52 protein-coding genes (2 of these 52 running past the window's edge) are annotated in these 57,671 nt (G+C 45.7%); 22 read left to right on the top strand and 30 right to left on the bottom strand.

The window, feature by feature from the left end:
* The 9 genes from AAA952_RS02965 to AAA952_RS02925 form a co-directional block, all read right to left on the bottom strand.
* Positions 1 to 525 carry the 5' portion of a WD40/YVTN/BNR-like repeat-containing protein gene (locus AAA952_RS02965; protein WP_338254236.1) on the bottom strand. The gene continues 492 nt to the left of window position 1, outside the view, so only the first 525 of its 1,017 coding nucleotides appear in the window; its start codon is at positions 523 to 525; its stop codon lies beyond the left edge, outside the window.
* Positions 526 to 578: 53 nt separating this feature from the next.
* Positions 579 to 1,943 (bottom strand): DUF1329 domain-containing protein, encoded by a 1,365-nt coding sequence (locus AAA952_RS02960; RefSeq protein WP_338254234.1) that lies wholly within the window; start codon positions 1,941 to 1,943, stop codon positions 579 to 581.
* A 13-nt stretch (positions 1,944 to 1,956) separates the two neighbouring features.
* The gene (locus tag AAA952_RS02955) at positions 1,957 to 3,999 is read right to left on the bottom strand and encodes a DUF1302 domain-containing protein (protein WP_105252651.1); all 2,043 of its coding nucleotides are present in this window, start codon (positions 3,997 to 3,999) and stop codon (positions 1,957 to 1,959) included.
* Positions 4,000 to 4,337: 338 nt separating this feature from the next.
* Positions 4,338 to 4,553 (bottom strand): DUF2835 domain-containing protein, encoded by a 216-nt coding sequence (locus AAA952_RS02950; protein ID WP_028759764.1) that lies wholly within the window; start codon positions 4,551 to 4,553, stop codon positions 4,338 to 4,340.
* 43 nt (positions 4,554 to 4,596) lie between these two features.
* The gene (gene pepN / locus AAA952_RS02945) at positions 4,597 to 7,146 is read right to left on the bottom strand and encodes an aminopeptidase N (protein ID WP_338254230.1); all 2,550 of its coding nucleotides are present in this window, start codon (positions 7,144 to 7,146) and stop codon (positions 4,597 to 4,599) included.
* Between the two features lie 85 nt (positions 7,147 to 7,231).
* Positions 7,232 to 9,277, bottom strand: a complete 2,046-nt coding sequence (gene prc, locus AAA952_RS02940) for a carboxy terminal-processing peptidase (RefSeq protein ID WP_263148419.1) — start codon at positions 9,275 to 9,277, stop codon at positions 7,232 to 7,234.
* Between the two features lie 28 nt (positions 9,278 to 9,305).
* Positions 9,306 to 9,935, bottom strand: a complete 630-nt coding sequence (proQ, locus tag AAA952_RS02935; protein WP_028759761.1) for an RNA chaperone ProQ — start codon at positions 9,933 to 9,935, stop codon at positions 9,306 to 9,308.
* A 280-nt stretch (positions 9,936 to 10,215) separates the two neighbouring features.
* Positions 10,216 to 10,674 (bottom strand): GAF domain-containing protein, encoded by a 459-nt coding sequence (locus tag AAA952_RS02930; protein ID WP_028759760.1) that lies wholly within the window; start codon positions 10,672 to 10,674, stop codon positions 10,216 to 10,218.
* 17 nt (positions 10,675 to 10,691) lie between these two features.
* The gene (locus tag AAA952_RS02925) at positions 10,692 to 10,991 is read right to left on the bottom strand and encodes a YebG family protein (protein ID WP_105252655.1); all 300 of its coding nucleotides are present in this window, start codon (positions 10,989 to 10,991) and stop codon (positions 10,692 to 10,694) included.
* Between the two features lie 206 nt (positions 10,992 to 11,197).
* Between AAA952_RS02925 and AAA952_RS02920 the strand changes: the two genes are divergently transcribed.
* From AAA952_RS02920 to AAA952_RS02910, 3 genes are read left to right on the top strand one after another with little or no spacing between them, the layout of a single operon-like run.
* On the top strand, positions 11,198 to 11,830 hold the full coding sequence (locus AAA952_RS02920; RefSeq protein WP_028759758.1) for a paraquat-inducible protein A: 633 nt from the start codon (positions 11,198 to 11,200) through the stop codon (positions 11,828 to 11,830).
* Position 11,831: 1 nt separating this feature from the next.
* Positions 11,832 to 12,449, top strand: coding sequence for a paraquat-inducible protein A (locus AAA952_RS02915; protein ID WP_263171996.1), 618 nt, complete (start codon positions 11,832 to 11,834; stop codon positions 12,447 to 12,449).
* A complete protein-coding gene (locus AAA952_RS02910) occupies positions 12,436 to 15,075 on the top strand; it encodes a PqiB family protein (protein WP_338254224.1) in 2,640 nt (879 codons plus the stop codon). Before AAA952_RS02915 ends, AAA952_RS02910 begins: the two co-directional genes overlap by 14 nt.
* A gap of 131 nt (positions 15,076 to 15,206) precedes the next feature.
* Here the strand turns inward: AAA952_RS02910 and AAA952_RS02905 are convergent, their stop codons facing one another.
* The gene (locus AAA952_RS02905; protein ID WP_131523339.1) at positions 15,207 to 16,433 is read right to left on the bottom strand and encodes a nucleoside recognition domain-containing protein; all 1,227 of its coding nucleotides are present in this window, start codon (positions 16,431 to 16,433) and stop codon (positions 15,207 to 15,209) included.
* 224 nt (positions 16,434 to 16,657) lie between these two features.
* On the opposite strand from AAA952_RS02905, the gene rsmF reads away from it, so the two are divergent.
* Entirely contained in the window at positions 16,658 to 18,103 is a 1,446-nt protein-coding gene (rsmF, locus tag AAA952_RS02900) for a 16S rRNA (cytosine(1407)-C(5))-methyltransferase RsmF (RefSeq protein ID WP_338254221.1), read from the top strand.
* 283 nt (positions 18,104 to 18,386) lie between these two features.
* Here the strand turns inward: rsmF and AAA952_RS02895 are convergent, their stop codons facing one another.
* The 9 genes from AAA952_RS02895 to apbC all read right to left on the bottom strand — a co-directional run bounded on the left by AAA952_RS02895 (position 18,387) and on the right by apbC (position 25,468).
* Complete coding sequence (locus tag AAA952_RS02895) at positions 18,387 to 19,175, bottom strand: TatD family hydrolase (protein WP_212600207.1); 789 nt, start codon at positions 19,173 to 19,175, stop codon at positions 18,387 to 18,389.
* 133 nt (positions 19,176 to 19,308) lie between these two features.
* Positions 19,309 to 19,635 (bottom strand): PilZ domain-containing protein, encoded by a 327-nt coding sequence (locus AAA952_RS02890; protein WP_028759752.1) that lies wholly within the window; start codon positions 19,633 to 19,635, stop codon positions 19,309 to 19,311.
* 6 nt (positions 19,636 to 19,641) lie between these two features.
* Positions 19,642 to 20,598, bottom strand: a complete 957-nt coding sequence (gene holB, locus AAA952_RS02885) for a DNA polymerase III subunit delta' (protein ID WP_338254217.1) — start codon at positions 20,596 to 20,598, stop codon at positions 19,642 to 19,644.
* Entirely contained in the window at positions 20,592 to 21,218 is a 627-nt protein-coding gene (gene tmk, locus AAA952_RS02880; protein ID WP_028759750.1) for a dTMP kinase, read from the bottom strand. The genes holB and tmk overlap by 7 nt, the downstream gene beginning before the upstream one ends.
* A gap of 22 nt (positions 21,219 to 21,240) precedes the next feature.
* On the bottom strand, positions 21,241 to 22,278 hold the full coding sequence (gene mltG / locus AAA952_RS02875) for an endolytic transglycosylase MltG (protein ID WP_105252663.1): 1,038 nt from the start codon (positions 22,276 to 22,278) through the stop codon (positions 21,241 to 21,243).
* On the bottom strand, positions 22,275 to 23,084 hold the full coding sequence (gene pabC, locus AAA952_RS02870) for an aminodeoxychorismate lyase (RefSeq protein WP_338254212.1): 810 nt from the start codon (positions 23,082 to 23,084) through the stop codon (positions 22,275 to 22,277). The genes mltG and pabC overlap by 4 nt, the downstream gene beginning before the upstream one ends.
* A gap of 5 nt (positions 23,085 to 23,089) precedes the next feature.
* Positions 23,090 to 23,671, bottom strand: coding sequence for a dCTP deaminase (dcd, locus tag AAA952_RS02865; RefSeq protein WP_028759747.1), 582 nt, complete (start codon positions 23,669 to 23,671; stop codon positions 23,090 to 23,092).
* A 31-nt stretch (positions 23,672 to 23,702) separates the two neighbouring features.
* Entirely contained in the window at positions 23,703 to 24,341 is a 639-nt protein-coding gene (gene udk, locus AAA952_RS02860) for a uridine kinase (RefSeq protein ID WP_028759746.1), read from the bottom strand.
* A gap of 11 nt (positions 24,342 to 24,352) precedes the next feature.
* A complete protein-coding gene (apbC, locus tag AAA952_RS02855) occupies positions 24,353 to 25,468 on the bottom strand; it encodes an iron-sulfur cluster carrier protein ApbC (protein WP_006086266.1) in 1,116 nt (371 codons plus the stop codon).
* A gap of 160 nt (positions 25,469 to 25,628) precedes the next feature.
* Here apbC and metG point away from each other — a divergent pair, with 160 nt between their 5' ends.
* The gene (metG, locus tag AAA952_RS02850; protein ID WP_338254207.1) at positions 25,629 to 27,698 is read left to right on the top strand and encodes a methionine--tRNA ligase; all 2,070 of its coding nucleotides are present in this window, start codon (positions 25,629 to 25,631) and stop codon (positions 27,696 to 27,698) included.
* 271 nt (positions 27,699 to 27,969) lie between these two features.
* Positions 27,970 to 28,926 (top strand): AEC family transporter, encoded by a 957-nt coding sequence (locus AAA952_RS02845; protein WP_338254204.1) that lies wholly within the window; start codon positions 27,970 to 27,972, stop codon positions 28,924 to 28,926.
* A 158-nt stretch (positions 28,927 to 29,084) separates the two neighbouring features.
* Here AAA952_RS02845 and AAA952_RS02840 read toward each other — a convergent pair whose 3' ends face one another.
* Both AAA952_RS02840 and AAA952_RS02835 read right to left on the bottom strand, forming a co-directional pair.
* Positions 29,085 to 29,837, bottom strand: a complete 753-nt coding sequence (locus AAA952_RS02840) for a Nif3-like dinuclear metal center hexameric protein (protein WP_338254202.1) — start codon at positions 29,835 to 29,837, stop codon at positions 29,085 to 29,087.
* Positions 29,838 to 29,907: 70 nt separating this feature from the next.
* Positions 29,908 to 30,378, bottom strand: coding sequence for an outer membrane lipoprotein (locus AAA952_RS02835; protein ID WP_028759742.1), 471 nt, complete (start codon positions 30,376 to 30,378; stop codon positions 29,908 to 29,910).
* A 54-nt stretch (positions 30,379 to 30,432) separates the two neighbouring features.
* On the opposite strand from AAA952_RS02835, the gene aat reads away from it, so the two are divergent.
* The 3 genes from aat (at position 30,433) to infA (ending at position 32,144) form a co-directional block, all read left to right on the top strand.
* The gene (gene aat / locus AAA952_RS02830; RefSeq protein ID WP_131523329.1) at positions 30,433 to 31,146 is read left to right on the top strand and encodes a leucyl/phenylalanyl-tRNA--protein transferase; all 714 of its coding nucleotides are present in this window, start codon (positions 30,433 to 30,435) and stop codon (positions 31,144 to 31,146) included.
* Positions 31,133 to 31,843, top strand: coding sequence for an arginyltransferase (locus AAA952_RS02825; RefSeq protein WP_028759740.1), 711 nt, complete (start codon positions 31,133 to 31,135; stop codon positions 31,841 to 31,843). Before aat ends, AAA952_RS02825 begins: the two co-directional genes overlap by 14 nt.
* A gap of 82 nt (positions 31,844 to 31,925) precedes the next feature.
* Positions 31,926 to 32,144 (top strand): translation initiation factor IF-1, encoded by a 219-nt coding sequence (infA, locus tag AAA952_RS02820; RefSeq protein ID WP_006081934.1) that lies wholly within the window; start codon positions 31,926 to 31,928, stop codon positions 32,142 to 32,144.
* Positions 32,145 to 32,260: 116 nt separating this feature from the next.
* On the opposite strand, the gene clpA is transcribed toward infA, so the two are convergent.
* Positions 32,261 to 34,528, bottom strand: a complete 2,268-nt coding sequence (gene clpA, locus AAA952_RS02815) for an ATP-dependent Clp protease ATP-binding subunit ClpA (protein WP_338254193.1) — start codon at positions 34,526 to 34,528, stop codon at positions 32,261 to 32,263.
* Between the two features lie 43 nt (positions 34,529 to 34,571).
* Entirely contained in the window at positions 34,572 to 34,880 is a 309-nt protein-coding gene (clpS, locus tag AAA952_RS02810; protein WP_006081936.1) for an ATP-dependent Clp protease adapter ClpS, read from the bottom strand.
* Between the two features lie 194 nt (positions 34,881 to 35,074).
* On the opposite strand from clpS, the gene cspD reads away from it, so the two are divergent.
* Positions 35,075 to 35,281, top strand: a complete 207-nt coding sequence (cspD, locus tag AAA952_RS02805) for a cold shock domain-containing protein CspD (RefSeq protein ID WP_006081937.1) — start codon at positions 35,075 to 35,077, stop codon at positions 35,279 to 35,281.
* Between the two features lie 320 nt (positions 35,282 to 35,601).
* Here the strand turns inward: cspD and AAA952_RS02800 are convergent, their stop codons facing one another.
* Positions 35,602 to 37,827 carry an NADP-dependent isocitrate dehydrogenase gene (locus AAA952_RS02800; protein WP_338254187.1) on the bottom strand — a complete coding sequence of 742 codons (2,226 nt, stop codon included), beginning with the start codon at positions 37,825 to 37,827 and terminating at the stop codon, positions 35,602 to 35,604.
* 343 nt (positions 37,828 to 38,170) lie between these two features.
* On the opposite strand from AAA952_RS02800, the gene rluE reads away from it, so the two are divergent.
* The 6 genes from rluE to AAA952_RS02770 all read left to right on the top strand — a co-directional run bounded on the left by rluE (position 38,171) and on the right by AAA952_RS02770 (position 44,252).
* Positions 38,171 to 38,956, top strand: coding sequence for a 23S rRNA pseudouridine(2457) synthase RluE (rluE, locus tag AAA952_RS02795; RefSeq protein ID WP_338254185.1), 786 nt, complete (start codon positions 38,171 to 38,173; stop codon positions 38,954 to 38,956).
* Positions 38,957 to 39,001: 45 nt separating this feature from the next.
* Entirely contained in the window at positions 39,002 to 39,496 is a 495-nt protein-coding gene (locus AAA952_RS02790) for an NUDIX hydrolase (protein ID WP_212600198.1), read from the top strand.
* A 324-nt stretch (positions 39,497 to 39,820) separates the two neighbouring features.
* Positions 39,821 to 40,939, top strand: coding sequence for a tRNA 2-thiouridine(34) synthase MnmA (mnmA, locus tag AAA952_RS02785; protein ID WP_338254183.1), 1,119 nt, complete (start codon positions 39,821 to 39,823; stop codon positions 40,937 to 40,939).
* Between the two features lie 3 nt (positions 40,940 to 40,942).
* Positions 40,943 to 41,560: a high frequency lysogenization protein HflD gene (gene hflD, locus AAA952_RS02780; protein WP_263138561.1), complete on the top strand. Its 618-nt coding sequence runs from the start codon at positions 40,943 to 40,945 to the stop codon at positions 41,558 to 41,560.
* A 29-nt stretch (positions 41,561 to 41,589) separates the two neighbouring features.
* A complete protein-coding gene (purB, locus tag AAA952_RS02775) occupies positions 41,590 to 42,960 on the top strand; it encodes an adenylosuccinate lyase (RefSeq protein WP_263138558.1) in 1,371 nt (456 codons plus the stop codon).
* Positions 42,961 to 43,112: 152 nt separating this feature from the next.
* The gene (locus tag AAA952_RS02770; protein ID WP_219251604.1) at positions 43,113 to 44,252 is read left to right on the top strand and encodes a ribosomal protein uL16 3-hydroxylase; all 1,140 of its coding nucleotides are present in this window, start codon (positions 43,113 to 43,115) and stop codon (positions 44,250 to 44,252) included.
* A gap of 179 nt (positions 44,253 to 44,431) precedes the next feature.
* Here the strand turns inward: AAA952_RS02770 and AAA952_RS02765 are convergent, their stop codons facing one another.
* Positions 44,432 to 44,881, bottom strand: coding sequence for a DUF4826 family protein (locus tag AAA952_RS02765; protein ID WP_011789106.1), 450 nt, complete (start codon positions 44,879 to 44,881; stop codon positions 44,432 to 44,434).
* Positions 44,882 to 45,161: 280 nt separating this feature from the next.
* Here AAA952_RS02765 and AAA952_RS02760 point away from each other — a divergent pair, with 280 nt between their 5' ends.
* Together AAA952_RS02760 and AAA952_RS02755 are read left to right on the top strand one after the other, a co-directional pair.
* On the top strand, positions 45,162 to 46,196 hold the full coding sequence (locus AAA952_RS02760) for a Glu/Leu/Phe/Val dehydrogenase dimerization domain-containing protein (protein WP_028759730.1): 1,035 nt from the start codon (positions 45,162 to 45,164) through the stop codon (positions 46,194 to 46,196).
* A gap of 212 nt (positions 46,197 to 46,408) precedes the next feature.
* Entirely contained in the window at positions 46,409 to 46,753 is a 345-nt protein-coding gene (locus tag AAA952_RS02755) for a hypothetical protein (protein ID WP_011789104.1), read from the top strand.
* 136 nt (positions 46,754 to 46,889) lie between these two features.
* On the opposite strand, the gene AAA952_RS02750 is transcribed toward AAA952_RS02755, so the two are convergent.
* From AAA952_RS02750 to ppsA, 4 genes are all read right to left on the bottom strand, one after another.
* A complete protein-coding gene (locus AAA952_RS02750) occupies positions 46,890 to 47,306 on the bottom strand; it encodes a MarR family winged helix-turn-helix transcriptional regulator (protein ID WP_028759729.1) in 417 nt (138 codons plus the stop codon).
* A gap of 144 nt (positions 47,307 to 47,450) precedes the next feature.
* Positions 47,451 to 47,924 carry a DUF1285 domain-containing protein gene (locus AAA952_RS02745; RefSeq protein ID WP_113940533.1) on the bottom strand — a complete coding sequence of 158 codons (474 nt, stop codon included), beginning with the start codon at positions 47,922 to 47,924 and terminating at the stop codon, positions 47,451 to 47,453.
* Between the two features lie 123 nt (positions 47,925 to 48,047).
* Positions 48,048 to 51,089 carry a D-2-hydroxyglutarate dehydrogenase YdiJ gene (ydiJ, locus tag AAA952_RS02740; protein ID WP_338254169.1) on the bottom strand — a complete coding sequence of 1,014 codons (3,042 nt, stop codon included), beginning with the start codon at positions 51,087 to 51,089 and terminating at the stop codon, positions 48,048 to 48,050.
* Positions 51,090 to 51,187: 98 nt separating this feature from the next.
* The gene (gene ppsA / locus AAA952_RS02735) at positions 51,188 to 53,557 is read right to left on the bottom strand and encodes a phosphoenolpyruvate synthase (protein ID WP_028759726.1); all 2,370 of its coding nucleotides are present in this window, start codon (positions 53,555 to 53,557) and stop codon (positions 51,188 to 51,190) included.
* A 124-nt stretch (positions 53,558 to 53,681) separates the two neighbouring features.
* Here ppsA and ppsR point away from each other — a divergent pair, with 124 nt between their 5' ends.
* From ppsR to AAA952_RS02715, 4 genes are all read left to right on the top strand, one after another.
* A complete protein-coding gene (gene ppsR, locus AAA952_RS02730) occupies positions 53,682 to 54,494 on the top strand; it encodes a posphoenolpyruvate synthetase regulatory kinase/phosphorylase PpsR (RefSeq protein WP_028759725.1) in 813 nt (270 codons plus the stop codon).
* A gap of 182 nt (positions 54,495 to 54,676) precedes the next feature.
* A complete protein-coding gene (locus AAA952_RS02725) occupies positions 54,677 to 55,741 on the top strand; it encodes a 3-deoxy-7-phosphoheptulonate synthase (RefSeq protein WP_028759724.1) in 1,065 nt (354 codons plus the stop codon).
* A gap of 180 nt (positions 55,742 to 55,921) precedes the next feature.
* A complete protein-coding gene (locus AAA952_RS02720) occupies positions 55,922 to 56,386 on the top strand; it encodes an acyl-CoA thioesterase (RefSeq protein WP_168825401.1) in 465 nt (154 codons plus the stop codon).
* Between the two features lie 220 nt (positions 56,387 to 56,606).
* Entirely contained in the window at positions 56,607 to 57,269 is a 663-nt protein-coding gene (locus tag AAA952_RS02715; protein ID WP_028759722.1) for a response regulator transcription factor, read from the top strand.
* 63 nt (positions 57,270 to 57,332) lie between these two features.
* On the opposite strand, the gene cysB is transcribed toward AAA952_RS02715, so the two are convergent.
* A protein-coding gene (gene cysB, locus AAA952_RS02710) for an HTH-type transcriptional regulator CysB (RefSeq protein ID WP_028759721.1) crosses the window boundary here: on the bottom strand, positions 57,333 to 57,671 show its 3' portion. It continues 645 nt past the right edge of the window; only the last 339 of its 984 coding nucleotides appear in the window; the start codon falls outside the window, past its right edge; its stop codon occupies positions 57,333 to 57,335.

The following is a 57,671-nucleotide window of genomic DNA, read 5'->3' as shown; positions in this document are numbered from 1 at the left end:
TTTTAACTCAGCCAAATAAGCCACATCTTCTTCAGCTAAAAGCTCCTCATGGAACTCCTCGCGCCATTGGGCACCGCCATCATTAGTGCGATAAAACAAACCGTAAGCGCCAATGGCAATACCATTGTTTTCGTCTAAAAACACCACATCGAGGAAAGGCTTTTCAATCTCGGGCGAATGCATTTGTAACTGCCAAGTTTGACCGCCATCCTGAGTATGTAAAATGGTTGCATCATGACCTACAGCCCAACCGCGTTTTTCATTGAGGAAAAAGACTTTGGTCAGCTGTGAACTCACGGGCGTTACCACTTGATGCCAACTGCCGTCATACACCAGAGCATGACCACGTTCACCCACAGCCACTAAACCTGCGCCTACGTTGGCAATATCTAAAATCAAAGATGAAACAGCAAGAGGTTGAACTTGAGAAAAAATCGGATCAGAGGGCGTTGCAGATAACGTAGAAGGAAAAAAAGCGCCACCGAAACTTAATACAGCGACACACTGAAGGATGCGAAACGACATACAAACTTCCTTAACTAATGAGGGGCGCTAAGCGCCCCTTTGTACGTGGCCTATTAACGGATACCTTCACGACGCAATGCATCGGGGGTAAAGTTAGCTTCAGTCAGTTTGGCATCGAAGTTATACATGCCACTTTGGTTGTCTAAGCCCATGGCGAGATAACGACGGGATTGCAAATCATGGAAGACTTCTAAAGTATCCCACTGTGCAGGTACTTCGTAATAATTCAAGCCATGTGCAACGGCCACACGATACAACTGATCACGGTTGTCGTAGAGATCGGCGATTGACACTTGCCATGAATCTTCATCAAGGTACATATCGCGCACTTTATAAATGTGGCGCATACCGTCTTTCAGCGTCGCCCTCACTTGCCATACGCGGTGTTTTTCCCAACGAACGTACTCAGGATTCACATGACCAGGTTTCAATATTTGGTCATATTTCAGCTTATCTGAATGCAGTTTGTAATCGTTGTACGGGATATAAATTTCTTTTTTGCCAACCAGTTCCCAGTTGTAACGCACTGGAGAGCCGTTAAACATATCGAAATCATCTGTCGTACGCAGACCATCTGACACTGTACCCGGTGTATCAAAAGCCACGTTCGGCGCTTTACGTACTCGACGTTGACCTGTGTTATAGGTCCAAGCTTGGCGGGGAAGCGCCTCTTGATCCATGGTTTCTTTAACCAATAAGGCTGTACCTGCTAAACGCGCAGGCTGAGTCACCACTTGCTTAAAGTAGAACAGCGTATTGCTGGCTTTAAGCTGATCTAAGGTAATTTCTGGACGAGAATATTCGAAACGAATTTCCTCAGCCGTTTCCACTAAGCTATAGCTACCATCGGCTGTCGGTGCAGCTTGGCTACGGGAAGTTTCGATATCGATACCACGAAAACGCAAAATGTGGTTCCAAATTGCTTCTAAACCATTTGCAGGGATCGGGAATGGAATACCAATAGCCGCGCCAGAAATACCATTGCCCAGTGCAATCAGTTCAGCACGAGTCGCGTTAACTTTAGTCGCATCGTAAACGAACTGTGGTACAGAGGCGCTACGGCGAGTCTTATACACATTCATCTTGTAGGTATCAGGGTAAAGTTCGAACAACTTCATCTGACCCGGCGTTAAAAAATCTTTATATTGCGCTTTGTTAGCATTGGTAATAGTAAATTCAATCTTATCCTCAGGGAAAGGATCTGGGTGATGCATCCCTTTGGTATAACCCGCCACAGGCTGAGTGATACCACCATCCCACGCAGGAATAGAACCATCAGCATTACCTGCTTTTTCAGCACCTAAAGGGGTAAGTTCATTGCCAAGTTTTGCCGCATCAGCTTCTGATATCTTAGCCATAGCGACTGGCGCTGCGAACGCCAGCATGACTGCACTCGCCAATATCGTCAGTTTCTTCATTGTTTGAGTCCTTTTAGATCGAATACTTGATATTGAATGAAACATAATCACGATCTGCCATCGCATTCGTCGTACCGACACCGCCAAAGAAATTGTTATAGGAGATATCTGCACCCCAACGGTTTTGATAGTCGAAGTTAACGCCTAGCGCGACAGACTTACGTCCTTCCGTGAACAGGAACATAGGATCAGGTGTAATACCATCAACGTCATGGGAGAAAATCACCCGTGGAGACATATTGACCCCAGCAAATACGTTGTTGAAATCCGCCTTTCCAACTAAACGGTATCCCCAAGCAAAGTCGGTTGGGAACGGGTTCGTTTCAGGACCATTGTGCAAGGCTTGAATGATGCCGGGCATATCTGGGTTGCCGCCAGAACGTGACGTACCTGGGCCATTGAGACGTAGCTCATCAAAACCTGGCATATCATGGATCCACACGCCACCCACTTCGGCCAACATAGTCAAGTTATCTAAACCTAACGTTGGACCAAATAAATGGGTGAAAGTCATCTGCGCCTGAGTGGTATCAAGACGGATAAAGCCATCCACGGTTTCACCCGGCTTAACATCTTTAATCTGTGAAATACCATCGAGATCTGGACGAAGACCAGCGTTAGCTAACTGCTGTGGCATACCGGCAAACAACAATTCTACGTCATCGATTTGCAGTGGTTCATCCTGACGATGGGCAATTTCAGCCGCGACAGAGGTATCACCAACCAAGGTATTGAAACTGAAACCGTAAAGCTTGATATCCTCTGGATAAACGATTTGCGCCTTGGAGAAACTCTTCAAATTGAGCAGCAATTCACGATCAATATTACCCGAGTTTTGACCTATGGTCGCCAGATCAGACAAAAGTGCACCCGTGCTAAAATCGGCGGCAGTACCACTGATAAGAGGACGACGGCTATGGTAATTCATGAAATAAAAACCAAATTCGGTTTCACCCAGTGAAGGCGCGTAATAACCCAGCTTAATACCATATTGGCCATCATTGCTTGGCTCTGCCTCATCCTGCACTAGCGTCACTTTTGTTGGGTAGGCTAAGGCCATAGAAACCAATTGCTGTGTCGGAATAGATTGGCCGCTGGCAATCATGCCCGCTAAACGCTCGTATTCTTGCATTACGAAGTCTAAATTGATGTCAGGGTTAGCATTAAACCCAAGCTGAGCGTTTTGAGCGTAACCACCGAAACCCGCAAAATCGTTAGTCGCAAAAATAGAACCCGGCGTTGGTACCCAAATAGGTTGCCAATCATATTGATAGAATGCTTCTACCGTTAATGAATCCGTCAAACCAAGGGAAGCCCACACCATACCTTGCGGTCTGAACGCTTCTTTGAGTTCAGCACCAGGCGCGTTAAGTATGTTCAAGTCAACGGCGTTGATTTCACTGATCCCATGGGCAATCAGTGTACTTTCACCCCATGACACCACTTGATTACCTACACGAATAGATAATGGATTAGCGCCATCGTTGAGGTCAAAGTTGCCATACACAAACGCATCGAGTAAGCGAATATCTTTACATTGAACTTCTGAAGCACGGTTATCTTCGCAAGGGTCAAACTCTTTGCCCGTTATCGGATCATTAAAATCATAATTACCGTCATTGAGTTTACGATCATAGAAATACATACCACGAGCGAATAAACCGTAGTTTTTGTATTTCAATGACAATTCATGCAAACCTTTAACGATTTCGGACGTAGTATCGCCTTGAGAATAAAGTAAATTACTTAAGTCATTGTTACTGGAATACGATCCGGGCTGGGCCCAAATCTCAGCAGAAGTGTATTTAGTATTGCCAAATGCGCTGTAATTAGACCAATCGAATTGGGGTTGATTAACCTTACCAATTTGACCTTCCCAATCGCGCTCCCCTACACGCCAGCTCGCACCAGCAGTCCAAGTTGAGTCAAATGTGCCCTCAACCTCTCCCCAATTAAAAGATACTGCATTAACGCTTGGGATCATTAACAAACTCAATGCCGACGCCACCCCCAAAGCAAGCGCCGATTTGTTAAAACTATTTTTAACAATTTTCATTTTAGCTCTCCGTACCCTGCTGGATTCTTTGTTTTAGGAATTACAACCAACATCTTGTTAGCTCACAGGTAACATCATTGTTACAGCAATTAATCCCCTTGAGCAAGGCGCAGTTAGAGAAAATTTTCTAAAGAATTAAGCATGTAGGTACATTTGTACCGATAACTAAAAAGGAGAGATTTAAATTAGCGAAAAGCAGAATAGGAATGAAACATAAAAACACATTAAAAAATCATATAATTCATTAACATATTTAAAAATAAAATATCACAAAGCGAGCTTAGTAATCAGCCGACCGTTTAAAGTAATTGCTCTAAGTAAAGATAAACAAATTAAGACTAAACTCGATTTAATGAAACAAATTGTCCCTTGTCATCTAAAACCAATTTGAAATAGCCTTGAATGCCATTTTCGGTTAAAAAACGCCTAAAATGACGGCCATTAATCCACAAAATCCGCCCTTGAGTTTCACGAACCTCGACTTTATCGGCAAGCCCTTGATAATAAGGTAAGAAATCTCGATAGCTGATCGATAGTTTGAAATACAGTTCCATAATATCAGGGCAGCACAGACTGCTGCCCTCCTCCTACAAACTGCTATTTTGCCAATGCTTTAGAGACTTTTTCGTACATATCCTTAGATAAGTCAGGCAAAGCCAAAAGTTGCCCTAAACAGGCTTTTATCAAGGTTTGGCGGCCTAAGTCGAATTTATGATACTGGATCAATGGCGTCACCATACGGGCCGCAACCTGCGGATTGAGCTTATTAAGGGTCATTAAGCATTCGGTTAAGAAAGCATAACCCTTACCGTCTCTATGGTGGAATTGATAAATATTACCGGCAGCAAAACTGCCCACTAAAGCACGCACTCGGTTTGGATTGCTCATACTAAAGCACTTGTGTTGCTGCAACTGACGCAAACACTCAATCACATCATCTGCATCACGGGTCGCTTGCAACATAAACCATTTATCCATCACCAATGGTGTATCCTGCCAACGTAGCTCAAATGTCGTCATCAGTTCATCACGACAAGGTAAATTCCCAACATTGGCTGCCGTCAACGCACCAAGAGAATCCGTCATATTACTGGCGTTATCGAACTGAGAAATCACTAACCCCTCAGCCTCATCCGACACCCGAGCTAACCAAGTTAAACACTGATTTTTAAGGGCTCTTGCCTGCGTACTCTCTACTGCGACTAAAGAACGATATAGCGCAATCAATTCATCTTCACTATGTGAAGCGAGCTCTATTAGTACAAATTCACGTGCTAAAGCTAACGCATCTAGATCAACATTCTCTGTTTGCTCAATCAAAGCCGAAGCCGTAGGTATCGCTAATATTTCGGCAATCAATGCCGGATCAAGCTCAGTGTCTAACAACACACCTTTAAAACTATCGCGCACACGGGGATCGAGAGCCATAGCTTGTTGCTGTTGTAAACTCGCCACATTTTGCCAAATAGCTTGGCTCACTAAGGTCACAGAAGCTTCCCAACGCGCCACTTCGCTGCTAGCAAAACGCATCAAGTGAACGAGTTGATCCACATTGAATCGATATTGTAATTTGACGGGAGCGGAAAAGTTTTGCAGTAACGAAGCGACGGGTTTATGAGTGAGTCCATCAAAGCTAAACACTTGTTCAGTTTGAGTAAAATCGAGGATCTCATTCACTAAAGAATGGCCCTTCGCATCTAAGAGCTCTAAGCTAAACGGAATATGCAGCGGTGATGCACAGTTCACTAGACTTTGTTTAAGGGTCAATTGATAAACGCCCGTTTGCGCATCAAAACTGTCCATCGCAGTCACAATCGGCGTACCGGCTTGGCTATACCATAAACGGAATTGGGTTAAATCCACTCCGCTGGCATCTTCCATTGCCGCCACAAAATCATCACAGGTGACAGCTTGGCCGTCGTGGCGTTTAAAATACAGTTTCATTCCCGCCTGAAACTTTTCTTCGCCGAGCAAAGTGTGCATCATGCGGATGACTTCAGCGCCCTTGTTATACACAGTCACAGTGTAGAAATTATTCATCTCAATGACAGATTCTGGACGAATAGGATGGGACATAGGGCCAGAATCTTCTGCAAATTGCTGATTCTTGATCACTTTAATTGCATGAATTCGATTCACAGCACGAGAGCCTAAATCTGAGCTAAATTCTTGATCGCGAAAAACCGTTAAGCCTTCTTTTAAACTTAATTGGAACCAATCGCGGCACGTTACGCGGTTTCCTGTCCAATTATGAAAATACTCATGGCCTACAACCGATTCAATGCCGTGATAATCCTCGTCGGTGGCCGTTAAGGTATCTGCAAGCACATATTTAGTGTTAAAGATATTTAAGCCTTTGTTTTCCATCGCCCCCATATTGAAAAAGTCGACGGCCACTATCATGTAAATATCTAAATCATACTCAAGATCAAAACGGCTCTCATCCCATGCCATGGATTTCTTAAGTGATGCCATCGCATGGTGTGCTTTATGTAAATTACCTTTATCAACGAACACTTGCAGGATCACTTTACGGCGACTGCGAGTAATGAACTCATCTTGCAATAGATCAAAATCGCCAGCGACTAAGGCAAATAAATACGCTGGTTTTGGAAATGGATCTTGCCAGCAAACATAATGGCGTCCGCCATCTAACTCACCTTGATCAATCAAATTACCGTTACTCAGTAAAAACGGGAATGCGGCGCTATCGGCTTCGATACGAACAGTGTATTTAGCTAATACATCAGGGCGATCAAGGAAATAAGTGATACGTCGAAAGCCCTCTGCCTCGCATTGCGTGCAGTAGGCACCATCGGACATATAGAGCCCTTCAAGACTCGAATTAGCTTCAGGATCGAGCTTAGTGATAATGTTCAGCTCAAACTCATCAAGCTCAGTTTCTAGAACTAATTGACCTGCACTAACATGGTAAGGCACAGCATCACCATTAACAGTCAGCGAAACAACGGTCAAATCTTCGCCATCCAACACTAAGGCTTGTGCATGTTTTGAAGTGCGTTTTATACGACTGATCGCCTGCACTTGGGTTTCATTGCCAGCCAAATTAAACGCTAAATCGATAGTCTCTATCGTAAAAAGTGGCGCTTGATAATCTTTTAAGTATTTTGCTTGAGCTTGTGTCATTTCGATCCCTTTAACGCTGATCTAAATAAGAAAAAAACGCGCCATAAGCGCGTTTTGATATCGGATAAATCGACTCGACTAGTGCCTACTTAGCACTAGTTTTAGCCATTTTTTGCACATCAGCCATATCTAAGGTGATATAAGCGGTTTCGTCTAAAAATGCATCTGGCAATTCAGCGTCGTCTTTAATGTCTTCCATTGATTTAACCGGTGCTAAACCATTGGCGACTCGACGCTCGTTTGTTCTGTCGAGGACTTTTTTCTCATCGGCTTCGCGGGAAGCAATACGCTCACTTTCAACCAGAGATACAGTTTTCTCTTTGTGATGCTTTTTAAAGTCGGCAATATCTTGATTGATATAGGCAAACTCTACGCTGTTTTTTATACGGTTAAGGTGCTTAGATTCAAGGCCAGTCACTAACTCAGGCGTAACATCATTAAGCGTGCCATATTGCGCCATAGGCACTTTATCCCAAGGTAAAGCATTTTTCTCTTCAGCTTCACCGTACTCGCCCGGCTCCAACGCACTTGGGTAAGCAATGTTGGGGGTCACACCTTTAATCTGTGTACTACCACCATTAATACGGTAGAACTTTTGAATCGTATACTGCACATGGCCAATTGGCTTCTCATACATGTCGTAGATACGGCCTAGGCTCTTATGCTGCTGTACTGTGCCTTTCCCAAAACTCGACTCACCGACGATCAGTGCACGGTCATAATCTTGCAATGCGGCAGCAAAAATTTCAGAGGCTGAAGCACTGTAACGGTCAACCATCACAGTCAATGGTCCTGCATAACTGGTTTTACCGTCGTTATCACGATGCGCAGACACTCGTCCATCGGCATCACGAATTTGCACTACAGGGCCCATATCGATAAAGAGTCCCGTCAGTAGCACGGCTTCCGTTAATGCACCCCCACCGTTACCTCTAAGGTCGATGACTATGCCTTCTACTTTGGCGTCGTTTAACTTCACGAGCTCTTTTTCAACGTCCTGCGACAAATTCATATAAAAACCAGGAATTTGGATCACGCCGACTTTGCGATTAGCATACTCACCGTCTTTAGGTTCAATCACCTTAGAGGTTGCAGCTCTGTCTTCAAGACGAATTTTGTCGCGAACTAAGGTAACGTCGAATGGCTTCGCATTCGAACCGCCTTTCTTCGGTAAAATTTGCAGAACAACTTTACTGCCCTTAGGCCCTTTGATCAGGTCGACCACGTCGTCTAAACGCCAGCCGATTACATCAACAATTTCACCGCCTTCTTGACCGACACCGACAATCTTGTCTTCCGGCGACAGTTTTTCACTGCCCGCAGCAGGGCCGCCAGTAATTAAACTTTTAATGACAGTGTAATCGTCTTCAAGTTGCAGTTGAGCACCAATGCCTTCAAGGCTCAAGTTCATTTCCATTTGGAAACGTTCAGCATTGCGTGGTGAAAGGTAACTTGTATGTGGCTCAATGCTACGCGAGAAGGCATTCATCACGCCTTGGAACACGTCTTCACTGTTAGTTTGAATCAACCGTTTAATAGCGTTGTTGTAACGCTTTTGGAGGATATCAACAATCTCAGGCCATTGCTTACCTGTGAGTTTAAGATTTAGTGCATCGTATTTAACACGTTGACGCCATAACTCATTAATTTCTGTCTGGTCTTTTGGCCATGCGGCCTCATCGCGGTCGTACTCATAGGCATCACCGGGCGCAGAAAAATCCATCTCTTTATCTAATAGAGATAAAGCATAGACAAAGCCTTCATAGCGGCGCTTTTGGACGATATCAAACATTTTATAGGCAGGCTCAAGTTCACCAGAACTAAGCATGTCATCGAATTGGGTTGCATAAGGTTTAAAACTATCGACATCCGCTTGGGTTAACACATTGCGGCGATAGTCCAACTGCTGCAGATAACGATCAAAAATTTGCGCAGAAAAGGCGTCATCGAGATTGAATCTATGATAGTGCGAACGAGTGTATAAGTCCGTTACCCTTTTGCTCGCAACCTTATGTTGCGCTTCCTGCTTGAGAGTGGGTAACTCGCTGATTTGAATCGTGGGTGGTACGGCCCAAGCCGAGAATCCGACAAAAACAGTGGCGATCGAGGTAGCCAAAGTGAGTTTTCGCATCAACAAGTTACTCCGTTTTAATAAATGATTACAGCAGGATATGTTCTGCTCTAACTTTAATCGTTAGGCCACTATCAAGCTGAACATGAATATCTTCCTTGTTAATGTCAGTAATCACACCGGCTACGGGTGTCATACCTAATTTAACATTGACGCGTTGTTTTTTCGTTAAATCAGTCAATTGTGCTTGAACATAATTGACGACTGGCGCTGCAGCTTTTGGTGCAGGCTTAGCAGGACGCTCAGTTTTAGGACGCTGAGGAACGGCCACCTTTTTAGGTGCTTTCTTCGCCGCGGGCTTAGGTGCAAGTGCTGCACGTTTCGCTTTGGCCTTATCCTGACTCTCTTTCAACATGGCTTGAGCATGATCAATGTGCTCTTGCTCTAACTCGCCGCAAGGTTCGCCATCCAGATTTACGCGTTGTGCGCCTGCTTTAACGCACTTTAAATAGCGCCAGCTGCTGGTGTAACGTCTCAAGGCAACTCTGAGCTGAGTTTTACTGACTTTAGAATCATCAGCCAACCTTTCAGCCAAATCTTGAAACAATCCGATTTTTAATGGCTTAGTTTCACCTTCAGCAATAAAGCACAAAGGAAATGTTTCATACAAATACGCCAAAATTGCATTGGTGTCGGTCAACTTTTCTGTTGATTCCATCATTACTTCCACAGTCAAAAAGGGACATCGATTCGAGGTGATATATATCAGCTTCTTACATGTCGTTTATCTTCGTTAAACTCAATATTGAGTCAACGTACAAATTAGCATCCTAGCCGCGTTTACTAAAGTTAAAAAATATACCTTAACAAATTTTGACAGCTCAAAACACTAAGCTTATTCATTGCATGCCAATCAAACCAGCTTAATGCGTGCAGGCGCATATTATAAGGCGCACGCCACCGATTGCGACTATGAATTATGCGTTATTGTACGCAAATTAATCAAATAGGCAGTTTTCAAAACTTTTAACCAGTAATTCCAGCCCCTTTTGGTCTTCTTCATCGAAACGATCGAAGATAGGACTGTCAATATCGAGCACGGCAACCACGTTACCTTGCGCACGAACTGGCACAACGATTTCAGAATTACTGGCAGAATCACAGGCAATATGACCATCAAATTGATGGACATCAGCCACTCGCTGAGTTTGATTAGTGAATGCTGCTGTACCACACACACCTTTTCCTAACGGAATGCGTGTACAAGCCACTTTACCTTGAAACGGGCCTAATACTAGTTGTTCGCCACGCATAACGTAGAATCCCACCCAGTTCAGCTCAGTCAAATTATCATTGAGCAAGGCTGAAAAATTCGCCATCGCCGCAACAAGGTCGTCTTCCCCTTCCAACAAGGCCAAGGCTTGACGGTTAAGTGACTCATAAAATTTCGATTTCATTACATTTCCTAACAATTTTATTCTGCTGCTTCGGTCTTTTTAGCCGCTTTTTTCGCTGCAGGCGGATTCGTTGGCGTACTATTAACCTGAACGGCGCCTTTAAGCAAGTTCGTCAGCTCATCTTTATTGTTAGCAAAATAGAATGCGAGCTTTTCGCCCACACTTTCATCTATACCCAAATCAGCTTTTTGAATGAAGGGGATAAGGTTATCGGCGATATCGAGCATCTTATCGTAGGCATCAGCCTCCTTCTTAGATGTGAATGTCATCTTTTCAACCCCTTCTCTGACCACGACAAACTGTGTTATTACTGCCATGACTGCCCTCGCACTGTTTTTATATACAGTAACTAGAGTGACATAGATTGAACTTGTGATGCAAGTGTTCTGATTAATCTGATATTATTAGCGTACTTTCGTTGCCAAGATTATAAAGCGCTAGACGTGGCTTAACAGCTAACTAGCACGACACTTTGCACCGATCTCGCTGTTATGACTCCTATTAGGCTAATATATATTTTTATATGCATGAAAACGCAGCAGAAAATTCAGTAACCCTATGCCGCTCCTGCGATTTAGCAGTCCGCAAACGTGCCTTGCCTAGCGGCGTTAGAGCAATCTGTCCTCGTTGCAGCACTGCACTTTATGACACGCCATACTGCTCTGTGAATGGTATGTTAGCCCTATGTATTTCGGCATTAGTGTTTTATTTCCCTGCTAATTTTTTACCCGTACTCGAGATCCACTTTTTCGGTAGTATTCGTACTACCACGGTTTTCCAAGGGGCATTTGCAGTATTTGACCAAGGCTATTGGGTTGTAGGTGTAGCCGTACTTGCCGCCGCTGTGATAGGCCCTGGCTTACTACTGTTATCGATATTGACACAGATTTTAATTGTGAAATGGGGATTAAGTAGCCTTTTTTGGCGTAACTCATTGAAGCAGTTGTTAAAATTTCATGGCGTCTTATCGCAGCTCACTATGCTGGAAATTTATGTGATCAGCTTCTTAGTTTCATCATTTCAGCTATCTGATTTTTCGGACATTTATTTTGGTATGGGCACATTTTGCTTCACTATGCTGTTTCTCGTGACCTTGTTTCTACAAAGAGAATACGACTTAGAACATATGTGGACGTTATTGGAAGGTCATAGCTGATATGAAACAACAAGGTAAAGATATCGGCCTATGTCTCTGTAAAGTGTGTAGCCAACTCAACAGCAGTGAACTCACGCACTGTCAGCGCTGTGAAACCGAGTTGCACGTCAGAGACTATTCCAGCCTGCAAAAAAGTTGGGCTTTGTTGATTACCGCTGCCATCTTGCTGGTGCCAGCCAACATTTACCCTATCACTATGCTGACCAACCAAGGCCAAGTGCGGCACGACACGATTTTTTCAGGCATTTTGCATTTAGTGCATTCAGATATGCTGCCTATTGCCATCATAGTGTTTACCGCCAGTATTTTAGTACCATGGATTAAAATCATCGGCTTATCCATTTATCTGTGTGCGATCAGCTTTGACATTCCGATTTCAAAAAAGAAATTGATGGTGGGTTTTCACATCATCGAATGGATTGGCCGCTGGTCAATGCTCGATTTATTTGTCATCTCAATCACAGTGGCATTAGTGAACATGGGACAATTACTCGACGCGAAACCCGCGCCTGCGGCTACCGCATTTGCCTTGGTTATTCTGTTAACTCAGTTAGCCGCAAAAGTTTTAGACACTCGTTTACTCTGGGATCGATTGGAACCTCAAGATGACACAAATTGAATCGCCGAAAGTTGTAAAGAAAAAACTCTTTTCGCCCATTTGGCTGCTTCCTATTGTCGCGTTGGCATTAGGTGCTTGGCTGGGCATTAAGAGCATTAAAGAATCGGGGGTTGAAATTCAAATTCACTTTCCGAGCGCCACAGGGATTGATGTGGGTAAAACCTTAGTCAAATACCAGGGTTTGACTGTCGGTAAAGTTAAAGACATTGGCATAGATGACGATCTCAAAGGCGTGAACGTCAAGGTCATGATGGACTACCGCGCTAAGCCTTTCTTGAATAAAGAAACCCTCTTCTGGCTTGTCACACCTAAAGCAAGTATTACAGGTGTTGAAGGCTTAGATGCGCTGTTTTCCGGTAACTACATTGCTATTCAACCCGGTAAAGGCAATGCATCAACCTTCTTCGAGGCAGAACGCCAACCGCCGCCGATGCAAATCGGCTCAGAAGGTGTGATGGTCGAATTGACCTCCGATAAACTCGGTTCGCTCGATGTTGGCTCGCCAATATTTTTCCGCCAAATCCCCGTGGGTAGCGTGGTCAGCTATCGTTTAGATGGCAATCAAAGGGTCATTATCAGCGCTTTCATTCAAGAGCAATATGCGCGGTTAGTGAAGAAAAATTCTCACTTTTGGAATGTTTCTGGCGTCAAAATTGATGCTTCACTAACTGGGGTTAAAGTCAGTTCAGAGAGTTTGGCGTCCATTCTGGCTGGCGGCGTGAGTTTCAGCTCTGACGATAAAGCAGACATAGCTAAAAACGGTGACGTTTTTTCGCTTTATGATTCAGAAACCACCGCCCTTGGCGGCATAGAAATAAACCTAACCATGGCTGACGCTAACGGTGTCGACAAAGGTACCCGCATCGTTTATCGCGGCATGAGCATTGGCAGTATTTTAAGTAAACAACTCACTTCCAATGGTGTTACAGCAGTGGCTAAATTTGAACCTCAATACGGTTCACTGTTAACTAACGACGGCGTGTTTTGGCTTGAAGGTGCTGATATTTCCCTCTCAGGCATTAAGAATCCAGAACGCTTACTGACAGGTAGCGTGATCAACTTCCTGCCAGGCATCAACACCAAAAGCGCGGTACCAAGCAGCTTTGCCTTACAAGCCAAAGCGCCTGATTTACTGCAATCGAAGAAGCGTTTCTTGACCTTAACCTCAGCCGAAAACATGGGCATTTCAGCGGGCGCTCAAGTTCGCTTCAAGCAAATTCCCATTGGTTCAGTGCTTGCAGTTAAGTTAACCAAAGATTTATCGGCGGTGGAATACCAACTCGAGCTACAACCTGAGTTTGCCAGTCTAATACGCAACGACAGCTATTTTGTGCCTGAGTCAGCATTAACGGTAAACGCATCGTTAGACGGTGTCTCAGTCAAAGCAAGGGATTTTACAACGCTCACTCAAGGTGCAGTTAGCTTGATCCAAGGTCACAGCGACACACCTTTAGCTGCTAACAGCGCTCTAACCCTCTTTAGCTCTGTGGATGCCGCGACAGCTTTTTATGATCGTCAGCAGCAAGTGCATTTAACATTAATCAGTCAAGATGGCGCCGATGTCAGCCAAGGCTCACCGATTTATTATAAAAAAATGCAAATTGGCACAGTTGACTCAGTGAACTGGCAAAGCAAAACCGAAGACTTTGCTATCAAGCTCGCCATAGACAAACAGTTTCAACCCTTGCTGAAAAAGCCGAATGTGTTCTGGCGTAACAGCGCCGTGGATATCAGTGCCAGTCTTGCCGGTATTGATGTTGCGGTCGCGCCGCTTCAAGGAGCATTAAAGGGCAGCATCAGTCTGGGACTGCTTGATAGCAATGACAAAGCCAGCAATGCAGCTAACTTAAAACTCTATGAGAGCAAGCAGCTGGCATTAACTCAGGCGCAGGCAATTCGCCTCACCCTACCCGCCTCAAGCAAACTGGCGGCCAAGGCAGCGATTCGCTATCAAGGTCATCAAGTGGGTGAAGTGTCGCAGGTGAAGCTCAATGCCGATCTCAATACACTCACTGCAACGGCCTATCTCTACGGCGAATACGCTGAACATTTCAGCCGCAGCGACTGTGAATATCATCTAGTGGATGCGCAAATTTCTCTAGCAGGAATTAAAGCGCCAGAAACCTTGATCACTGGCCCTTATATCGGTGTACTGCCGGGTACAAGCAGTCAAAAATCGACCCAGTTTGTTGCCAACCTCGCTGCCAGCAGCTATGCCAATGTTGCCGAAGATGCGCTGAAATTCATTCTAGAAGATACTAGCCTAGGCTCAATGAAAGTCGGCACACCTATCTTCTTCCGAGGGATTAAAGTCGGTCAAATCGACGGTTATAGCCTATCGACACAGGGTAATAGTGTATTGATGCAGGCCCATATCGAGGCACAGTACAGTCACTTAGTGAATCAAAGCAGTCAGTTCTGGGATGCCTCAGGGATTAAAGTCGATGTAGGCCTCTTTTCAGGTGCACAAATCGAAGCGGGCTCGCTGGAAACCTTACTCGCTGGCGGCATCAATGTGGCGACTAAGGACACGACTCAAGGGGATAATCGTTTAGCGACTGGCACAGTATTAAGATTACAACACAAAGCCGAAAACGAATGGCAGCAATGGGCACCAGCCCAGTAATTTTTTTCATCAAAATACTTACACCAACGCACTAATATTAAAGCTCTTATAAATAAATCAGGCGCATAATGCGCCTGATTTATTTTTAGCTTCTCGCAATGTTATTGACACATTCTAGGTCGCGAGCCCACTTATCCATAGAACCAATAACAAACGGCAATCGCGGCACTGATCCCCGCAAAGTCCGCAGTTAACCCGCAGGCTAAGGCGTGGCGTCCATGGCGAATACCCACTGAACCAAAATACACAGCAAGAACATAGAAAGTGGTTTCAGTGCTACCCTGAAAAATCGCCGCTAATCGGCCCGCAAAGGAATCTACTCCGTGGTGATCCATTGTCTCAAGCATCATAGCTCTGGCGCCTGAGCCACTAAAAGGTTTCATCAGTGCGGTCGGCATTGCATCGACAAAACGCGTATCAAAACCCAATATCCGCACACCAGTGGCAATCAAGTGCAACAGATAATCCAAGGCGCCGGATGCTCGCAGTAAACCAATCGCTAATAACATGGCGAGCAAATAAGGGATCAACTGGATAGATTGAGCAAAACCCGCCTTCGCCCCTTCAATAAACTCATCATAAACTGCCACCTTGCGAATGCCCGCAACAATCACGAAGGTAAATACCAATAACAGCAAAATACCATTGCCCATTGCCGTCGACACAGTGCCAATGGCCTCAGCACTTAAAGTCATCAGATAAAAACCACTCGCCACTAATCCTGAGAGCATCAAGGCGCCATAACCGAGCACCACTGAGTTTAATAATGAAATTCGCTGCACTAACGCCACAACCAGCAAGCCCGCCAATGTCGATGCCGAAGTAGCCAGTAAAATCGGCAAGAAAATATCCGCAGGCGCAGCGGCACCTTGCTGGGCACGATAAAGGAATACCGTCACAGGCACTAAGGTCACAGAGGAAGTATTGAGTACTAAAAATAAGATTTGCGCATTGGTCGCCACGGTTTTTAGCGGATTTAAACTCTGTAAATCATGCATCGCCTTTAAACCAAGTGGCGTGGCGGCATTATCTAACCCAAAGATATTCGCTGTTAAATTCATCGTGATACTGCCAAAGGCGGGATGCCCCTTGGGCACTTCAGGCATCAAACGGCGCAGTAATGGCTCAAACACAAAGGCAATAGCGCCGACAACGCCAGCCTTCTCTCCTACCTGCATCAATCCCATCCACAGAGAAAGCACGCCAATCAGCCCAAGGGAAATTTCAGCAGCAAGCTTAGCACTCGCAAATAATGCGGCGACCGAAGCCGATAGGACTTCTATGTGCCCATTGAACAGTTGCACCGCTATTGCAAGCAATGCTGTGATAAAAAAAGCCAACCACACGCGATTCAGCACGCTAATCCCCTTATTTTTATTTGTTTTTATTCTATTAGCTCATGGCTACTGAGTGCTAGCTTTATGGCGACTCATTCCAATATCGCTGAAATCGTCAAAGCATAAACATTAAATCACAATAGTAACCTTGGCGGCTCGGGATAAAATCTCAGACCCAATAAGGGATTATGATATACTCGCGCCAGTTGATACACAGTCTATTTTCCTATGGTTCAATGAAATCAATGGTCCAATTAAATCAAAATTTTATCGATACAATCACCCAAGAACTCCCCGCCCATTTATCCATGGACGAGTTTATTGCCGCCTGCGACAGGCCGCTTAGACGTTCAATTCGGGTCAATACCTTAAAAATGAGCAGCGACGACTTTAAGACCTTGATGCAACCTAAAGGCTGGACGTTCGATCCTATTCCTTGGTGTGAAGACGGATTTTGGATCAGTTACGACGAAGAAGAACAGCTCGGCAATGCCTTAGAGCACATTCAGGGTCTATTCTACATTCAAGAAGCCAGCTCTATGTTGCCGCCGACCGCACTTTTTACACCGAATGCACATTGGCAGTGCGTACTCGATCTCGCCTCCGCACCCGGTTCAAAAACCACGCAAATGGCCGCATTAATGCAAAACCAAGGCTTATTAGTGGCTAATGAGTATTCGGCGAGCCGCGTGAAAGTATTGCACGCCAATGTGTTGCGCATGGGCGCGAGCCACTGCGCCCTCACCCATTTCGATGGCCGTGTATTTGGCGAATACCTGTACGAAAGTTTTGATGCAGTGCTTATCGATGCGCCCTGTGGCGGTGAAGGCACAGTGCGTAAAGACGCCGATGCGCTAAAACACTGGAACCTAGACGATGTGCTGGCGATTAGCGAAACCCAAAAAGCCTTAATCGAATCGGCGTTTCTCGCCCTGAAACCCGGTGGCAGTTTGGTCTACTCAACCTGCACCTTAAACCGCCTCGAAAACCAAGGCGTGTGCGAGTATTTAAAGCAAGTCTACGGCGATGCGGTGCAATTTGAATCCTTAAGCGATTTATTTGATGGTGCAAATCTAGCTACAACGCCCGAAGGCTTCTTACATGTCTGGCCACAGATTTACGACAGTGAAGGTTTCTTTGTCGCTAAATTGACAAAAACCGCCTCAGTGCCGCGTTTACAGCCTGAGCCTAAACTGCAGAAAAACTTCCCCTTCACGCCCGCATCAGCGAAACAAGCCCAAGGGATCAAAGACTATTTTCAGCAGGATTTAGGCATCAGCTTACCGGACGAACTCATCATGGTTCGCGATGATGAATTCTGGCTATTTCCGCATGAATTCAACGCTTTTATCGGCCGTATGCGCTTTCAGCGTATTGGCATTAAACTCGCCGATAACAGTAAACACGGCTTTAAAGTCCGCCATGAAGCGATTATTGCATTAGCAGGAAAACAGCTCAGCCCAACCGCAAAAACGGTCGATGTGAGCGATGTTGAAGCGAAAGAATATTTGATGGGGCGAGATATTGCCCTAAACACCGCAGTGAAAGCTCAAGGTGAAGTGATCGTCTGTTATGGCGGAGCACCATTAGGCATGGCGAAACATTTAGGCAATAAGTTAAAAAACAATCTACCCAGAGACTTAGTGAAAGATAAAGTGTTACTGCTACCAGAACAGACAAAATCGTTATAATTTCGCTGTTTTTTAGCGATAAATAACCTAAAAAAGAAGAAAGTGAGCGCGACTATAAGACAAAAGCTCGACTACACTGAGTCTATTGTAAAGCGCACTGCATGGCGCTTTCACCTGTAGCGCACGGCTCTTCAATGAGCCATTCCCCTAGGCCCAAACAGCTTTAATCGTTTTGGGCCTTTTTTTATGCCAATATCTTTGAGCCAGTGCCTTTATGCCTGAGTCTTTTGGCCACAGTATTGACAATCACGCAATAGCATACTCAGGGTCAAAACACTTGCAGCTAACGGCCAACTAAACGCGCTGCATCTTTGAATAAATTAAAAAAGTTATTGCTGGTGTACTCCGCAAGATCTTCGTAGCGCTCACCTCTAAGCTCTGCCACAAACTCAGCCACATCGCGCACATAGGCAGGCTGATTCTCTTGTCCACGGTGTGGGATCGGCGCCAAATAAGGCGAATCAGTTTCAACTAGCAGACGATCCTGAGGCACTTTGCGAATAACGGTTCGCAGATCACCCGCATTTTTAAAAGTGACTATGCCAGAAACCGAAATATAAAAGCCGAGATCAATCGCCGCTTTCGCCATCTCCCAGTTCTCGGTAAAGCAATGCAGCACGCCTCCGACGTTATCCGCATTACCCTGCTTAAGCATATTGATCGTATCTTCACGTGCATCACGGGTATGGACAATTAAAGGTTTATTCACTTCTACAGCAAGGGCAATCTGCTGCTCAAAACATTGCTGTTGCAACAGCTTAGTGTCGTCGGCATAAAAATAATCTAACCCCGTTTCACCAATCGCGACCACTTTAGGATCGGTGGCAAAGCGGCGGATTTGCTCAACATCGAGGCCTTCTTTAACGTCTAATGGATGCACACCCGATGACAAAAATACCTGTTCGAAGGCTGCAACTTTATCTCGCATCAATTCAAATCCTTGCTGGCGCACGTTGACGCACAACATATAGTCCACGCCACGGGCTTTAGCATTAGCAAGAATCTGTTCTAAGGTTTGTTGATCAGGCGCCGCTTTGAGGCGATCGAGATGGCAGTGTGAATCAATAAGCACAAGGATTTCCAAGCAGAGTAACAAAGGACGACAAGGATACCCAGCCAAGAGATCGAGGTCAAATTCAACAGAAGTAAATAGCCAGTTTAAACAGTGAGCAAACGTTTAAACCAGAGCAATAATGCGGGCCAACTTACATAGTGCAGGTTAGATCGCCAGAAGCGAGTTCGCGGGACAGTAACTTTTCGATATGGTGTTTATGGCTATCTGGCTCAGAAATAATTTTAATGCCAATCCCCACAGGGCGGCCACCCGACGCTCCTAAGGGATTAATCCACACCACAACACCACGAAATTCATTAGTGAGAGTTGCGCCGGGTAAACGATACGCAATCGTCAGCGGTTGGCCAAGATAATGACTTTCACTGGTCGCAATAAATAATCCTGCCGGCTTAATAAAAGGCATATAGGCACGATATAACTGATGTAAGGTATCAAAATTAACGACGAGATCTACCATGGCATATTACTTATTTGTTATCTCTCTATATTCTAAGACATAACTTTGACACAGGGCCAGATAATTGACGCTCGGCATTGTGCTTAAGCTATGACACATTCCCATGATCTTAGCCGCCAAATTCCCGAGCTGCGCATGAACAAACGCATCTTGATGGCTATTTTTCAGTAAAACCTGTCGTATAAGTAGGTACAAAACCTTAAGAACATCAATTATTTGTTGTTCACTTATTATTAACAAACTAGCACACAGATGACCAGACGACAAACTTTGTGCCCAATCTTTGCGAAATTGTAGCAAGGATTGATACCGACTCTGTTGGCTACCCTCAGACTGCAAGCTCTCAGCCAACTTTAACGGCCCACCCACCACACTCAAACACCAAGTTACATCCTCTTGAATACCGCATCGCTGGGCAAGCCAGTTTTTGATGACCTCTCGACTAGGAACGACAAAAGGAATGCGTTGACAACGACTGCTAACCGTCGCCATCAAACGTGCAGGCGTATCCGACTGCAAAATCAGTAAGGTGTCTTTACCAGGCTCCTCAAGGGTTTTAAGGAGTGCGTTCGCAGCAGCGGAGTTAAGACGCTCGCTGTGGTGGATAATCGCTACACGCCTGCCACTTTGCTGTGCGGTGGCTGTCAGACGCGTACACAGCTCACGAATTTGATCGACTTTAATTTGATTGCCATCGGCGGCGATATGATAAAAATCAGGATGATTGCCAGCATCATAGAGCTGACAAGACTTACAAAAACCGCACGCGCCCACAGGCGTTGGCTGCAAACACATAGCAGCGCGCGCCATAAACACACTCAGCAACTCACCGCCATAGGCTGAATCAATGCCCACGAGTTGTGCGTGAGGTATTTTTTGACGCGCTAATTGAGCTAAAAATGCCTGTCTTGGCCCTTCGAGCCAAGGTAATTGCTCAGCCGTAAATTCGGACTCGGCTACCATACCATCGCCTGAAGCACGGCTAAGATATCTTTGTGCACTTCGGCCATAGTTTGGCTCGCGTCTATAACCACAATACTGTCATCTTCGCTGGCAAGTTTGAGATATGTAGCGCGTGCGCGCTCAAAGAAATCAATCGCTTGTTGCTCAATTCTATCAAGCTCACCACGTTTAGCTGCGCGGGTAAGCCCAAGCTTAGGATCTAAATCTAAGTACAAAGTAAGATCGGGTTTAAATCCCTTTAGTGTTGCAGTGCTCACTGCTTCCACTAACGGCATTAACCCTCGTCCACCACCTTGATAAGCTAATGACGATAGATTGTGTCTATCACCCAATACCCATTGCCCTTGCGCAAGCGCGGGCTTTATTACATTGGCAACTAACTGAGCTCTGGCAGCATAAATGAGTAAACACTCGGCCTCATCACACAGGGGATCGTTCGCATCGGCAATCTTAACTAAATCACGGATACGTTCAGCCAATGGTGTACCGCCCGGTTCGCGGGTGCAAATCGGTGCTTTACCCGTATGCTTTTCAATAAAGTCGCGAATAAGGTTAATCGCACTCGACTTACCTGCGCCTTCTAAGCCTTCAATAACGATAAATTTTGCAAAAACTGACATTGGATTTTCTTTCTCTGCATTTTTACTTTGGTGATTTTTCTGGCGTCGCTGGTTTTGTCTTACGCTGATAGACGTCTACAGCATGATTGTGTTCTTCAAGCGTGGTTGAAAACACATGGGTGCCATCGTTGCGCGATACAAAATAAAGGTAACTCACACTGGCGGGCTTAGACACGGCCATCAATGAGGCTTTACTCGGTGCAGCTATCGGCGTTGGCGGCAATCCAAAGATACGATAAGTATTAAAAGGCGTCTCTTCGACTAAATCTTTGCGGGTGATATTACCCTTATAGCGATCACCCATGCCGTAAATAACGGTCGGATCGGTTTGCAGACGCATACCTAGGTTAAGACGATTAACAAATACACCGGCGATTTGCTCACGCTCATGGGCTTGGCCGGTTTCCTTTTCAACTATCGATGCCAAAATCAGCATTTCATAGGGCGATTTTAACGGCAAATTTGGCGCCCGTTCTGCCCACGCTTTGGCAAGCTCCTGCTCCATCATTTTATAGCTTTGAGTCAGCATGACTTTAGCATCCGCCTCGGCGGTATAATGATAAGTGTCGGGGAAGAATTTTCCTTCAGGCAAACCAGAATCATCGCCTTGTGCCATCAATACCGCTGCAAATGCTTCTGGTGACATTTGTAAATGCGGAGCACTGGTAAGCTGTTGTTCCCATTCCACAATAGTTTTACCTTCAACTAAGGTCAAACTGAAGGTTTTTACTTTCCCAGCGATCAAATCATTGAGTAAATCAGTAATCGTTTGTGAAGGTGATATTTCATAAAGTCCCGTGCGAATTTTGGCAAGCTCAGGACGGAACTTAAGTAGCCACTTGAGTTTCCACGTATCTTGAATAACGCCGTCATCGGCAAGTTGCTGCGCCAGTTGATTTACACTGGTGCCACGTTCAACCTTCAACTCTTTAGGCTCGCTGAGACTCAGCGGCGTTTGACTGTATTCGACAACTGTTTGATAGCCCCAAAAGGCACCCAAACAGACTAAGGTTAGCAAGGTCAACAGGGTTGAACTGGCGATAATAATGATTTTTTTCATAGAGTGAGTGAAAGTGTCTGTCTAAGTTGCGCGGTAATCGGAGCACGGGTGAACTTGAGCGAGTCTATCGCCAGTACATCCACAATCCCTAAAACGCTGTTAGTGATAAACGCTGAGTCAAATTCGATTAAACGCTCGGCGCCAACGGGCAAACATTCGATATTCATGTTCTGTTCAAGCAAGGCCAACATTATCTGTTCGCGCATCACACCCGCCACGCCACACAGGGCTAATGAAGGCGTGATAATGCGATTATCTTTGATAAAAAACACATTCGCCATCGAAGATTCAATCACATTCTCCTCGATATCTTTGACTAACCAGTCATCAAATCCCTGCGGTAAAGAGTGTGATTTAATCAAAACTTGTTCGAGTCGATTTAAATGCTTCATCCCTGCCAACAGAGGCTGCAAACCCAATCGTACCGACGAAGTTTTAAGGCTAATACCCTGTTGCTGCCACTGAGCATAATGGCCGGGGATAGTATGAACTGAGACGATTTCGGTAGGATTAACAGTTTCTGGCGGTGTATAGCCACGGCCACCAGCACCACGGGAAACGATTAACTTAATGCAATGATGAGGATATTCAATGGCTAAGGTATTCAGTTGCTGTTGCAATGCTTCACTCATTTGCCATTGAAATCCAAGCCTTTCGGCGCCTGCGGTTAAACGGGCTTGATGGGCTTCAAAAAACATAATCCCCTCAGCGTCCGTTCGCATCGTTGCAAACAGACCATCACCGTAGGCAAGCCCTCGATCGGAAGGGTCGACACTTGCCTGCGATGCGCCATTCACCCAGAACACGCGTATTAGTCCTGACTGATACGGCTAGCCACCGCTTCTTGCTGATCTTTGTACTTGGCACTCTTACGAGTGTTATAAGGACGTGCAACCGCATGATTTAAGCGTTCAAAGTTAAGCGCACCTATAGTCATGCGTGGACGCAAAGCTAAAGGTAACTTGCCGCTGTTATAAAACTCGAGCACAATTTTACCTTGCCAACCCGGATCGATACGGTGCGCCGTTACGTGTACCATCAGGCCTAAACGCGCTAGAGACGAACGGCCATCAAGCCAACCGACGATATCAGCAGGTAAAGTTACGCTCTCGTAAGTCACAGCCAAAGCCAATTCGCCAGGATGCAAGAAAAATGCTTCGCCATCGGGGATTTCGATAATCTCACTCATCACCCGATCGAGCGCCGCTTGCATCTCAGCACTTGGACCACTCAAGTCGATAAAAGGCGCGGTATGATCTTTAAAGACGCGAAACTGTCCACCTAAGCGCACATCAACACTGACGCCTGAAATAGCTTCTATGCCTGGGCGAGGTTCTATTACGATAGTGCCGTTATCAAGGGCCTGTTCAATTTCGATATCGGTTAAGCGCATCTTGCCTATTACTCCTTGAGTTTTTATGTCGTTATTTTGCCAGTAAATGTTGGATACGAGTCTTTAAAATATCGGTCGCAATACGATTTTTGCCGCCACGGGGAACGATAATGTCGGCGTATTGTTTCGATGGTTCGATAAACTGTAAGAACATAGGACGCACGGTTTTCTTGTACTGTGAAATCACAGACTCCATAGTACGGCCGCGCTCGGCCACATCACGAGTTAAGCGGCGTAGGAAACAAATGTCCAGCGGCGTGTCCATAAACACACTCGCGTCCATCAGCGCACGTAACTTAGGATCGGTCAGCAATAAGATACCTTCTAAAATGATCACCTTTTTCGGTGTCATCTTTAAGGTTTCTGCAGTGCGTGTATGTTCTGTATAGCTATAACAAGGGATATCAACAGCTTCGCCAGACTTGAGCAACTGTAAATGCGTGCACAGCAGTTGATGGTCCAGCGCTTTTGGATGATCGTAATTCGTTAATACCCGTTCATCCATGGATAAATGACTCTGATCGCGATAGTACGCGTCTTCATTAATTACCCCAATTTGATCTGTGCCTAAATCGCGGCGCAATTCGTCAAAAATCGTTTTGGCAATTAAACTTTTGCCCGATGCTGACGCGCCAGCAATTGCAATAATGACACACTGCTGAGAATTCATACCCTTAAACCTTACTCGTCATCTGAAACACTAATAGAAACTGTTTTCTGGCTTTGCTTTAAAGCCAATTCTGCGCCCACTTTACGGGCAATTTCCCGATAAAGAGCTGCGACTTCACTGTCAGGATCGGCAACGACAGTCGGCGCACCATTATCCATGGCTTCACGGATATTGATGTGCAGCGGCAAAGCGCCTAACAGTGGAACTTGATAGCGTTCAGCGATTTTACTGCCGCCGTGAGTTCCAAATGGATGTTCTTTATGACCACACTCAGGACATAAATGGAAACTCATGTTCTCAACAATACCCAGCACAGGAATGTTCACTTTCTGGAACATATTGATGCCCTTCTTGGCATCGGCCAGCGCGATATCCTGCGGTGTAGTCACGATAACGGCGCCGCTCACAGGAACTTTTTGCGATAATGTGAGCTGAATATCCCCTGTGCCTGGTGGCATATCAACGACTAAATAATCCAGTTCTGGCCATTGGGTTTCATTCAGTAACTGGGCTAACGCGCCCGCGGCCATTGGGCCACGCCACACGGCAGCTTCATCACCACTGAGCATAAAACCAATCGACTGCGCGGCAATACCATGGGCACTGGCGGCTGTCATATGTTTGCCATCGGGGGAAAGCGGTCTGAAATTAGGAATACCTAACATCATAGGCACTGACGGGCCGTAAATATCCGCATCGAGAATACCCACCTGCGCACCTTCGGCCGCTAATGCCAAAGCTAAGTTCACCGCTGTGGTTGACTTACCCACGCCGCCCTTACCTGAGGCTACGGCAATCACTTGCTTCACATTGGCAATCGGCGCAATAGAAGATAACGCTGAGTAGGCTTTAGGTTGAAAATCGATTTCACACTCGACTTCATCAATAGCATCGAGCACCGCTAACTTATTCGTCAGCGCCATAACAGTGTCGCGATACTGAGTCATACAAGGGTATGGATAGACTAAGCCAAGCTGCAAACGCTTACCTTCCAATGCCAGCTTATTTACGCATCCTGCGCTCACTAACCCTTTCGCGAGATACGGGTCAACAAATGAATCGAGAATAGCCAGAACTGGCCCGAGAAGATCGTCATTCAGACGATAATCAGTTTGAGTTGAAGACAAAAGAATTACCCCCACCAATAAATTTGCCCAAGTGTACCAGATAATGCAGAAAACATTAGCGCAGATTTAGCTCAATTGGCTCAGGTTTTGATGAAAATCATCCTGTAATCGGTTAGTATCTCTACCAATATTTTTGGCCCACCACGATATTTGAGACAAGATGGCAACTTCACAACGTAAAATTCTCGTGACCAGCGCACTTCCCTATGCAAACGGACCGATACATTTAGGTCACATGCTGGAATACATACAGACAGATATCTGGTCGCGTTATCAAAAGCTTCGTGGACATGAGTGCCACTATATTTGTGCCGATGACGCCCATGGCACGCCAATCATGCTTAAAGCACAGCAATTAGGCATAGCGCCAGAAGACATGATTGCCCAAGTGAACAAAGAACATCAGCATGATTTTGCCGATTTCAATATCGCCTTCGATAACTATCACAGCACCCACAGCGATGAAAACCGCGTACTGGCGAGTGATATTTATCTCAAGCTACGTGCGAATGGCTATATCAAGAGCAAGAGTATTTCTCAGCTGTTCGATCCTGAGAAATCCATGTTCCTGCCAGACCGATTCGTAAAAGGCACTTGTCCTAAGTGTAAGTCACCGGACCAATACGGCGATAACTGTGATGCCTGCGGCGCGACTTACAGCCCAACTGAGCTCATCAATCCAAAATCAGCGGTATCGGGTGCGACACCAGTGATGAAAGACACTGAGCACTTTTTCTTCGACCTGCCCGCCTTCGAAGGCATGCTAAAAGAGTGGACTCGCTCTGGCGCACTGCAAGTCGAGATGGCCAATAAACTCGACGAGTGGTTCGAGCAAGGTCTGCAGCAATGGGATATCACCCGTGATGCACCGTATTTTGGTTTCGAAATTCCCGATGCGCCAGGTAAGTATTTCTACGTTTGGCTCGATGCGCCTATCGGTTATATGGGTTCGTTCAAAAACCTCTGTGACAAACGCCCTGAGCTGAGCTTTGAGGAATACTGGGGCAAAGATTCAACCGCCGAGGTGTATCACTTCATCGGTAAAGACATAGTCTACTTCCACAGTCTGTTTTGGCCAGCCATGTTACACGGCTCAGGTTACCGCCAGCCAAACAGCGTCTATGCCCACGGCTATGTGACGGTCAACGGCGCTAAGATGTCAAAATCCAAAGGTACTTTCATCAAGGCGCGAACTTATTTAGATCATTTAGATCCTGAATATTTACGTTACTACTACGCCGCCAAACTCAGCAGCCGTATCGACGATTTAGATTTAAATCTCGAAGATTTCGCCCAGCGCGTGAATTCAGACTTAGTCGGTAAGCTAGTGAACTTAGCCTCGCGCACCGCAGGTTTTATCACTAAACGTTTCGATGGCAAGCTAGCGAAAATTCACGACACCACCCTGACTGAAGCGTTTCTAGCCAAGCAAGATGTGATTGCCGAATTTTACGAAGGCCGCGAATACGGCAAAGCAATGCGCGAAATCATGGCACTGGCGGATATTGCTAACGGTTTTGTAGCCGATGCAGCACCTTGGCAAATGGTGAAACACGATGATCAACAGGAAGCGGCCCATCAAGTGTGTTCAAATGCCTTGAATCTGTTCCGTATTCTAGTGACGTATCTCAAACCTGTATTGCCACGTTTAGCCCAAGATGTGGAAGCCTTTTTCCAACTGCCGCTCACTTGGAGTGCATTGAACCAAGATTTAGCGGGTCATGAAATCGCGCCATTCAAAGCCATGATGCAACGTGTTGAGCTGGATAAAGTCAATGCTATGGTTGCCGACTCTAAGGATAACCTGCAAGTCACGGCCGATGCACCAAAGACGGCTGCGCCTGAAAAAACGGTTGAATCATCTAATGTCAGCAGTGAGCCTCTGGTTAACGATCCTATCAGTGAAACCATCAACTTTGATGATTTTGCGAAAATCGACCTGCGTATCGCTCGTATCGTGAAAGCCGAGCATGTTGCTGACGCAGACAAGTTACTGAAGTTGCAGCTCGACATCGGTGGCGAAACACGCCAAGTGTTTGCTGGGATCAAATCGGCCTATTCGCCAGAAGACCTTGAAGGCAAACTAACTGTGATGGTGGCTAACTTAGCACCACGTAAGATGCGTTTTGGCATGTCAGAAGGCATGGTTTTGGCCGCTGGCCCTGGTGGCAGCGATCTGTGGATTTTAGAACCCCATGAAGGCGCACAGCCTGGCATGCGGGTTAAGTAATCTGCGCTAGATAACGCTCGAAAAATCAATAAGGCCGCATTTTATGTGGCCTTATTTGTTGGTATCGATTGTTTGAGCCGATTCGTGGTGCCGAGTGTCACTTCGTCTTTTAAAAGACTGAGTTTAAGCCATTTAATTTTAACTGAGTGGTTTAAGAGACTGAGTTAAAACTCGTATTTCTATCGACAAGAGATTCACGGCAATATGACATTCATATCAGTGACAAGTCTAAAATCGACGCAGTGCTAAATGAATAACTCGAGGAGTCGTTATGGGAAATATCGTTGAGCAGTTGCTGTTTTCTGCCTCGATTACGGGTCCCATCTGTTTGATGTTAGCGCTCGGTGTGATCCTAAAACGCACCCAAATCATCAATGAAAACTTTATTGATGTCGCATCAAGATTAGTCTTTAACGTGACGCTGCCAGCCTTGCTGTTCCTTAGCATCATTAGTTCCAATCACGATCTCGCCTCCAGTGCACCCTTGATTGGCTATGGTTTAGCGGCCAATTTCCTGTTTTTTATACTCTCCACCTATGCAACTGGGCGGCTATTTCCCAAGCACAAAGACCAAGGTGTGATCATTCAAGGGGGATTTAGAGCCAATACCGCGATTATCGGCTTAGCTTATGTTTCCAACGCCTATGGGAGTTCTGGTGTTGCCTTAGCCGCGGTCTATGTTGCCTCGATGACGCTGCTATATAACATTCAAGCGGTTATTTGCCTAAGCCCTAAAGGCGAAGAATCCAGCCAACGTGCATTTGGCGTGATCATCAAGACCATCACCAAAAACCCGTTGATCATTGCCATTATGGCAGGCATCTTTTTCTATTTGCTTGCTATTCCAGTACCGAAAATGGTGCTCGATGCGGGACAATACTTTGCCAATATGACCCTGCCATTAGCGCTACTGTGTACCGGCGGTTCGCTCGATGTTGGTTCACTCAAACATGAAAAGCATACAACTTGGTTCTCGACCGCATTGAAACTGATCTTTGCCCCGCTTTTTATCACTGTGGGGGCCTTGCTGTTGGGTTATCGAGGAATTGAGTTAGCAATGGTCTTTTTAATGAGTTCTGCGCCCACCGCAGCCGCAAGCTATGTGATGGCGCGCGCCATGGGTGGCAATGCGCCCCTTGCGGCCAATATTATTGCGCTAACCACAGTCTGCTCGCTGATCACGTGCACCTTAGGCATCTTTGTATTGTCCACTTTGGAGCTAATCTAGCAGCTAAAGGCTAAGAGCTGATTGCACAATCAGCTAGAGGAACGGATTTGAGTGACGATAAGTAACAATAAAACCACAATAAAAAAGGCGAGCCATGCTCGCCTTTCGTTTAGGAATAAAACAGTTAGATGGTCATCATAAGCCGCTTTATGAATGGATTAGACCGGATTGGTGATATCCACAAAATGGTGCACGAGATCAAACTCGCGGGCGAGGTGACGGCCTAAGGCTTGAATGCCAAAACGTTCTGTCGCATGGTGCCCCGCCGCAAAATAATGTATGCCCTGCTCTACCGCACTGTGGAACGTTCGCTCGGACACTTCACCACTGATAAACGCATCCACACCTAAACTCGCCGCAACATCAATATAGTCCTGTGCACCACCAGTACACCAAGCTACATGTTGGATCTTAGCATCGCGATCACCAATGTGCAGTGGGGCTCTGCCTAACGCATTCTCAAGGGTGTGAGAAAATTCACTAGCACTGACTGCAAGATCAAGTTTTCCACGCCACAGTAGCCCCTGAGCCACCTCTTCGATGGCTTCTGCGTCGATGATCCCAAGCTGTCTCCCCAAAGTCGCGTTATTACCGAGCATTGGGTGGGCATCTAAGGGTAAATGATATCCAAACAAGCTAATATCATGCTTGAGCAGCGCCTTAATTCGGCGTTGTTTCATGCCTGTGATCACTTCAGGCTCATTCTTCCAAAAAAAGCCGTGATGAACCAATATCGCATCGGCGTTTAATCGAATCGCTTCATCGATCAAGGCCTGACACGCTGTCACGCCCGTGACTAAGGTGCGGATCTCATCCTTGCCTTCTACCTGCAGCCCATTGGGTGCGTAATCCTTAAAGGCCGACACATGTAAAAAATCGGCTAAATATTGGCTTAGTTCTGTCCGTGTCATTGCATTACCGTCCGTTACTCAAGATGACCATTTACTGAAGATGAGAATTTATCCAATATGAGACCATCGCTTACATCGCGATATCAACACGCACGCCACCTTGCAGGTATACCACTCGAACTCTGTCACCCGCGTTAAACGTCATGCCAGCATCGTAATCTTGGATCACCATGACCTGAGTACCATCTTCTTGATTGATCATCAGTTCAACCAGCTTAAACGATTGCACGCTAGTACCACTGCCATAACGGTTACCGATACCCCCACCAATCAAGGCACCTAAAATCGTCGCCACATCTCGACCCGAACCGCCACCAAACTGATTACCAATCACCCCACCCGCTAAGGCGCCGCCGAAGGTTTTCCAACCTTGATTACGGTCTTCAATTAACTGGGTTTCGGTGATATTACGTACCGAAGTGATATCGCCATAGAGTACTTTCTCAACTGGCACGGCTTGATTGCGATCATAGCCAGCATTAGCGGGACTGATGATAAAAGCAAAAATAAACATAAAGCTTGCTAGAGTAGGTTTCCACATATCTGAATTTCCGCTAACTTAATAATAAGGTCTATAACTAAATCATACTCAATTGTGAAGTCACTGTCTTTCCTGAATCACGAATTTGACGCTTTTCCTTCGCCCGAGCTCGCCTTAACCGATCCTAATGGTTTATTGGCTATCGGCGGCGACTTACGTCCTGAACGTTTACTCTCTGCTTACTACAACGGTATTTTTCCTTGGTTTAATTCTGACGATCCCATCCTATGGTGGTCACCGGATCCCCGCGCCGTGTTTATTCCAGGTGAAATTCACATCAGCACCAGCCTGCGTAAATACTTAAAAAAACAACCTTGGCGGATCACAATCAATCACGCTTTCACCGATGTGATGGCTGGATGCGCGCAGCCAAGAGAAAAACAGAGCGGCACTTGGATCACCCAAGAAATTCAAATGGCCTATCGCGAATTGCATCACACAGGTCATGCTCACTCCATTGAAGTGTGGGAAGGTGAACGTTTAATCGGTGGGCTTTACGGCTTAGCGATCGGCCAAGTATTTTGCGGCGAATCCATGTTTCACCGTAAAACCAATGCGTCCAAGGCCGCCGTTGCCGCACTGCAACAACATTTACTCAAGATGGGATTCAAACTCATCGACGCACAAGTGATGAATCCCCACCTAGAAAGTTTGGGAGCTAAAGCTATTAAACGCATTGATTTTATAACGTTACTGAGCGAACTGAGAAACAATCCCGTGGACCCAAATACTTGGGCCACTAAAGAGGTCATCCTTGAACTCGAGTAAAGCATCGATCGCTATCGGTATCAGTCAAATATTTCCCTGCAGCTACCTTGATGGCCAGCAGGAGCAGCTACTCGTCATCCAAGAAGATACGCTCGATCCCATTTTATTTGAGCGTTTGCTCGCGGTAGGTTTTCGTCGCAGTGGTAGCTCTATCTACAAACCACGCTGCCCTAGATGCAGTGCATGCCAACCAATCCGTGTGCCAACGCATGAATTTGTCCCATCGAAACGCCAAAAACGCACTTTAGCAAAAAACCAAGATCTGACTTGGCGAATTACATCGGAGCAAACCGCCGAGCAATATACGCTATATGAACATTACATTCGTGGGCGACATTTTGACGGCCCCATGTTTCCCCCGAGTGAAGATCAATATAATCACTTTCTTTTTTGCCATTGGTTACCGCCAACGTTTATCGAAGTCTATGATGGAAATAAATTATTGGCAGTTGCGGTCACTGATAGCTTGCCCAATAGTCTTTCGGCAATTTACAGCTATTTTGACCCCGACGAAGAACATCGCTCCCTCGGCGCACTGTTAATTTTAATTCAGTGTCGACTGGCAAAACTCATGAATAAAGAATTTGTTTATCTCGGATATCAAATAGATGAAAACCGTAAGATGTCTTACAAGCGTTTGTATCGCCCATATCAAATTCTGACACCGACGGGCTGGGAGTATTCCCAAGTTTGCTAAGTACTTCCCCTTTACAGCGGGGGGAATTTGGGGCATGATACGCCCGTTTTTTATATTCGAAGGCTAATGGGATAATTAATTAATGGCGAAAGAAGACAACATTGAAATGCAAGGCACTATCCTTGAAACCTTGCCAAACACAATGTTTCGTGTAGAGCTTGAAAATGGTCATGTGGTGATAGCCCACATTTCAGGCAAAATGCGTAAAAACTACATCCGGATCCTCACTGGCGATAAAGTTACCGTCCAGCTGACTCCTTATGATCTGACCAAAGGTCGCATTGTCTTCCGCGCACGCTGATATAGCCTCTTAGATTTAAAAACCCGGCAAGGCCGGGTTTTTTTGTTTGCGAAAGATGAAAAAAATGGCTGCAATTGCAGCCATTTTTATGTCTAAAACTAATGGATAATCAAGCGTTAAGCTTTTGTTGTCGCTTTTTCGTGACGTTCGGTACGAATGACAATCTCGCCCTCCTTCACATCCACATACGCAACACCGCCTGACTCTAAGACACCAAATAAGATCTCGTCTGCCAATGGACGTTTGATCAATTCGGTCACGACCCGAGCCATTGGACGTGCGCCCATGTTCTTATCGTAGCCTTTCTCGGCCAACAAGGTTCTGGCTTCGTCGCTGACTTCCAAAGTAACGTGTTTTGCATCCAACTGAGCCTGCAATTCCACCAAGAATTTATCGACCACTTTGGCGATAATCATCATATCCAAATGATTGAACCAAATGATGGAATCGAGACGATTTCGAAATTCTGGCGAAAATACTCGATTAATTTCAGATAATGCATCTTGGGTGTGATCTTGCTGGGTAAAGCCAATAGACTTACGAATAGTCTCCTGTACACCCGCGTTAGTAGTCATCACCAAAGTCACATGTCTGAAGTCAGCCTTACGACCATTATTATCGGTCAAAGTACCGTGATCCATCACCTGCAACAGCAGGTTATAGACATCACGGTGGGCCTTCTCAATTTCATCCAATAGCACTACACAGTGCGGATTTTTAATCACAGCATCCGTGAGCAAGCCACCTTGGTCATAACCCACATAACCAGGAGGCGCACCAATCAGGCGTGACACTGTATGGCTTTCCATGTACTCAGACATGTCAAAGCGCACCAGTTTCATCCCCAAGCAGTTGGCCAGTTGGTTAGTGACTTCGGTTTTACCCACACCAGTGGGACCGGCGAATAAGAAGCTCCCCACAGGTTTTCGGTCAGCACCTAAGCCACTGCGCGATAAGCGAATGGCCGAACTCAGACTCTCAATGGCCTTATCTTGGCCAAAGACCACCATCTTAAGGTTACGCTCAAGATTACGCAGTAAGTCCTTATCAGTAGCGGATACCGACTTCTCAGGGATACGTGCCATTTTCGCCACAATCGACTCAATCTCGGCCTGGCCTATGGTCTTTTTACGTTTACTCATAGGCAGCATCACCATACGCGCACCCGCTTCATCAATCACATCGATGGCTTTATCGGGCAAATGCCTGTCGTTGATGTGCTTGGCCGACAATACTGCAGCGCTGCTGATCGCGGCCTGAGTATAACGAACCCCATGATATTCTTCGTATTTAGACTTAAGCCCCATCAAAATCTTAGTGGTTTCTTCCACTGAAGGCTCATTGATATCCACCTTTTGGAAACGACGTGCAAGTGCGCGATCTTTCTCAAAAATACTTTGATATTCTTGGAAAGTCGTCGAGCCCATGCAACGCAAATTGCCGCTAGATAGTAAAGGTTTCAGCAGATTAGAGGCATCCATTACGCCGCCAGAGGCCGCGCCCGCACCGATAATGGTATGGATCTCATCGATGAATAGGATGGCATGCTTATCAGCCGCCAGTTCTTTTAACAGGTTCTTAAAGCGCTTTTCAAAGTCGCCGCGATACTTAGTTCCCGCCAGCAGTGAACCTAAATCCAAGGAATACACTGTGGCTTCAAGCATCACATCGGGCACTTGTTTATTGACGATACGATACGCCAACCCTTCGGCAATCGCCGTTTTACCTACACCCGCCTCACCCACTAACAGTGGATTATTTTTACGGCGACGGCACAGGGTTTGAATCGCGCGCTCAATTTCTTGGTCGCGACCAATCAGTGGGTCGATGGTCCCTTGCTTTGCAAGTTGATTTAAGTTGGACGCAAATTGCGACAACATACTGCGCTCTTCGCTGCCTTCGCCCTGATCTTCAACACGTTCTTGATCTTGATGTGACTCAGCATCATCATTTTTGGCGAAACCATGGGAAATAAAATTCACTACATCTAAGCGACTAATGTCGCAGCGGCGCAGTAAATACACGGCTTGGGATTCTTGCTCACTGAAAATGGCGACTAACACGTTAGCGCCGTTCACTTCATTGCGACCCGATGACTGCACATGGAATACTGCCCGTTGCAGCACTCGCTGGAACCCAAGCGTCGGCTGAGTTTCTTTGTCATCATCAATATCGGCAATGATTGGGGTTGTTTGTTGGATAAAACTTGCCACTTCATCTCTGAGTTTATCTAGATTCGCTCCACAGGCGATTAACGCTTCTTGAGCCGCAGGATTGTCGATCAGAGCTAATAACAGATGTTCCACTGTCATATACTCGTGACGCGCATCTCTGGCTTGCTGAAACGCCAGATTTAAGGTGACTTCCAGATCTTTGTTCAGCATAAGCACCCCCAAAATTAACAACAGACTACAGAGTAAAGCGGTTTTATGCTTTCTCTAACGAACACAGTAACGGATGTTGGTTTTGTCTTGCAAATTGATTTACTTGTATCACCTTAGTTTCTGCAATCCCAAACGGGAAAATACCGCAAATCCCTTTTCCTTGGTGATGGATCGTCAACATGATATCGGTCGCTTCCTGCTCGTTCTTGCGAAAGAAAACCTGCAAAACTTCAATCACAAAATCCATTGGGGTGTAATCATCATTATTGAGTACCACCTTATACATCGAAGGCGGCATTAACTCTGATTCGACACGTTCTTCAACGTGTTCAATATTTCCTATCTTTGCCATTTTTTAATACTAGCCTCTCGTGTTGGCCTCTTCCAATTGATCCGTTCAAATTAATCAGTTGTTACCCCTTTGTTAATTTTAGCTTGACTTCCGCATTTACTCCTTACATTCTGTTGTGCAGACGGTGAACGAATACCCGTCTATACAGGTTTTACTATCTTACTGGTAAGTAGACAACAGAAGGAAGTGGAAGTATGGCAAGCGGAACTGTTAAATGGTTCAACAACGCCAAAGGATTCGGGTTTATTTGCCCTGATCAAGGTGGTGAGGACGTTTTTGCACACTATTCTACCATTGAAATGGAAGGCTATCGAACTCTAAAAGCAGGCCAACCCGTTCAATTTGAAGTAGAAGCCGGTCCAAAAGGGATGCACGCTTCAGCCATTTCACCAACAAAATAACGTTTGGTGAGGCCAATGATCTAAAAGGCAGGGACTTGTCCCTGCCTTTTTATTGCTGCGTGTTTCATCAATTCTCACCACTTAATGCTGCATCGCTCATCATCATTTCGCATGAATTTAATTCAAGTTCAATCGCCGCACATCACCCATTACATCCCAGCAAAAAGATTTTATCATCGGTCTCGACAGCAAATTTAGGGTATAAAAAAGGATCTGCAATGCAGACCCTTTTTTAAAATCAGTCTAATGACTTACAACTTTACATCAACTTAGATGGCCACACTGACGCGCACGCCATCTAAAAGTGATAACGAGCGGGATTAAGCAATCAACAGCTTGTTCAACGTCTCGCTTGGGCGCATGGCTTTTTCAGCCTTAGCTGCATCTAAACGGTAGTAACCACCTAAATCGACTGGTGCACCTTGTGCCGTCGCTAATTCAGCCACAATCACTTGCTCATTCGCCGCCAACGCATGCGCTAACGGAATGAAGTGGGCTTGTAACTGCTCATCGCCCGTTTGCGCGGCTAAGGCTTGTGCCCAGTACATGGCTAAGTAGAAATGGCTGCCACGGTTATCTAACTCACCGACTCTTCTTGATGGCGATTTGTTGCTATCTAAGAATTGGCCAATGGCTTGATCTAAGGTATCAGCTAACACTTGGGCTTTTGGATTACCGACAGTTTGGCTTAAATGCTCAAGAGACGCCGCCAGAGCCAAGAATTCACCGAGTGAATCCCAACGTAAGTGACCTTCTTTCTCAACCTGTTGCACATGCTTAGGTGCACTACCGCCCGCACCAGTTTCAAATAGACCACCACCGTTCATTAACGGAACGATTGACAGCATTTTGGCACTGGTGCCTAGCTCTAGGATGGGGAACAAGTCAGTCAGGTAGTCACGTAGAACGTTGCCCGTAACTGAAATGGTATCTTTGCCTTCTTTGATGCGAGCCAAAGACAAACGTGTCGCTTCTTCTGGAGACATAATGCTGATCTCTAAGCCATCAGTATCATGTTCTGGCAGGTACTGCTGCACTTTTGCAATGATTTGCGCATCGTGGGCGCGTTTGCTATCTAACCAGAATACCGCAGGAGTATTGCTTAAACGGGCACGGCGCACGGCCAGTTTGACCCAATCACGGATAGGTGCGTCTTTAACTTGGCACATTCTCCAGATATCGCCCGCTTCCACATTGTGGCTCATCAATACCTTACCGCTGGCATCGACAACGTTAACCACACCGTCAGCTGGCATTTCAAAGGTTTTATCGTGGCTGCCGTACTCTTCGGCTTTTTGCGCCATCAAGCCCACGTTTGGCACGCTGCCCATGGTTTTAGGATCAAAAGCGCCGTGCTCTTTACAGAAGGCAATCGTTTCTTGGTAGATACCGGCATAGCAACGATCTGGGATCATAGCTTTAGTGTCATGCAGTTGACCGTCTGGTCCCCACATTTGGCCAGATGAACGAATCGCAGCAGGCATAGACGCATCGATAATGATGTCGCTTGGCACGTGTAAGTTGGTGATACCTTTGTCAGAGTCAACCATAGCCAATGCGGGACGTGCAGCGTAAACGGCGGCGATATCAGCTTCAACTTCGGCGCGGCTATCGGCAGGTAATGTCGCGATTTTGGCATAAACATCACCAAAACCGTTGTTAACATCTACACCTAATTCAGCGAAAAGCGCCGCATGTTTGTCAAATACTGGCTTGAAGAAGACCTTCACAGCGTGACCAAACATAATAGGATCAGACACTTTCATCATAGTGGCTTTCAGATGCAGCGATAACAGCACATCTTCTGCTTTGGCGTTTTCGATTTCACGCTCATAGAAGCTCACTAAGGCTTTTTTACTCAATACCGCAGCATCGATAATTTCGCCAGCCAGCAGCTTAAGACCGGACTTGAGCACCACTTCTTGGCCATCTTTTTGCGTCAGCACGATATTCACGCTGCCCGCATCAGATAAAGTCACTGACTGCTCGCTGCCGTAAAAATCGCCGTCGGTCATGTGAGCAACGTGAGACTTAGAATCTGTAGCCCATTTACCCATTGAATGCGGGTTTTTCTTGGCGAAGTTTTTCACCGATAATGGGGCACGGCGATCTGAGTTACCTTCACGCAGTACTGGGTTTACCGCACTACCTTTGATCTTGTCGTAACGTGTTTTAATTGACTTTTCAGCGTCGGTTTTTGGCTCATCCGGATAGTGAGGGATGTCGTAACCTTTTTGCTGCAGTTCAAGGATACAGGCTTTTAATTGTGGAATCGAAGCACTGATATTCGGTAACTTGATGATGTTCGCTTCTGGCTGATTCGCTAACTCGCCAAGCTCAGTCAGATGATCGCCAATCTTTTGTGCTTCGGTCAGTTGCTCAGGGAAACTGGCAATAATACGGCCCGATAACGAGATATCACGGGTTTCAACCGCAACGCCCGCGGCGTCGGTAAACGTTCTGATAATAGGTAAGAGTGAGAGGGTGGCCAGTGCTGGCGCTTCGTCTGTTTCAGTGTAAATAATTGTTGATGAGTTATCTTTCATGTTACATCCTACATTATTGTAAAATTTAATATTTTTTATAATAATTTTATAGCATGGCGAACAAATCTGAGCACAGGGAAAATATCAATCAAGGCAATCGACCACGCCCTCACCTTTCAAATTCTCAATGCCCTTCTGTCTTTGCGCGCAAGCTAAAATTTGTTACAACGACTCATTAAAACCTAATAAACATTTAGGCACAGATCACATTTTCTGGCCGACATCATAGAGCATTCGCAATAATATTCAAATTCCACTAACGGCGAATGCCAAGTACACTATGACCACATTAACGACTCAATCAAGTCAGGTAAGCGTGTCTCAACCTCCTGTTAGCAAAAGTATGAACAAAAACAAGTTTCAACCTAAAGGTGCCAATGCCAGCGCAAGTTCCCCAGCCAAGAGCCCGATTAAACCCGCTAAGCCCGCCAGCAGAGGCCCTGCCAACCGCGCTACCGCCGTAGATAGCAAAGTAGCGCCAGCACGAAATGCCAATGGCAGTTTAAAGAAAGAACCCTTTAAAAATCCTAATCGACGCGCAATTGCGGCGGCAAAACCGGTGCAGAGCCAAACGCTCGCACCGATTATTGTGCTGTTTAATAAGCCTTTTGATGTACTTTGCCAGTTTACCGATGAGCAAGGTCGCAAGACCCTAAAAGACTATATCCCGATTGCTGACGTGTATGCCGCAGGCCGCTTAGATAGAGACAGTGAAGGCTTATTGCTGCTGACCAATGACGGTCAATTACAGGCAAGGCTGACAGAGCCAAAAAAGAAAACCTTTAAAACCTATTGGGTGCAAGTAGAAGGCGTTCCGACGGAAGATGTACTGACAAAACTGCGACAAGGTGTTGAATTAAATGATGGTATAACGCTGCCAGCTAAAGTCAAAATTATGGATTCACCCGACGTTTGGCCACGTAATCCACCGGTGAGAGAGCGCAAAAATATCCCAACAACTTGGCTAGAAATCCAAATTCATGAAGGCCGCAACCGCCAAGTCAGACGCATGACAGCGCATATCGGTTTTCCGACCTTAAGATTAATCCGTTATAAAATAGGCCAATGGAGTCTAGATAATTTGCCATCGGGTGAGCACAAATGCATCCGTCTCGGTGATGAAGTCTAAATTTCAGCCTAATTTCTGCGTTCAAATCCACTCAAAGGAGGCTCCATGAGTCAAAGATATAAACCCAATGTGACCGTCGCTTGTATTGTTCATGCAACTTCACAGGACAAATATCTGATGGTAGAAGAGTGGATTGAAGGCGAGCAACGCTTTAATCAACCCGCGGGTCACTTAGAAGCGAATGAAAGCTTGATCCAAGCCTGTGAGCGCGAAGTGTTTGAAGAAACGGGGTTATCACTCAAAGCCCAAGGACTCGTCGGCATTTATCAACTCAGCGCCAGTGAAGACTTAGCCTTTGTGCGCTTTACTTTTTTCGTGCAGTTAGATGATATGCCCTCACCTGCGCCGCAGGATAAAGCGATCCATAGTGCGCATTGGTTAAGTCTTGCGCAGATAGAAGCCATGCCATCTTTACTGCGCAGTCCCTTAGTACTCGATTGCTTAAAAGACTATCTCAATCAGGCACAAAATGGCCAAACTTATCCCCTTAGCTTACTCAATAGTGACCGCCTCACGATAGCCCAAGCGAGCAAGGCGTGATAGAATACCGCCCCGCATAAACGGCTGGCTAAGCTTAATGCGTGTGCTACTGCAGAGGCCTTGTACAGCAAATAAAGAGTTGGCCGTAAATGCGAGGTTTACTGACAGTTTGCGGACTCATTTTATTTGATAGCGCTGGCAAAGTTTGATTTAGCAATCAGCAGCACAGCACCTAGATGTAAAGTTAGCTTGGATTTAAAGTGAGCTTGGATTTTTAGTTAGCCCATATTTTTAGTTAGGTTAGGTATTTTTGTTACGCGCTCAATGTCGCGGCTTAAATTCATCCACCTAGCCAACACACATACTCAATGGTTTTTAGGATTTATGACATCAATCGAACCCACTCATACAGGAAAAAAAGTCATTGTCGGCATGTCCGGCGGTGTAGATTCATCTGTTTCAGCCTATTTGCTTATGCAGCAAGGCTATCAGGTTGAAGGCCTTTTCATGAAGAACTGGGAAGAAGATGACAACAACGAGTACTGCGCGGCCGCAGAAGATTTAAAAGACGCCCAAGCCGTGTGCGACAAGCTTGGGATCAAGCTACATACAGTCAACTTTGCTGCCGAATATTGGGACAATGTATTTGAGTATTTCCTCGCCGAATACAAAGCCGGCCGCACGCCAAATCCCGATATCATGTGCAACAAAGAAATCAAATTTAAGGCATTTTTAGAATTTGCCGACGAAATCCTCGACGCCGATTACATCGCCATGGGCCACTATGTGCGCCGCCGTGATAATAGCGATGGCAGTACACAAATGCTCCGTGGCGTCGATGGCAATAAAGATCAAAGTTATTTCCTCTACACCCTTAGCCATGAGCAAGTTGCCCGAAGCCTGTTCCCTGTCGGTGAGCTCGAAAAATATCAAGTTCGTGAAATTGCGAAAGAAATGGGCTTAATCACCCATGACAAAAAAGACAGTACTGGCATCTGCTTTATCGGTGAGCGCAAGTTCACTGAATTTCTAGGGACTTATTTACCGGCGCAGCCTGGCAATATCGAAACCCCAGAAGGCGAAGTCATAGGCACGCACCAAGGACTCATGTACCACACCTTAGGCCAACGTAAAGGCTTAGGCATTGGCGGCATGAAAAACAGCAATGACGATCCTTGGTATGTGGTCGATAAAGATCTTGAGCGTAACGTATTGATCGTGGGTCAAGGCGGACACCATCCCCGTTTGATGTCGACCGGCATGACAGTTAACCAACTGCATTGGGTGGATAGAACTGGCCCTGTCGATGGTTGTCATATCACCGTCAAAACCCGTTATCGCCAACAAGATGTGCCTTGCACATTAACCTACACAGATGAACACACCTTGCGCGTGGTCTTCGATGAACCTGTAGCGGCTGTAACGCCTGGACAGTCTGCGGTATTTTATGATGGTGAAGTCTGCCTAGGTGGCGGCATCATAGATCAATTAATCCGAGGGTAACGCGTGAACGAGCAACTCATTAACCGGACTATGGCGTTTGCAGGCATACTGCAAGCCATTGCCCAAGTTCAACATTTAGCGCGCCATGGCGAATTGGATAATGCCGAGCTCGCAGCGAGCTTAAACACCATTCTCGTCACCAATCCTGACAATACGGCCGATGTCTACCAAGATAAAATCGTATTGCAAAAAGGCTATGAGCTGATCCTGAACCAGCTCGGTGACAGCAGTCAAAAAGATGTTGAAATCACCCGCTATTTAGTGGGCGTGCTTGCCCTAGAGCGTAAACTCGTGCGCTCTAACAGTGGCTTAGGCATGTTGGCTGAACGTATTAATCAAGTGAATCGCCAACTACATCATTTTGCCATCACAGATGAGCAAGTTGTTGCCAATCTTGCCAGCATTTACAGTGACATCATCAGTAATTTAGGGCCAAAAATCCAAATATCGGGTAATCCTGTGTGTTTGCAGCGCCCTATTGTACAACATAAAATTCGTGCTCTGCTGCTTGCCGCTATACGCAGCGCAGTACTGTGGCGTCAGTTGGGCGGTAAACGTCGACACTTAGTCTTCGCCCGCAAAGCCATAGTCGATACAGCCAAGAAAAGTCTTACCCTATAATAAAATTAGCGTTCATCAAGGAGCTACACATGGATCTTTCCGCACTAACTGCTATCTCTCCGGTAGACGGTCGTTATGGTAGTAAAACCGCGTCATTGAGAGGGATTTTCAGCGAGTTCGGTCTTACCAAGTACCGTGTTCAGGTTGAAATCAATTGGCTAAAACTGTTAGCAGACTGCTCAGACATTAGCGAAGTGCCAACATTGAGCGCGTCAGCTATCGCTGTGCTCGATGGCATTAAAGACAATTTCAACGAACAAGATGCGCTGCGTGTTAAGGCTATCGAAAGCACCACTAACCACGATGTGAAAGCGGTTGAATATTTCATCAAAGAAAAAATCGCCGACAATGCCGAGTTAGCCGCTGTAGGTGAGTTTGTTCACTTTGCCTGTACCTCTGAAGATATCAATAACTTAAGCCACGGTTTAATGTTGACTGAAGCCCGTGAACAAGTATTACTGCCCTACTGCAACGAGTTACTGACTGCGATTAAAAAGCTGGCGATTGAATATCGCTCTGTGCCGTTAATGTCACGCACCCATGGCCAACCGGCTTCACCTTCAACGCTCGGTAAAGAAATGGCGAACGTCGCAGTGCGCCTTGAGCGTCAAATCAAACAAATCGCCAATGTTGAAATCATGGGCAAACTGAACGGTGCCGTAGGTAACTACAATGCTCACCTGTCAGCCTATCCTGAAGTTAATTGGCATGAACTGTCTGAGCGTTTTGTGACTAGCCTTGGCCTTCACTGGAACGCTTACACGACGCAAATCGAGCCACACGATTATATTGCCGAACTGTTTGATGCGGTTGCCCGTTTCAACACTGTGCTGATTGACTTTGACCGTGATATTTGGGGTTACATTGCCCTAGGTCACTTCAAACAACGCACTATCGCCGGTGAAATCGGTTCATCGACTATGCCGCATAAAGTTAACCCCATCGATTTTGAAAACTCTGAGGGTAACTTAGGTATCGCTAACGCGCTGATGCAACATTTAGCGTCTAAGCTGCCGTTATCAAGATGGCAACGTGACTTAACTGACTCAACTGTGCTGCGTAACTTAGGCGTGGGTATTGCCCATGCGTTGATCGCGTATCAAGCGACCTTAAAAGGCATCAGCAAGTTAGAAGTTAACGAAGCGCATCTACGTGATGAGTTAGATCACAACTGGGAAGTGTTAGCAGAACCCGTACAAACGGTAATGCGTCGTTATGGTATTGAAAAGCCGTACGAAAAATTAAAAGAACTGACGCGCGGTAAACGTATTGACGCGCAGCAACTGTCAGTGTTTATTGACGGACTTGAATTACCAGACTCAGTGAAAGCTGAACTGAAGAAAATGACGCCAGCCAATTACATTGGTCGCGCCGAAACGTTTGTCGACGAACTGAAGTAAGTTATTAATTAAAATTGGCGATTAACTAATATTAAGCTATTGACTGAAATTAGTTATTAACTGTAGTTGGCGACGGACAATACTCTTTCTTAAACAGAAATAAGGATTAAGGCGACCCACATCACCGCGATGTGGTCGCCTTTTTTAACACTATGTATACACTCAATCTCGATATCGCCCAGTTTCTTAGTGAATACTGGCAAAAGAAACCCCTGTTGATCAAAAAAGCATTTCCGCAATTTGAAGATCCTATCAGCGCCGATGAACTAGCAGGCCTTGCCTGTGAAGAAGAAATCTCTTCACGCATCGTCGTCACCAAAGACAATGATTGGGAAGTGGTGCAAGGTCCGTTTGAAGATTACGACAGCTATGGCGAAACCCATTGGCAATTATTAGTGCAAGCCGTCAACCATTGGTACCCAGATTCGCAACCATTAGTTGAAGCGCTGCGTTTTTTACCTGACTGGCGCTTCGATGACTTGATGGCATCATTTGCAACCCCAAGTGGTGGTGTCGGCCCGCACGTCGATAACTACGATGTGTTTATCATTCAAGGCGAAGGTGAACGTCGCTGGACTGTGGGTGACAATACCCCGCAACAACGCCGTGGCGGCAATCCCAACTCGCCGCTGGTTGAGGACTTTACGCCCATTATCGATGTAGTGTTAGAAAAAGGCGACATGCTTTATATTCCACCAGGTTTCCCACACTGCGGCGAAACCCTAACTGTGGCAATGAGTTACTCGATTGGTTTCCGCGCTCCTAGCCAGCAAGAATTGGTCAGTGAAGTCGCCGATTATTTGCTCGACAATAACTTAGGTCAGCAGCGTTTCACGTCGCAAACTGAGCCGAGTTCAGCCGGTATCGTCAGCCAAGATCATCAAGTGGGCATAATGTCACTCTTGAGTCAGCTGAGCCAAGATCCCAATAGCTACCAAATCGTGTTAGGTAAACTGCTCAGTCAAAACCGTTTCGAGCTTGATTTGTGTGAAGGCGAAGAAGCTTACAGCATTGAAGATTTGCAAGATGCCTTCGCCCAAGGTGCTGGCGTGAGCCGTATCGGCGGTTTGAAAGTATTGCGTCTTGAAAATGACGCCACACCGCGATTATTCATTAATGGTGACGTGCATGAACTGCCCAATACACCGGCAGACGTGATCGCACAGTTGAGCGATAAAGTCAGCTTAAGCGCCGATGAAGCGACTGAAATATGTCAGCATGAAGAAGTCCAAGCCCTACTGTTGACACTCATCAATCAGGGTTTCTACTACTTGAGCGACAGCGAAGAATAAGCCCTATCGACTTTGTTCGATGACCTTTTTCTTAACATAGGAAATCAACATAAAAGTCAGTATAAAAAAGGCACTCAACTGAGTGCCTTTTTATTATTTATGCCGTTATTTTGAGCAATCAACACAAGTGACTGTATTAACTCAATACTATCTAAATACAATCCTCAACTCATTTGAGTTTAAGCATTCCACAGTTTATCGTCGTTGTGCATACGATATAAACTCTCGGCACGCGATACTAATAGTTGAGCAAATTTAGCCTGAGTGGCATCACGGGTTGCACCCGAACGCACTAAGTTTTCCGCCTGCATTTGCCACATCATAGAGAAATGACGCACGGCATCACGGGCCGTCGCCGCCACTTTGACATCGACAAAATCCGACGGTAAATCACCTGACATCACCCAATAGGTTTTGTTGCTTGGGCGCTTTGATTCCATCTTCCAAATCGCCATATAAGGCGCAAGATACCGGCTTTCATCGGCTAGGACTTTGCTTGGGATCACGCCTTTTTCAGCGAGAAAACGATTGGCTTTTTGAAATTGAGTTCTGACCCACTCTTGACGCAGCTTTTCTATTTCTTCAGCTGATAAATTTTGTTGAGTTTGGTCGACAGCTTGTTCAGTCATACTTCCGTCCTATCTTATTGTTATAACGCGAGCCTAATTCTTGGGATCAGTGCGCGATTCATTCTATTCGTTACGTTAAATTCAGTACAATCCATTCTTAATCGTAAAGCTTACGTTTACGTAAAGTGGAAAGCTAAATTGCCACAAATAATGTATTTATTCGGTCATTATGCATGGTTGAGAGTATCGCTAAATGCTATGGTTCTGCAATAAATATAACAAGCAGTCGATAGAGGCTCACCTCGTCGGCTTTTTCATTGTGTATAGCGGAGAAATTCACGTGGCTGTATTTAATCATGTATCCTTTGACGAACATGAACAGGTTGTATTCTGTCATGATAAAGAAAGTGGCTTAAAGGCCATTGTCGCCATCCATAACACTAACCTTGGTCCTGCCGTGGGTGGATGTAGGATGTGGAACTACCAATCGGATGATGAAGCCCTGACTGACGTATTACGCCTTTCTCGTGGCATGACTTATAAAAATGCCCTAGCAGGTTTAACCATGGGCGGTGGTAAATCCGTGATCATTGCCGATCCGAAAAGACAAGATCGCGAAGCGCTGTTCCGTGCTTTTGGCCGTTTGATTAACAGCCTAGGTGGCCGCTACTATTCAGCGGAAGATGTTGGCACTACTACGGCTGATATTATGATCGCCCATGAAGAAACCCCTTATATGGCGGGTCTTGAAGGCAAAAGTGGCGATCCATCACCGTTCACAGCCCTTGGCACTTATTTAGGCATCAAAGCTGCGGTTAAACATAGACTTGGTTTAGACAGCCTTAAAGGCCTTAAAATCGCCGTTCAAGGCGTCGGTCACGTTGGCTATTATCTGTGCAAACACTTGCATAACGAAGGCGCTGAACTGATTGTTACCGACATTCATCAAGCCTCATTAGACAAAGTCGCTACCGACTTTGGTGCCATTGTTGTCGCACCTCAAGAAATCTACGCGCAAGATGTGGATGTGTATGCACCTTGTGCCCTTGGCGCAACCTTAAACGATGCGACCTTACCGCAACTGAAAGCCAAAATTGTTGCTGGCTGTGCCAACAACCAATTAGCCGAAGTACGCCACGGTGAACAACTGAAAGAAATGGGCATACTATACGCGCCAGACTATGTAATTAACGCAGGCGGCATTATCAACGTGTCGTTCGAAAAAGATTATGACGCAGCAAAATCGACGGCTAAAGTAGAAGAAATTTACAACACGCTGCTTAAAATATTCAGCCAAGCCGATGCGCAGAACCGTACAACCGGCGCCGTGGCTGATGAAATGGCGAAAGCCATTATCGAAGCCGCTAAGCAGTAATTTTTCTACGCGTTTATTATTTTTTATGCCCGTCAAATATTGAAAAAAGCGACCTCTGGTCGCTTTTTTGTTATCTAAAATTTAATCTATCACTAAGCTCATGGTTTAACCGCGCTTTTAATTTCGACACAGAATATTCATTTAATCACGCTGGAAAACGTCATATTTGTCTGCTTGAATTAGTCCATCAGGTCCCAGCACAGGATAGCGCTATGATCCGTTTCAAGTACGATCTCAACCAAGATGTGGTAGAACTGCAAGCCAGCAATTGGAGTGGTTTAGAGCGGGTCTTCGTGAATGGCCAGATGGTGTCGCACAAGCTTAACTTTAAGCCTCAAAGCGAACATACCATTCAGCTTAAAGACGGCGCGCCTTGCAAGTTTGAACTACTTATCGATCCCCAAACCGATGAGCTCATGTGCCGAATTTATAAGCAACATAGACTCGTCGCTAGCCTAAAACAAGGTAAAGAAAATTTATTAGCTAGCCGGCGTTATTTACAGCACTCAGTGATAGCCGTAAGTCTGCTTTGCGTCTTTGCACTTTACTTGAATTAATCAAACCAGTTTAATCCCGCAAAGTGAGGCATAGTGGGTGGGATTAAACTGGGAAAATGATTTAGATAACCACATTCAGATAGAAGTAAAAACGGCTAAACCACAGTTTTCCGCCATACCCATTAGATTCAAAATTTCAAGCCAAACGGTTGATTTTATTTAATAGTAAAATGAATGTCTGTTGTTCATCTTCACTTAGATTTGACAGGAATTTTTCATTGACCCGCTCAGCTTCGCAGATAAGATCTTGCTCTAATGCTTTGGCTTCATCGGTCAAAAAGATTTGGAAAGCACGCCGATTATCGACTTCTTGATGGCGAGTAATAAGACCTTGCACCTGTAACTGATCGAGTAAGCGCGTCATAGTGTAATTTGCCACATCGCAACGCTTAGACAATTCAGTTTGGCTTATGCCCTCTTCTTGCCACAAAGCAAACAGCACAGGCCACAGTTTTATATCGAGTTGATATCGCTTAAGATGCAGATCAAGCTCATTTTGCAGCTCGATATTTAAGTGGGATACAAGATAGCCTAAGCTTTCATGACGATTCAAACAGCACCTCCTACAGCAAAGGTTTAACGCGTTTTCACTTACTCTGCACGCCATCATAGGAACCCAGAGTTAGTTTTAATACTACCACTTAACCCATAATAAACTAGCTTAGACCACAGCAAATTATGCGATTAACCTACGAGCTCATTCCCCATCTAGATCAGATAAATTGAATTCATTCACAAAATTATAGTAACAGGCCCGACCTAATTTCCCCCATAAACCGCGCTCAAGCGGCAAATAAACACTGTCATCGGTGAGCTTCATCTGTTTTATATCGACTTTATGGTGCTGTGTTTCAATACTGGTTCTTACATTGAGCAGCGAATGGGGTTGCGCTCGCTTGAAATCGACAATCAGTAAGGGAGCATCTTCAACCCGCACTCGCACCTTCTCCACTGGGGTAATTAAGAAATACTCATCATCGATGCAATGCAAAATACTGGCGAACAACTTAGCAAACTTGGCTGGTAGCGATGTGCCTAGATAGGTCCAATCACCCAAGGCGTTAATGTCAAACAATGGGGCTTCACTGCACAATGGCACAACCGAGGTTAGCCTACTATCGGCGGCGAATTGTTTGAGCGTGTGTTGAATACTGTCAGTCATCTTTTCCATCTAGGCCTCCATCATCCATAAAAAAACCAGCCTTGCAGCTGGCTTTAGTGTGACATTCAATACTGGGATATTCCAGTGAGGATAATTACGATCTGACTAACGCAATCAAAACGATAAACACCACTAGATATTTACTAACTCGAGTAAGGCCTCAAGTGGATGCTTTGGCTTGTAACCGGCAAAACGTTTTACTTGGCTCCGGCACGAATAGCCAGACACTAACACTTGCGGCTGCTCAATTTTCGCTAGCGTTTGCTGCCAAGACATATCAAACAAGGCTTTAGAGCGCTCGAGGTTTTCTGCCTCATGACCATAAGTTCCCGCCATACCACAACAACCTAAATTGACTGCGGTTAACTTAGCGCCAAAATGGGCAAAGATTTTAGTCCACTCATTGGCGGTATTTGGCTTGGCCGTCGATTCGGTACAATGACTAAACCAAGTATATTGCTTATCTTGCGCAGCTTTTGCAGGTAAATCTTTGATGACATTCAGTAGCCATTCGTTGGCTAACTTGACCTCAAAATTACCGCGATTAGCCCCTAAGACTTCACGGTATTCATCGCGATAACACAAGACTAAGGCAGGATCGATACCGACCATGGGCATGCCCAGTTTATGGACTTGGTTCAAAAAGTCTGCACTCGACTGCGCCGTTTTAGCAAACTTATCTAAAAATCCCTTGATATGTGTTGGCTTACCATTGGGTTTGTAGGGCAATAACACCGGCTTTAAGCCGAGTTTTTCTATCAATTGGATAAAGCGCAGCACAAGACCTGAGTCATAGAAACTGTTAAAAGGATCTTGTACCACCAACACAAACTGCGAGCGCTTCTCTTCAGGAATCGCTTGCAACGCAGCTAAGTCGTAACCACGGCTTGCATGACCATCGAGTCTTTGCTTCAAAGTCGGCACAGATAACGCAGGCGCATCCACATAACCAATCGCCTGTTTAATCACCCATTGGCTCAATGGATTTTGTGCAACAAAGTTAGTGAGACGCGGTGCCGCAGCCATCAATGGCAAGCTATCTTCAATCCCGGCAACGAGATAGTCTTTCGCGGGTCTTAAATAGCGTTGATAGTAAATATTGAAGAACTGCGCTCTAAACTTAGGCACATCCACTTTAACCGGACATTGTCCAGAGCAGGCTTTACAGGCTAAACAGCCCTTAAGCGATTCCATCACTTCGTGGGAGTAATCATAATCACGTTTGGCATTGATGGTATTTTGTATGCGCTGCAATATACCAAAAGGTTTCGCTTTTGCGAGGGCATTAACATCAACCCCTTCAGCCTCAAGTAGCCTTAGCCACTCTCTCATGAGCCCAGCACGCCCCTTAGGTGACTGCACTCTGTCACCCGTCACCTTAAACGATGGGCACATGGGCGAATAGCTACTGTAATTAAAACACAGGCCATTACCGTTACAATTCATCACATCGGGGAACGCATTACGCACATCAACGGGGATTTGTCGATCAAACTTACCGCGCTTAGCACTGTCGACATCGTAATAGAGGGCACCTGTATCTTTAGGCGCCACCAACTTGCCGGGATTGAGTCGGTTATCGGGGTCAAACAAACCTTTAATATCTTGCAACACACCAAAAAGTTCATCACCAAAGACAGCTGGACCGTATTCACCGCGCACGCCTTTTCCGTGCTCGCCCCACATTAGGCCGCCGTATTTAAGCGTCAGTGCCGCGACTTGATCAGAAATGACTCGTAGTAATTTTTCATCTTCAACATCGCACATATCGAGCGCGGGTCGCACATGCAACACGCCCGCATCCACATGACCGAACATACCGTATTGCAGATTATGCCCGTCGAGTAACGCGCGAAACTCCATAATGTAATCGGCGAGTTTTTCGGGCGGTACCGCAGTATCTTCAGCAAAGGCGATGGGCTTACGGCGACCTTTAGTGGCGCCGAGTAAGCCAACGGCTTTTTTACGCATGCCGTAAATTTTTTCGATACTCGGCTTATCTTGCGTCACTTGGTAACCCAATACACCGCACTCGCCTTTGCTGATCTGCTCAGTTAACACAGCTTCCAAACTCGCGAGCTTTTGCTCAACTTCGACCGTATCACCTGCAAATTCGACCATATTGAGGCCATCAATAACTTTACCTGGCACTTCTTGGATAAGATCAGCCACTGAATGCCAGACAATATCTTCACGGGCTAAGTTAAGCACTTTTGAATCGACGGTTTCGACCACAGTCGCCCGCGCGGCAACTAAGGATGGCGCATGACGCAATGCCGATTGGAACGAATCGTACTTAATGTTCACCATAGCGCGCTCAGTCGGCAGCGGGGTGAGATTAAGTTTGGCTTCGGTTATCACCGCAAGCGTGCCCTCTGAGCCTGTCAGAATTCGTGATAAATCGAATTGCGTCAGGTTGTCGTTCCACACATGTTTTAAGTCATAGCCAGTGAGGAAACGATTGAGCTTAGGAAATTGGTTTTCTATCTGAGTTCGCTTTTCGCGGCATACCGCCGCCACAGCAGAAATCAGTTTCTGCCCCAGCGGATTATCACTGACATTATCGGGGTTACACAGTAGTCCCGCATCTAGGGGATGCGTATCCAGCACACTGCCATCGATCAACACGCTACGCAGCGCCAGCACGTGATCTGACGTCTTACCATAGACCAGTGAGCCCGCACCCGAGGCATCGGTATTAATCATGCCACCAATAGTGGCGCGGTTTGAAGTGGATAAATCGGGACTAAAAAAGAATCCATAGGGACGCAATGCATCGTTCAGCGCATCTTTAATCACGCCAGCTTCGACTCGAACCCAACCTTGCTCAGCATTCACTTCGAGCACACGGTTCATGTAACGCGACACATCCAAAATCAAACCATGGGTCAGTGATTGTCCGTTGGTGCCCGTACCACCGCCCCGCGCACTGAAGGTCACGCTGCGAAATGCATCAGTAGCAGCCAGCGTCAATGCAATTTGAATATCCTGCTGATTTTTAGGATATAACACAGCTTGAGGCAAAAATTGATATACAGAGTTGTCGGTGGCTTGCACTAAACGTGCGCTGTAACGTTTGTCTATATCACCGGAATACTCACTTTGCTCCAGTGCATCAAGGTATGCCAAATACACTGGCTCTAATGTTTGTTGATGTGATAGCAGGGGTAGCATAGATGGCTTCTGTCAATTATCGTTATGGCGCCATTATAAACAAAAAAAAGCCGCTAAAAAGCGGCTTTTTTAACAAGTTTATAAAATTACTATCTAGATCAACCGTGCGCTTCGGCTAAATACAACCAAGTATCAATCACAGTATCAGGGTTTAATGACACTGTATCTATGCCTTGTTCTACCAACCAAGCTGCAAAATCAGCGTGATCTGAAGGACCTTGACCACAAATACCTATGTAAGCGCCCTTCGCTTTAGCCGCTTTAATGGCTAATGAAAGTAGCATTTTAACGGCTTCATCACGCTCATCGAATAAATGGCTAATGATACCTGAGTCACGGTCAAGGCCGAGTGTCAGCTGAGTTAAATCGTTTGAGCCGATAGAGAAGCCATCGAAATGCTCAAGGAATTGGTCTGCTAACAGGGCGTTTGAAGGCACTTCACACATCATGATGACACGTAAACCGTCTTTACCGCGCTCTAAACCTTGCTCTTTGAGCAGGCCGACCACTTGCTCAGCTTCTTTCACTGTGCGAACGAATGGGATCATGACTTCAACGTTTTTCAGACCCATGTCATTACGAACGCGTTTGATCGCTTCACACTCAAGGGCAAAACAGTCACGGAAGGATTCAGAGATATAACGGCTCGCACCGCGGAAGCCCAGCATTGGGTTTTCTTCTTCTGGCTCGTATCTGTCACCACCAACCAAGTTTGCGTATTCGTTAGACTTAAAGTCTGACATACGTACGATCACTTTCTTCGGATAGAAAGCTGAACCGATAGTCGCAATACCTTCAACCAGACGGGCAATGTAGAACTCAACAGGTGATTCGTAACCAGCAATCATTTCGTTGATTTCAGTTTGCAGCGCTGCATCCTGTTGATTGAATTCGAGCAGTGCCTTTGGATGGATGCCGATCATACGGTTGATGATGAATTCTAAACGCGCTAGACCCACACCTTCGTTTGGCAAACGGGCAAAATCAAATGCACGATCAGGGTTACCCACGTTCATCATGATTTTCATTGGCAATGCAGGCAGAGAGTCAACACGGTTTGAAATCACTTCAAACTCTTGTTTACCTTCGTAGATAAAGCCAGTGTCACCTTCGGCGCAAGAAACAGTCACGATTTGACCATTCTTGATACGGTCAGTCACGTCACCACAACCCACCACCGCTGGCACACCTAATTCGCGGGCGATAATCGCCGCATGACAGGTACGACCGCCACGGTTTGTGACGATAGCACTTGCGCGCTTCATGATAGGTTCCCAATCTGGATCTGTCATGTCTGTCACTAACACATCACCAGGTTGGATTTGATCCATATCGGCGATTGAGGTTAATACTTTGGCGACACCAGTACCCACTTTATGACCGATAGCGCGACCTTCACAGATCACAGCGCCACGGCTCTTTAAGTGATAACGTTCAATCAATTGCACATCTTCACGGCTACGAACCGTTTCTGGACGCGCTTGAACGATATACAATTTGCCATCGTTGCCGTCTTTTGCCCATTCGATGTCCATTGGACGACCGTAATGTTTTTCGATCACCATGGCTTGTTTGGCTAATTCTTCAACTTCAGCGTCATTGATAGAGAATTGACGACGTTTGTCAGCAGTCACGTCTTCAATTTTGACTTGTTTGCCGTGAGCAGCATCATCTGAATACACCATTTGGATGAGCTTGCTACCGATATTACGGCGCACAACAGCCTTGTGACCTAAGGCTAAAATAGGTTTATGAACATAAAATTCATCTGGGTTTACCGCGCCTTGAACAACCATTTCACCCAGACCAAAAGATGAAGTGATAAACACCACATCGTTATTGCCAGATTCAGTGTCCATAGTGAACATCACACCTGAAGCCGCTTTATCTGAACGAACCATGCGTTGTACGCCAGCAGACAAGGCAACACCGTGGTGCTCATAACCTTGATGCACACGGTAGGAAATAGCGCGATCGTTAAAGAGTGAAGCGTACACATGCTTGATCGCTGTCAGTACGGATTCAAATCCTTTTACGTTTAAGAAGGTTTCTTGCTGACCCGCAAAAGAGGCATCTGGCATATCTTCAGCTGTTGCAGAAGAACGTACCGCGAATGACGCTTCGCTAGTTTCAGCGGCAAGTTTATCGTAAGCTTCACGAATCGCTTGCTCTAATGCTGGTTGAAATGGAGTGTCGATAACCCACTGTCTGATCTGTGCACCTACTTTAGCCAGCGCATTGACATCATCTACATCCAGTGTGGCTAGAATGTCATAAATCTTCTGGTTAACTCCGCTTTGTTCAAGGAACTCGTTGAACGCATGGGAAGTTGTCGCAAATCCGCCAGGTACTTGAACACCGGCATTGGCCAGATTGCTGATCATCTCGCCTAGAGAAGCATTTTTACCGCCAACCAAGTTGACGTCACCCATGCCTAATTCTTGATACCAGAGTACGTATTGCTGCACAGTTCTATCTCCGCAAGTTTATTTCAGTGGCCCCTTCACACGAGGGCAGCGGCATTTTACACTCCTGTCGAACACGCGTAAATCTATAATTTTATTTGTAATTTTATTACTACAAGAGGTCAGTATGGCACCAAAAGTATTCTATATCTCCGACGGGACAGCGATCACAGCTGAAGTTTTTGGTCATGCGGTTCTCTCGCAATTTCCATTAGAATTTGAGTCACTTACGATTCCATTTGTCGAAACATTGACGAAAGCGGAGCAAGTTAAGCGACAAATTAATGATTGTTTTATTACAACAGGTGAGCGGCCGTTAGTATTCCATTCCATCGTAAAAGCCGAGATCCGCGACATCATCTACTCGAGTGAAGGGGTTGATTATGATTTTTTGAATACTTTTGTGGCCCCACTCGAACAACATTTAGGTGTTTCTGCCTCTCCAGTTGTACATAGAACCCATGGAAAAGCGAATCACGGCTATGAAGCGCGTATTGATGCCATTAATTTCGCCATGGATAACGATGATGGCCAGACCATGAAACATATGGATCAAGCCGATCTGGTTTTACTTGGGGTCTCTCGCTGTGGCAAAACGCCATCGAGCCTGTATTTATCAATGCAGTTCGGCATAAAAGCGGCAAACTACCCTTTCACCGAAGATGATATGGATAACCTTAAGTTACCTGAAGCGCTGAAACGCAATAAGAAAAAACTGTTTGGTTTAACGATTGATCCCGTGCGTTTACATGAAATCCGTCAGAGTCGAATGGAGAATAGCCGCTACTCATCGCTCAAACAGTGCCGCTTAGAAGTCAAAGAAGTTGAAATGCTGTTTAAACGAGAACGCATTCCTTACATAGACACCACTAATCATTCCGTGGAAGAAATTGCCACTAAAATATTAGATGTCACGGGCCTAGAACGGCATATGTTCTAAGCCTAATAAGCCAAAATCAGCAAAAGAAACCGAGTGAATTTAGTCTAAAAGAAACTAACTTAAATCAAATTCATTGCACAGTTGCCGACAATTAACGCAATTGGCACTGTGCAACTCGGTTCGATTCGTTATAATCCGAGGCAATCTGGCGAAAAGCGCCGCACGCAAGCTCGGTATTTTGAATGACCATAAAAACAGACGAACTACGCACTTCCTTATTAGCAAAAGTCATCTCACCTGCGCAACTGGCATCTGAGTTCCCATTAACTCAAGATGCAGCCGATTATCTGGTTCAGCAACGTCGTGAAGTCGAAGCCATCATTATGGGTGAAGACCAACGTCTATTGGTGATCATAGGCCCATGCTCAATCCACGATACTAAAGCGGCATTAGATTATGCTCAACGCTTAGCCGCGTTACACCAAGAATTGAAAGATGACTTGTGTATCTTAATGCGCGTCTATTTTGAAAAACCCCGCACAATTGTCGGTTGGAAAGGATTAATTTCAGATCCCGATCTCGATGGCAGTTTCGAACCAAACAAAGGTTTACGCATTGCCCGCGAGTTGCTGCAACAAATCACTGAATTAAAATTGCCTATCGCCACCGAATTTTTAGATATGGTGAACGGTCAGTATATAGCGGATCTCATTACTTGGGGTGCGATTGGTGCGCGTACTACGGAAAGCCAAGTCCACCGTGAAATGGCTTCAGCACTGTCCTGCCCGGTTGGTTTTAAAAATGGTACTGATGGGAACATCAATATTGCCGTTGATGCAGTGCGTGCCGCACAAGTGCCACATGTTTTCTATTCACCAGATAAAGATGGCGCTATGGCGGTCTATCGCACCCACGGCAACCCGTTTGGCCATATCATCCTACGTGGTGGTAAAAAACCTAATTATCACGCACAAGATATCGAAGAAGCGCGTCAACAGCTTGCATCTGTTGGGGTAACTCAACGTATGGTTATCGATTTCAGCCACGGAAACAGTGAGAAGAACCATCTCAAACAGCTGATGGTCGCCGATGAAATTATGACTCAAATGCGTGCTGGCAGCACTGCCATCGCAGGTATTATGGCTGAAAGCTTCTTACAAGAAGGTAATCAAAAAGTCGTTGAAGGCCAGCCACTCTGTTATGGCCAAAGTATCACCGACGCTTGCTTGCATTGGGATGACTCTGAAATCCTGCTACGTAAGCTCGCAGCGGCTTCCCGCGAAAGAAAAGCACTGTTAACCAAATAAATCTGAAGTAAAATAAATCGTCCAATAAAAAACCGATCTCATTTCGGTTTTTTTATTGGAAGCATGACATTATCCTCAGTCATATGCCTACTGCACCTTAAAGCCTGTAGTTTTCTATCTTTAACCACCATAAATCTTTATAATTCGAGCTTATTTTGCTGCATTACCTTAGGTTGCTGTATGTCGCTTACCCCCATGTCCACAAACACCGAAAATACCTCACGAATCGAAGCCGCTGAAACACCCTTTCCTGACGCGATTCAAACTCGAATTGATTCCTCAGAAGCGCGCGTGATTAAAGCAGTATTCCCCTCAATCACCAACCATCACAATACGTTATTTGGTGGCGAAGCTTTAGCGTGGATGGATGAAACAGCCTTTATTGCGGCAACTCGTTTCTGCCGTAAAACCTTAGTCACAGTGAGTTCCGATAGAATTGATTTTAAAAAGCCTATCCCAGCAGGCACACTAGCCGAACTCATCGCTCGTGTGATCCATGTAGGTAATACGTCATTAAAAGTTGAAGTCAACATCTATGTCGAAGACATGTATCAAGACCATCGAGAGCATGCCATACGTGGTGTGTTCACCTTTGTTGCGGTTGACGAACAACGAAATCCTACAAAAGTGTGGACATATGGGTAGTTTTTAGACGATTTTAAAGTATAGGTTAGCCCGTACTTTCGGGCTTTCAATTGAAACTATACGGTCCATCTTTTTCCCTGTAAAACACCGACCAAAGTCTAACAACCAGAAACATATCAAAATTTTGTCCTTATTCCTGAATAAAGCAATAGGATCCTTGATTACTTTTCTGTTACATTGAGTTCAATCTTCACGCGCACCGAACATAATCATAAAAGCCATGAAGCTAGAAAACTTAAATATTATTATCGCAGACGATCATCCATTGTTCAGAAATGCACTACGTCAAGCGCTGACCAGCGCTTTCGAGCATGCACAGTGGTTTGAAGCCGACAGTGCTGACGCACTGCAATCTGTATTGGATGTTCGAAGCGTCGATTACGATCTTGTACTGTTAGATCTGCAGATGCCGGGGTCCCACGGCTACTCCACACTTATCCACCTACGCTCACATTATCCTGAGTTACCCGTTGTGGTGATTTCAGCCCACGAGGATATCAATACCATTAGCCGTGCGATTCATTATGGCAGCAGTGGTTTTATCCCTAAATCAGCTTCAATGGAAACCCTAAAAGAGGCGCTAAGTGCGGTGTTATTCGGTGATATTTGGTTACCTAAAGGCACTGAGATTATTGCTATCAATGACGATGCCATTGATAAAATGGCCAGCAAGTTATCCGATCTCACGCCGCAACAATATAAAGTGTTGCAGATGTTTGCCGAAGGGTTATTAAATAAACAAATAGCCTACGATCTTGGCGTGTCTGAGGCGACCATCAAGGCGCACGCGACTGCCATATTTAGAAAACTTGGCGTTCGCAACCGCACTCAAGCAGTTATTGCCCTTGCGCAACTCGAGATGGATAAAGTCGATTTATCTTAATCGCTAAACCCATAAAAATGCCGCTTTTATTAGCGGCATTTTTATGTTTGTAAATCATCCAAGTTAACGCATTGGCAGATTTTTATCGGCAAACATTTCATCTATGAGCTGTTGATCCCGTAATGCTACGGCTTTCTCCACCACATCACGGGTTAAATGCGGCGCAAAGTGCTGAATAAAATCATACATATAACTGCGCAAGAAACTGCCCTTCCTAAAACCAATTTTAGTCGTACTGTGGGCAAACAAATGGCCAGCATCAATAGCGACTAAATCTTTATCAACATTTGGATCAATTGCCATAGACGCGATGACGCCCACGCCTAATCCTAAACGAACATAGGTTTTAAGCACATCGGCACTGGTCGCACTAAAGACGACACGCGGCTCTAAATTGGCCCG

Origin of the sequence: Shewanella sp. M-Br (assembly GCF_036245925.1) — a bacterium.
Classification (GTDB): domain Bacteria; phylum Pseudomonadota; class Gammaproteobacteria; order Enterobacterales; family Shewanellaceae; genus Shewanella; species Shewanella oncorhynchi.
Note: the sequence above shows the minus strand (reverse complement) of the source record. Positions and strands in the feature narration are given on the sequence as shown.

Excerpts from the sequence above, each read along its gene's own strand:
- purB (WP_263138558.1), top strand. The coding sequence starts at position 41,590 with ATGGATCTTTCCGCACTAACTGCTATCTCTCCGGTAGACGGTCGTTAT.
- holB (WP_338254217.1), bottom strand. The coding sequence starts at position 20,598 with ATGGTAGCCGAGTCCGAATTTACGGCTGAGCAATTACCTTGGCTCGAA.
- AAA952_RS02745 (WP_113940533.1), bottom strand. The coding sequence starts at position 47,924 with ATGGAAAAGATGACTGACAGTATTCAACACACGCTCAAACAATTCGCC.
- clpA (WP_338254193.1), bottom strand. The coding sequence starts at position 34,528 with ATGCTGAACAAAGATCTGGAAGTCACCTTAAATCTGGCGTTTCAGCAA.
- rsmF (WP_338254221.1), top strand. The coding sequence starts at position 16,658 with ATGGTCCAATTAAATCAAAATTTTATCGATACAATCACCCAAGAACTC.
- AAA952_RS02930 (WP_028759760.1), bottom strand. The coding sequence starts at position 10,674 with ATGAAATCGAAATTTTATGAGTCACTTAACCGTCAAGCCTTGGCCTTG.
- AAA952_RS02720 (WP_168825401.1), top strand. The coding sequence starts at position 55,922 with ATGTCGCTTACCCCCATGTCCACAAACACCGAAAATACCTCACGAATC.
- AAA952_RS02920 (WP_028759758.1), top strand. The coding sequence starts at position 11,198 with ATGCATGAAAACGCAGCAGAAAATTCAGTAACCCTATGCCGCTCCTGC.
- AAA952_RS02915 (WP_263171996.1), top strand. The coding sequence starts at position 11,832 with ATGAAACAACAAGGTAAAGATATCGGCCTATGTCTCTGTAAAGTGTGT.
- tmk (WP_028759750.1), bottom strand. The coding sequence starts at position 21,218 with ATGTCAGTTTTTGCAAAATTTATCGTTATTGAAGGCTTAGAAGGCGCA.
- prc (WP_263148419.1), bottom strand. The coding sequence starts at position 9,277 with ATGCGAAAACTCACTTTGGCTACCTCGATCGCCACTGTTTTTGTCGGA.
- ppsR (WP_028759725.1), top strand. The coding sequence starts at position 53,682 with ATGGCACCAAAAGTATTCTATATCTCCGACGGGACAGCGATCACAGCT.
- AAA952_RS02765 (WP_011789106.1), bottom strand. The coding sequence starts at position 44,881 with ATGACTGAACAAGCTGTCGACCAAACTCAACAAAATTTATCAGCTGAA.
- AAA952_RS02715 (WP_028759722.1), top strand. The coding sequence starts at position 56,607 with ATGAAGCTAGAAAACTTAAATATTATTATCGCAGACGATCATCCATTG.
- AAA952_RS02725 (WP_028759724.1), top strand. The coding sequence starts at position 54,677 with ATGACCATAAAAACAGACGAACTACGCACTTCCTTATTAGCAAAAGTC.
- dcd (WP_028759747.1), bottom strand. The coding sequence starts at position 23,671 with ATGCGCTTAACCGATATCGAAATTGAACAGGCCCTTGATAACGGCACT.
- udk (WP_028759746.1), bottom strand. The coding sequence starts at position 24,341 with ATGAATTCTCAGCAGTGTGTCATTATTGCAATTGCTGGCGCGTCAGCA.
- AAA952_RS02800 (WP_338254187.1), bottom strand. The coding sequence starts at position 37,827 with ATGAAAGATAACTCATCAACAATTATTTACACTGAAACAGACGAAGCG.
- AAA952_RS02890 (WP_028759752.1), bottom strand. The coding sequence starts at position 19,635 with ATGGTAGATCTCGTCGTTAATTTTGATACCTTACATCAGTTATATCGT.
- infA (WP_006081934.1), top strand. The coding sequence starts at position 31,926 with ATGGCGAAAGAAGACAACATTGAAATGCAAGGCACTATCCTTGAAACC.
- proQ (WP_028759761.1), bottom strand. The coding sequence starts at position 9,935 with ATGGAATCAACAGAAAAGTTGACCGACACCAATGCAATTTTGGCGTAT.
- AAA952_RS02790 (WP_212600198.1), top strand. The coding sequence starts at position 39,002 with ATGAGTCAAAGATATAAACCCAATGTGACCGTCGCTTGTATTGTTCAT.
- AAA952_RS02835 (WP_028759742.1), bottom strand. The coding sequence starts at position 30,378 with ATGTGGAAACCTACTCTAGCAAGCTTTATGTTTATTTTTGCTTTTATC.
- AAA952_RS02910 (WP_338254224.1), top strand. The coding sequence starts at position 12,436 with ATGACACAAATTGAATCGCCGAAAGTTGTAAAGAAAAAACTCTTTTCG.
- AAA952_RS02960 (WP_338254234.1), bottom strand. The coding sequence starts at position 1,943 with ATGAAGAAACTGACGATATTGGCGAGTGCAGTCATGCTGGCGTTCGCA.
- rluE (WP_338254185.1), top strand. The coding sequence starts at position 38,171 with ATGAACAAAAACAAGTTTCAACCTAAAGGTGCCAATGCCAGCGCAAGT.
- ydiJ (WP_338254169.1), bottom strand. The coding sequence starts at position 51,089 with ATGCTACCCCTGCTATCACATCAACAAACATTAGAGCCAGTGTATTTG.
- pepN (WP_338254230.1), bottom strand. The coding sequence starts at position 7,146 with ATGACACAAGCTCAAGCAAAATACTTAAAAGATTATCAAGCGCCACTT.
- metG (WP_338254207.1), top strand. The coding sequence starts at position 25,629 with ATGGCAACTTCACAACGTAAAATTCTCGTGACCAGCGCACTTCCCTAT.
- AAA952_RS02845 (WP_338254204.1), top strand. The coding sequence starts at position 27,970 with ATGGGAAATATCGTTGAGCAGTTGCTGTTTTCTGCCTCGATTACGGGT.
- AAA952_RS02840 (WP_338254202.1), bottom strand. The coding sequence starts at position 29,837 with ATGACACGGACAGAACTAAGCCAATATTTAGCCGATTTTTTACATGTG.
- AAA952_RS02950 (WP_028759764.1), bottom strand. The coding sequence starts at position 4,553 with ATGGAACTGTATTTCAAACTATCGATCAGCTATCGAGATTTCTTACCT.
- mnmA (WP_338254183.1), top strand. The coding sequence starts at position 39,821 with ATGACATCAATCGAACCCACTCATACAGGAAAAAAAGTCATTGTCGGC.
- mltG (WP_105252663.1), bottom strand. The coding sequence starts at position 22,278 with ATGAAAAAAATCATTATTATCGCCAGTTCAACCCTGTTGACCTTGCTA.
- clpS (WP_006081936.1), bottom strand. The coding sequence starts at position 34,880 with ATGGCAAAGATAGGAAATATTGAACACGTTGAAGAACGTGTCGAATCA.
- AAA952_RS02755 (WP_011789104.1), top strand. The coding sequence starts at position 46,409 with ATGATCCGTTTCAAGTACGATCTCAACCAAGATGTGGTAGAACTGCAA.
- AAA952_RS02925 (WP_105252655.1), bottom strand. The coding sequence starts at position 10,991 with ATGGCAGTAATAACACAGTTTGTCGTGGTCAGAGAAGGGGTTGAAAAG.
- AAA952_RS02770 (WP_219251604.1), top strand. The coding sequence starts at position 43,113 with ATGTATACACTCAATCTCGATATCGCCCAGTTTCTTAGTGAATACTGG.
- AAA952_RS02955 (WP_105252651.1), bottom strand. The coding sequence starts at position 3,999 with ATGAAAATTGTTAAAAATAGTTTTAACAAATCGGCGCTTGCTTTGGGG.
- cspD (WP_006081937.1), top strand. The coding sequence starts at position 35,075 with ATGGCAAGCGGAACTGTTAAATGGTTCAACAACGCCAAAGGATTCGGG.